The sequence below is a fragment of the Bradyrhizobium sp. CCBAU 051011 genome, from assembly GCF_009930815.1.
In the GTDB taxonomy this organism is placed as follows: domain Bacteria; phylum Pseudomonadota; class Alphaproteobacteria; order Rhizobiales; family Xanthobacteraceae; genus Bradyrhizobium.
Map to the genome: position 1 here is coordinate 5866782 of NZ_CP022222.1, position 56149 is coordinate 5922930.

Consider the following 56149-nt stretch of genomic DNA (forward strand, 5'->3'; position numbering starts at 1 on the left):
CATCGTGTTGATGTTGTCCTTGAGTTCGGCGACTTCGCCGCGGGCATCGACCTGGATCGAGCGGGTGAGGTCGCCCTTGGTCACGGCGGTCGCCACTTCCGCGATCGAGCGCACCTGCGAGGTCAGGTTGGCGGCGAGCAGGTTGACGTTGCCGGTGAGGTCCTTCCAGGTGCCGGCCGCGCCGGGCACGTTGGCCTGGCCGCCGAGGCGCCCCTCGACGCCGACTTCGCGCGCCACGCTGGTCACCTGATCGGCGAAGATCGCCAGCGTCTCGGTCATGTTGTTGATGGTGTCGGCAAGCGCTGCGACTTCGCCCTTCGATTTCACGGTCAGATTCTGCTTCAGATCGCCGTTAGCGACCGCGGTCACGACCTTGACGATGCCGCGCACCTGTTCGGTCAGATTGGCCGCCATGAAGTTGACGGTGTCGGTGAGGTCCTTCCAGGTGCCGGCGACGCCGGGGACCTGCGCCTGACCGCCGAGCTTGCCCTCGGTGCCGACTTCGCGCGCCACGCGCGTCACTTCGCCGGCGAAGGCGTTGAGCTGGTCGACCATCGTGTTGATGGTGTTCTTCAGTTCGAGAATTTCTCCCTTCACGTCCACCGTGATCTTGCGCGACAGGTCGCCGCGCGCCACGGCGGTCGTGACTTCGGCGATGTTGCGGACCTGTGTGGTCAAGTTGGCCGCCAACAGGTTGACGTTGTCGGTGAGGTCCTTCCAGGTGCCGCCGACGCCGGGCACCACGGCCTGGCCGCCGAGCCGTCCCTCGGTGCCGACCTCGCGCGCGACGCGCGTCACTTCGGCGGCGAACGAACGTAGCTGCTCGACCATCGTGTTGAGGGTGTCCTTGAGCAGCAGGATTTCGCCGCGCACGTCGACCGTGATCTTCTTGGACAGGTCGCCGCCGGCGATGGCGGTTGCGACCTCGGCGATGTTGCGGACCTGCGCGGTCAGGTTCGAGGCCATGAAGTTGACGTTGTCGGTGAGGTCCTTCCAGGTGCCGGCAACTTCAGGCACCTGGGCCTGGCCGCCGAGCTTGCCTTCGGTGCCGACCTCGCGGGCCACGCGCGTCACTTCGGAAGCGAAGGCGTTGAGCTGGTCCACCATCGTATTGACGGTGTTCTTCAGCTCGAGAATCTCGCCCTTGACGTCGACGGTGATCTTTTTCGAGAGGTCGCCCTTCGCCACCGCGGTCGTTACTTCGGCGATGTTGCGGACCTGGCCGGTCAGATTGCCGGCCATCGAGTTGACGTTGTCGGTGAGGTCTTTCCAGGTGCCGGCGACGCCGGGCACGTTGGCCTGACCGCCCAATCGACCCTCGGTGCCGACCTCGCGCGCCACGCGCGTCACCTCACCGGCGAAGCGGTTGAGCTGGTCGACCATCGTGTTCAGAGTTTCCTTGAGCTGCAGGATCTCGCCGCGCACGTCGACCGTGATTTTTCGCGAGAGGTCGCCGCCCGCGATCGCGGTCGCCACTTCCGCGATGTTACGGACCTGGGCGGTGAGGTTGCCCGCCATCGAGTTCACCGAGTCCGTCAAGTCCTTCCAGGTGCCGGCGACGCCGGGCACTTCGGCCTGGCCGCCGAGCTTGCCGTCGGTGCCGACCTCGCGCGCGACGCGCGTCACTTCGCCGGCAAAGGCGTTGAGCTGGTCGACCATCGTGTTCAGCGTTTCCTTCAGCTGAAGGATTTCCCCTGATACGTTCACCGTGATCTTCTTCGACAGGTCGCCTTTCGCCACGGCGGTCGCGACTTCCGCGATGTTGCGGACTTGGGCGGTGAGGTTGCCGGCCATCGAATTGACGTTGTCGGTGAGGTCTTTCCAGGTGCCGGCGACGCCGCGCACGTTGGCCTGACCGCCGAGCTTGCCTTCGGTGCCGACTTCGCGAGCGACGCGCGTGACTTCGCCGGCGAAGGCGTTGAGCTGGTCGACCATCGTGTTGATGGTGTCCTTCAGCTCCAGAATTTCGCCGCGCACGTCCACCGTGATCTTCTTCGACAGGTCGCCATTGGCGACCGCGGTCGTCACCTCGGCGATGTTGCGGACCTGCGCCGTCAGGTTGGACGCCATCGAGTTGACGCTCTCGGTGAGATCCTTCCAGGTGCCGGCGACGCCGAGCACGTTGGCCTGGCCGCCGAGCCGTCCCTCGGTGCCGACTTCGCGCGCGACGCGCGTGACCTCGCCGGCGAAAGCATTGAGCTGGTCGACCATCGTGTTCAGCGTTTCCTTCAACTGAAGGATTTCGCCCGACACGTTGACGGTGATCTTCTTGGAGAGGTCGCCGCCGGCAATGGCGGTCGCGACGTCGGCGATGTTGCGGACCTGCGCCGTCAGGTTGGAAGCCATGAAGTTGACGTTGTCGGTGAGGTCCTTCCAGGTGCCGGCAACACCAGGCACCTGGGCCTGACCGCCCAGCTTGCCTTCGGTGCCGACCTCGCGGGCGACGCGGGTCACTTCCGACGCGAACGAGTTGAGCTGGTCGACCATCGTGTTGATGGTGTCCTTCAGCTCCAGGATTTCGCCGCGGACGTCGACCGTGATCTTGCGCGAGAGGTCGCCACGGGCCACCGCGGTGGTGACGTTGGCAATGTTGCGGACCTGGGCGGTGAGGTTGCCGCACATGGCGTTGACGGAGTCGGTCAGATCCTTCCAGGTGCCGGCGACGCCGGGCACGATGGCCTGGCCGCCGAGCTTGCCGTCGGTGCCGACCTCGCGGGCGACGCGGGTCACTTCGGAGGCGAAGGAGCGAAGCTGGTCCACCATCGTGTTGATGGCTTCCTTGAGCTGCAGGATTTCGCCGCGGACGTCGACCGTGATCTTTTTCGACAGGTCGCCATTGGCCACCGCGATGGTGACCTCGGCGATGTTGCGGACCTGGCCGGTGAGGTTGTTGGCCATCGAGTTGACGCTCTCGGTCAGGTCCTTCCAGACGCCGGTCACTTCCGGCACCTGGGCCTGGCCGCCGAGCTTGCCCTCGGTGCCGACTTCGCGCGCCACGCGCGTCACTTCCGAGGTGAATACGCCGAGCTGCTTGATCATCGTGTTGACGATGGTGGCCGACTGCAGGAATTCGCCGCCAAGTGGGCGGCCGTCGACATCGAGCTGCACGGTTTGCAACAGATCGCCTTGGGCCACGGCGGCAACCGCGCGCGTGACTTCGCGGGTCGGCCACAGCAGGTCGTCGATCAGGGTGTTGACGGAGCCTTCCATGTCCGCCCACGAGCCGCTCGCGAGGTCGAACTTGACGCGCTGGCGCGTCTTGCCTTCGCGCCCCACCACCTGGCCGACGCGCTCCAGCTGCTGCGCCATGCGCTGGTTGGCAGCGACGATCTCGTTGAAGGTGTCGGCGATCTTGCCCTCGATCCCGAGGTGGTCGCCGGTCATTCGCACCGAGAAATCGCCAGCGCGCATCGCCTGCAAAGCGTGCAAGAGATCCTGTAGCGGATCGGATGCGCCGTTGGCGGCAGGTGGATTGGATTTGGCGACCCGGCGAGCGGAGGGTGATGCTCCAGGGGAAAGGTCGCTCATGGTGTTTCCTCGGCCAGTTCGCTCGAATCCCATGGCTGAGATGCGATTTCACGGATAGAACCGCTGCCCCATCGGCAGATCAAGTCGGAATAACGGTTAAGGTCGTGAAATCAATGACATGGAACTCAGCCCCATGTTCCCAATGCATCGGGAACCCGATAGTTCCATTGGTCCCGAAATTATTTGGAACCCGAAGCGAAAACGCCTCGGCATGGCCGAGGCGTTGATCTTTTCATCCGATCTCCGAGGGGATCAGGAGCCCTTCGGATTGATCTCGGTGTAGTTGCCCTTTGCGTCCCACTTGTAGACGACGTAGTCGATCACCTTGATGTCGCCCTTGGCGTCGAAGCCCAGCTTGCCGAGCACGGTGTCCCATTCGCCGGCCTTGATGGTCTCCATCACCTTCTTCGGATCGGTGGTCTTCGCCTTCGCCACTGCCTGTGACCAGACCTGCATCGTGGCGTAGGTGTAGAGGGTGTAGCCTTCGGGATCGATATTCTTGGCCTTGAACTTCTCGACGATCGCTTTCGCGGTCGTCTTGTTGCGCGGATCGGGACCGAAGGTGAACAGCGTGCCTTCGGCGGCCGGACCCGTGATCGAGGCGAATTCCTTGTCGTTCAGGGCGTCGCCCGCCATCAACACCGTCTTGAGGCCCTGATCGCGCATCTGGCGCAGGATCAAGCCTGCTTCCTGATGATAGCCGCCGACGAAGACCAGATCGACGTTGTCGCGCTTCAGGCGGGACACGATCGAGTTAAAATCCTTGTCGCCCTTGTTGTAGGATTCGAACATCTTCTCGGTGACGCCGGCCTTGTTGAGCGCTTTCTTGGTTTCGTCGGCGAGGCCTTTGCCGTAGGTGGTCTTGTCGTTGAGGATGGCGACGTTCTTGCCCTTGTAGTTCTTGACGATGTAGTCGGCGGCAACCAGGCCCTGCTGGTCGTCGCGGCCGCAGACGCGCGCCACGTTCCAGAGCTTGCGCTCAGTGAACAGCGGGTTGGTCGAGGCCGGCGTGATCTGCAGAACGTTGCCGTCAGCGTAAGCTTCCGACGCCGGGATCGACGAGGACGAGCAGAAGTGACCGGCAACGAACGGGATCTTGGCGCTGGCAAACTTTTCCGCCACCGAGCGCGCCTGCTTGGGATCGCAGGCATCGTCGCCGACCTGTAGCGCCAGCTTCTTGCCGAGCACGCCGCCGGCGGCGTTGATGTCGGCCACCGCCTGTTCGGCGCCGTTCTTCATCTGCCGACCGAACGCGGATTCGCCGCCCGTCATCGGGCCCGCCACTGCGATGGAGATGTCCTGCGCCAGCGCGGTGGTCGACAGCGCCAATGATGCGCCCAATGCCAGGCCGATGAGTTTCAATGATTTCATGAGGTATCCTCGCGGGTTGCTCGATTTCCGGGATACACCCGGCGGGCCGGGTGCGAAAACCGCGTCCATTGTCGGCTGATTTTACCGCGAAGTCATCGGCAATTTTCGGGCAAACCCGCCGTCCCATCGCAGCATCTTGCCGCATCGGGCGCCAGGGTTGGCGGAACGTTACTCTCGCCGGCCGCCTTCCAGATAGGCGGCGCGGATTTCCGGGCGCTGCAGCAATTCGCTGCCGGTTCCGGAGAGCGTAATCAGGCCGTTGACCATGACATAGCCACGATGGGCCAGTTTCAGCGCGTGGTTGGCGTTCTGTTCGACGATCAGAACGGTCAGGCCGTCCTGCCGGTTCAGGGTCCTTATCGCATCGAAAATCTGCCGCGCGATCAGGGGGGCCAGTCCCAGCGACGGCTCGTCCAGCATCAACAGGCGAGGGCGGCTCATCAGGGCCCGGCCGATCGCCAGCATCTGCTGCTCGCCGCCGGACAAGGTGCCGCCGCGCTGGGTCATGCGTTCCTTGAGCCGCGGGAACAGCGCGAACACGCGCTCCAGGCTGATCGCCCGGTCGGACTCGCTGCTGTCGGTCGCGTCGGCGCCCATCTGCAGGTTTTCCGCCACGCTCATGCGCGGGAAGATGCGCCGGCCCTCCGGGGATTGCGCGATGCGCAGCCGCGCAATGTCATGCGTCGGCACGCCAGTGATGTCCTGGCCGTCGAATTCGATGCGGCCGGAGCGGGCGCGGGGCCGGCCGAAAATCGTCATCATCAGCGTCGACTTGCCGGCGCCGTTGGCGCCGATCAAAGCGACGATTTCGCCGGCATTGATATCGAGATCGACGCCCTTCAGCGCCTCGATCTTGCCGTAGGCCGCGCGCAGCGAGCGGATCGCGAGCAGGGGAGTCGTCATGGCTCGCCCCCTTTGCCGTCGGGCGTGAATGCTTCGATTCTCCCTCCCCCTGAAAGGGAGAGGGTTGGGGTGGGGGTTGTCGCCGCTTGCGCAAGCCTCTCGGTGTGCGCGAGCAGGTCGCTGAGCACGCCCTCAAGATTCAACAGGACATCATTGTTCCAGTAGCGGACGACCGTGACGCCCTTCTCGGCAAGCCAATGCGTTCGGCGATCGTCGGATTCCTTCGTTAGTTCGGCATGCTGTCCGCCGTCCACCTCGACGGCCAGGCGAAGTGGTGCACAATAAAAATCGACTATGAACGGACCGATGGGATGCTGCTTTCTGAAAGAAAGACCGTTGAGCTGAGCGCGGCGCAGCGCACGCCATAACTTAGTTTCGGCGTCGGTCATGTTTGCGCGGAGATTTCGTGCGCGCGCGGTCACAGCTTTCGTGCGGGAAAAGCGTGACCCCCACCCGCCCGCTTCGCGGTCGACCTCCCCCTTGCAGGGGGAGGTGGGTTTATCGCCGGCCGCGCTCACGTGCCGCTCTCCATCACCGCGATCGCTTCCTCCTCGTCGGTGCCGAGATAGGCGGCGATCACCTTGGGATCGTCGCGGATGTGCTTCGGCGTGCCCTCTGCGATCTTGACGCCGTGATCCATCACGACGACGTGGTCGGAGATTTCCATCACCACGCTCATGTCGTGCTCGATCAGGAGGATCGAGGTGCCCTGGTCGGCGCGGATCGAGAGCAGCAGTTCGCTTAAAGCGGCGCTTTCCCGCGCATTCAATCCGGCGGCCGGTTCGTCGAGGCACAGCAGCGCGGGCTCGGTGCACATCGCGCGCGCGATTTCCAGGCGCCGCTGGTCGCCATAGGGCAGGTTGCCGGCGGCATCGTCGGCGCGATCCAGAAGCCCGATGCGGTCAAGCCAGGTCCGCGCCAGGTCGATCGCGGCCTGTTCGGCGTTGCGCCAGGACGGCGCGCCGATCAGGCCGAGAAACGTCAGGCCGGAGGCACGCATCAGTGCATTGTGCTGCGCCACCATCAGGTTCTCCAGCGCCGTCATGCCAGGAAACAGGCGGATGTTCTGGAAGGTGCGCGCGACCCGGGCCAGCTTGGCGATCCGGAAATCGTTCAGCCGTTCGAGCTGTATAGTGCGGCCGTCATCATGGGTGAGGCGAATGGCGCCCGAGGTCGGCTTGTAGAAACCGGTGATGCAGTTGAATACGGTGGTCTTGCCGGCGCCGTTAGGCCCGATCAGCGCGGTGATCTTGCGGCGTTCGGCGTTAAACGTGAGCTCGTTGACGGCGACGATGCCGCCGAAGCGCATCGACAGCCGGTCGACGGACAGGATGTGATCGCCGCTCATCCGTGGCCCTCCTTGACGAGGTCGGACGAGATCGCTTCCTTTCGCGTGAGGAACACGGTCGGCGCGCGATGGCCGATCAGGCCGCGCGGCCGCCAGATCATCAGCAGCACCATCGCCATGCCGAACACCAGCATGCGGTACTGGTCGAGCCCGCGGAACAGCTCGAAGCCGCCGATCATGGCGAGCGCAGCGAGCGCTACGCCGAGCTGCGAGCCCATGCCGCCCAGCACCACGATCGCCAGCACCAGCGCCGATTCATGGAAGGTGAAGGATTCCGGGCTGATGAAGCCCTGCCGTGTCGCGAAGAACGCGCCAGCAAAACCGCCGAACATCGCCCCCGTTGCAAACGCCGTCAGCTTGGTCGTGGTCGTATTGATGCCGAGCGCGCGGCAGGCGACCTCGTCCTCGCGCAGCGCCTCCCAGGCGCGGCCGAGGGGAAGGCGGCGCAGCCGGATCGTGACCCAGTTGGTGAGCAGCGCCAGCGCCAGGATAATGTAAAACAGAAATACGATGCGGTGGGTCGGCGAGAATTCGATGCCGAGCAGGGCCGCAAGCCCGTCGTCAGCAGGCGTGAGCGGGATGCCGAACAGGGTTGGCCTCGGAATGCCGGTGACGCCGTTCGGCCCGCCGGTTACGCTCTGCCAGTTGATCAGGACGAGGCGGATGATCTCGCCGAAGGCCAGCGTGACGATCGCGAGATAGTCGCCGCGCAGCCGCAGCACGGGAAAGCCGAGCAGCACTCCCCAGAACGCGGCGAGAATGCCGGCGAGCGGCAGGCAGATCCAGAACGACAGTCCGAAATTGGTGGCAAGCAGGGCATAGGAATAGGCGCCCACCGCGTAGAACGCGACATAGCCGAGGTCGAGCAGGCCGGCGAGGCCGACGACAACGTTCAGCCCCCATCCAAGCATGACGTAGGTCAGCACAAGGATGGCGAGGTCGAGAATGTAGCGCTCGTTGTAGAACAGCACCGGTACCAGGAAGGTGAACACCAGCAGCACCGGGGCGACCAGGCGTCCGGCAAGCGACAGCGCGCTCCGCACCGGAGCGGGGACCACCCTGATCGTTTCGACCGGCCCCCACCATTGCCGCAGCAGCTCGATGAGGATGCTGCCGCCGAACACGGCCGCCACCATGGCGGCTAGGTCGCCAAAGCGCGTCCAGTAGGTCAGTTGCCCGTCCGGTCCCGCTTCGGTGCGCACGCCGATCATCAGCGAAAACAGCACCAGCGCCACCAGTGCGCTGATCAGCGACTTCTTGAGGATGAAAGCGGCGCCCGGAGCGCGCGAGGTTTGGACGGCGGGGTTTGCGCTCACGCGGCGGCCCGTCAGACTTTTTCGACTTCGGGCCGGCCGAGCAGGCCGGTCGGAAGGAAGATCAGGACCACGATCAGGATCGAGAACGCGGCGACGTCCTTGTATTCGACCGAGAAATAGGCCGACCACAGCGTCTCGATCAGGCCGATCAGGAGCCCGCCGAGCATCGCGCCGGGCAGCGAGCCGATGCCGCCGAGCACAGCCGCGGTGAACGCCTTGATGCCGGCGACGAAGCCCATGAAGAAATCGACCAGGCCGTAATAGAGCAGGTACATCATGCCGGCGACGGCGGCGAGCGCGGCGCCGATCACGAAGGTCATGGAGATGGTGCGGTCGACGTCGACGCCGAGCAGCGAGGCCATGGTCTGGTCCTGCTCGCAGGCGCGCATGTCGCGGCCGAGCCGCGTGCTCGACACCAGCCAGGTGAACAGTGCGAGCAGCACCACGGTGGTGACGACGACGATGATCTGGATGTTGGAAAGCTGCACGACAAAGCCTTCAGCGCCCTCGTGCAGCGTATAGCCGCCGGTGATGATCGGCGGCACCGGTTTGACGCGGGCGCCCTGGGCGACCTGCGAATAATTGGTCAGCACGAATGACATACCGATGGCGGAGAGCATCGGCGCCAGGCGGAACGAGTGCCGCAGCGGCCGGTAGGCGATGCGCTCGACCGTCCAGCCATAGAGCGCGGTGATCGCCATCGACACCAGCAACACGACGAGGAGGATCAGCGGGATGGCGGTGAGGCCGAACGAGACCAGGATCAGGAAGGTGATCAGGGCGATGAAGCCGCCGATCATGAAAATATCGCCATGGGCGAAATTGATCATGCCGACGATGCCGTAGACCATGGTGTAGCCGATGGCGATCAGGCCGTAGATCGAGCCGAGCACGAGGCCGTTGATGAGTTGCTGGGCGAAGTAATCCATGCGCTGCCGTTTTTTGTATGAGGACGCGGCGAGAGCTCCGGCAGCCCATGACGACGCGTCGTGTCGTTTTCTAACAGGTGGGAACCGGCGGCGGCAACAGCGCCGGGTGCGGCTTAATTGGCTTGTACAGAGCTAGTTTTTGCGCAGCGGTTCCCCCGTCACAGTCCGGACACGGCTTTGCCTTCCGATGATCGCAACCGGAACTGCTGTTCCGCAGCAACCAATGCCGCGCCCCTCCGTTGATTCGGGCTACGTCTAAACAACGGAGATCCCTCGATGAACAAGATGAACCAGAACCCGGGTCAGCAGAACCAGAATCCGGGTCAGAAGCCTGGACAGCAGCAGCAGGGTAGCGGTCAGAAGCCGGGCCAGCAGCAGCAGGATCCGGGACGTCAGGGACAGAACCCTGGTCAGGGAAACCCCGGCCAGGACCGCTAGCCGGACTGGTTGGTTAGACTAAAGAAGGTCCCGCCGCGAGGCGGGACTTTTCTTTTATGTGCGCTTCAGCCGTGATCGGGACGCGGGTGCAGGAGGTGACAAGCGGGGTCGGGGCATTAAGGTAAACAAATGGTTTAAATTGCCGCTCGCGATCGATGGGCGTTACGTCGCCCGCTAAACCGGCGCCTTCCACCGGGCCGGCGGAGCAAGCGGGAAGCGACATGGCTGGAAACTGGCGGATCAGCTCATTCAACGGCGTGCTGCTGGCGGCCTATTTCATTCCGGTCTGGACCAGCACGGCCTCCAACATCATGGTTTCGCCGATCCATGGTCTCTACCAGCGGCCGAATATTTCGCTGGCGCTGTTCGTCAGCGATCATCTGCAACTCTCCGGCCTTTCCACTGTCCGCGTCGCCTGGCTGCTGGCGCTGGGGCGCATGACCGTGGTGGCGTTCCTTGCGGCGTTTCTGGTCTTCATCAGCCGCGCGTCGATCCGAAGAAGCGGCGGCTGTGACGAAGCGCTCGGCATTGCGCTCGCGCTCGGCAGCGTGATGAGTTTTGCCGGCGTGGTGATGGCCTCGCAGGTCGGCGAGACCGCGGCGCTGCGGCTGCATGCAGCCGAGCTGATGATGATGCTTGGTACCATTATCGTCATGCTGGTCGAGCGGCCGGCGCAGCCGCAGGCTGAGGCGGCGCCGGGCCAGCTAAGCCTTCAGCAAACCTAGCTCCGCGATGATCGCGCCGGCTTCCTTCACGGCGTGGTTGGCCGCCGGCACGCCGCAATAGATCGCCTGCTGCAGCAATATTTCCTTGATGTCGTCGGGCGTGAAGCCGCCTTCGCTAAGTGCTGCGCGCACATGCAGGCGGAATTCATCCCATTGTCCCAGCGCCACCATGGTGCCGATGACGAGCACCCGGCGGGTGCGGTGGTCGAAATGCGGCCGGGTCCAGATATCGCCCCAGGCATAGCGGGTGATCAGGTCCTGGAAATCGGTATTGAACGCGTTGCGGTTCTTGATCGACTTGTCGACCCACTCGTTGCCGAGCACCTTGCGGCGCTGAGCCATGCCGTCGTCGCGGCGTTGGTTGTCGTCCATTGTACCTCCCAGAGTCGTCATTCCGGGGCGATGCGCAGCATCGAACCCGGAATCTCGAGATTCCGGGTTCGCCTCTTCGAGGCGCCCCGGAATGACGACGATCGTCTACCGTTGCGTCAAAAAACCGATCACTGCATCAGTGAAAGCGTGCGGCTGCTCGACGTTGGAAATATGCGCGGCGTCGAGCAGCGTCATGCTGGCGCCGGGAATCCGGCTGCGCATGAATTCGCCGTCCGCGACGGTCGTCGACATGTCGTGACGGCCGGCGATGATCAGCGTCGGGCTCTTGATCTTGGGCAGCAGCTCGCGCTGGTCGAGCGTCGACAGCGCCTCGCAGCAGGCGATGTAGCCCTCGACCGGCGTCGTCAGCATCATCGCCTTCATGTTGGCCGCGATCTGCGGCTCGCGCTCGCGAAAATCCGCCGTCAGCCAGCCCGCCAGCACGGCATCGGCGACCGCGGCGATGCCGCCTTCCTTCACCGCCTTGATGCGGTCGTTCCAGCGCGTCGGGTCCGGGTAATAGCAGGTGGTGTTGGCCAGGATGATCTTGCCGAACCTGTCAGGCGCGTTGGCCCCCAGCCATTGTCCGACCATGCCGCCCATCGACAGGCCGCACCAATGCGCCTTCGCGATGTTGAGGTCGTCAAGGATCGCCAGCACGTCGCGGCCGAAGCGCTCCAGAGAGTAGGGGCCGGGCGGCACGCTCGACTTGCCATGGCCGCGGCGGTCGTAGCGGATGACGCGGAACACCTGCGTCAGCGCCTTCATCTGTGGCTCCCACATCTGCATGGTCGAGCCCAGCGAATTCGACAGCATCAGCGTCGGTCCGCCGTCGCGGCCTTCGACGGATACGTTGAGCAGGCACCCGTCGGCGTCGATCATCGGCATGGCTTTTTTCCTCGTCATGCGCGGGCTTGACCCGCGCATCCATCCAAGAAGAGTCCATTCAACGAGATGGATTGCCGGGTCAAGCCCGGCAATGACATCTGATTACTTGTGGTCCAGCGAAGCGAGCAGGCGGTCGATCAGCGCCTGCGAGGCGCCCTGATAGGCCATCGGCTCGAACAGATCTGCAATTTTCTCGGCGCCGAGTTGTGCCGTGACTTTCGAGTCGTTCGTCAGCACGTCGCGCAGATGCTTGTTGTCCTTGACCGCCTTCTTGCTCGCGGCTTCGACCAGATGATGCGCGTCGATCTTGCCGATCTTTTCGGCGAGCGCCATCGCCACCGCTTCGGCCATGATCAGCCCGTCGGTCGCGTCGAGATTGGTGCGCATGCGCGCGGCGTCGACTTCCAAACCTTCGGCGATATCGACGACCGCCGCCAGCGCGCCCGAGGTGACCAGCAGCAGGGTCGGCAGCGTCGGCCATTCGGCGTGCCAGGGACCGGCGCTGCGCTCGTGGTCCTGCACCTGCGCGGCAAAAATCGTTGCCGCGAGATTGGGCGCCATGGTCGCCGCGGCAAGCGCGCTGGCCGCCGCCACCGGGTTGCGCTTGTGCGGCATGGTGGAAGAGCCGCCGCGGCCTTCGCCCGACGGTTCGAAGGCTTCGCCGACATCGGTCTGCATCATCAGCGACACGTCGCGCGCGATCTTGCCGCAGGTGCCGGCAAGAATTGCGACTACGCCGGCCGCTTCCGCGATGCGGTCGCGGTGGGTGTGCCAGGGCGCGTCGGGCAAAGGTAGCTTCAGTTCCTCGGCCAATCTTTCCGCAACCGCCAATCCCTTGTCGCCCAGCGCCGCAAGCGTGCCGGCGGCGCCGCCGAATTGCAGCGCCAGCGTCTCGCTGCGCAGACGCTTAAGCCGCAGCTTCGAGCGGTGCAATGCAGCGGCATATTCGGCGAGCTTCAGTCCGAACGGCATCGGCAGCGCATGCTGCAGCCAGGTGCGGGCGACCACGGGCGTGTTGCGGTGCTGACGTGCCAGCTTGGCAAAGCCAGCTATCGCGCGATCGATGTCGGCGAGCAGCGCGTCGATCGCGGCGCGAAGGCTGAGCATGGCGCCGGTATCGATGACGTCCTGGCTGGTCGCGCCCCAATGGACGTACCGCGCGGCGTCGGCATCGGCCTTGGCGACAACAGACGTCAGCGCCTTGACGAGCGGGATGGCGAGATTGCCGGATCTCGTTGCGGCATCAGCCAGCGCGGCAAGGTCGAATGATTCGGTTTTGCACGCATTCGTGATCGCACCTGCCGCACCCGACGGAATCACCCCAAGCGCGGCTTCGGCTCGGGCCAGCGCGGCCTCGAAATCCAGCATATTCTGCAGGCTTGCCACATCGTCGCAGACCGCGCGCATCGCGGCGCTCGACAACATTGGAGCCAGCAGGGGGGAAAGGGACGTACTCATCTCTATGCGACCTAACCATCCCGGCCTGTCAAAGCCAATGCCCTTGTCGCCAAGCACTTGTTGCACGTGCGAAGATGCATCGCTCATCGCCCTTCCTTTTGGCCCGGGCGTGCTTTACTTGGGGGAGAACAGTTGAAGCGATCCAGGAGGCACCCCCATGGCCATGACGATGAACGGCGAAGTCCAGCTTGCAGCGTCGCGCGAGGCCGTGTGGGCCAAGCTGAACGATCCGGAAGTGCTGAAGGCCTGCATTCCCGGCTGCGAGGAGCTGGAAAAGACCGAGGATAACGGCTTCCGCGCCACCGCCAAAATGAAGGTCGGACCGGTCTCCGCCCGCTTCAAGGGCAAGGTCATGCTGAGCGACCTCGATCCGCCCAACGGCTACAAGATCTCGGGCGAAGGCGAGGGCGGCGTCGCCGGCTTCGCCAAGGGCGGCGCTACGGTGGCGCTCACCGAGAAGGATGGCGGCACGCTGTTGAGCTATAATGTCGAGGCGCAGATCGGCGGCAAGCTGGCCCAGCTCGGACAGCGCCTGATCAACGGCGCGGCCAAGAAGCTGGCCGACGAATTCTTCGCGAATTTCGGCAAGGCCGTCCAAGGCTGATTCCGTCGAGGCTGATTCCGTCCGCCCACCCCGGCCGAACAGGCCCGTCAAGTCACTCAGGCCATGTCCCAGGCGAGGGGCTCCCGAGGTTGCTCATTACCGGGATGGCCCATATTATGGGCTTTGGAATGACTATAAATCGCCTGCGTTGCCGGTATATCCGGCGGTGCAGCCCAAGAGAGTGCTGATGGCCAAGATTTCCCTGATCGTGAACGGTAATCCCGTAAACGCCAATGTCGATTCCCGTACCCTGCTGGTCCAGTTTCTGCGGGAAAATCTCCGGCTGACGGGCACCCATGTCGGTTGCGATACCTCGCAGTGCGGCGCCTGCGTCGTCCATCTCGACGGCAAGGCGGTGAAGTCCTGCACCACGCTCGCGGTCATGGCCGATGGCCATGAAGTCCGCACCATCGAGGGCCTGGCCGCCGATGGCGCGCCGCTGCATCCGATGCAGGAAGCCTTCCGCGAACATCACGGCTTGCAGTGCGGCTTCTGCACCCCCGGCATGATCATGACCGCGGTCGATCTGGTCAACCGCAAGGGCCACGATCTGTCGGACCATGTCATCCGCGAGGAGCTCGAAGGTAATCTGTGCCGCTGCACCGGCTATCAGAACATCGTGACTTCGATCGCCGCCGGCGCCAAGGCGATGGCCAAATCCGCTTAATCGATTTTCATCGCGAGTAGCGATCAGGAAGTTCTCATGTACGAATTCAAATATCATCGTCCGGCGACCGTGCGGCAGGCTGCCAATCTCCTGGTGAAGAACGAAGACGCCAAGGTGATCGCCGGCGGCCACACGCTGGTCCCGGTCATGAAGCAGCGGCTCGCCAGCCCGCCGCATCTGGTCGACCTCTCCCACATCGAAGGGCTCGATGCCATCGAGATGAAGGGCCGCTCGCTGGTGATCGGCGCGACGGCGAAGCATGACAGTGTCGCGACCTCGCCAATTGTCGGCGAAGCCATCCCCGCGCTCGCCGAACTCGCCGGCGGAATCGGCGATCCCGCGGTGCGCCACAAGGGCACGATCGGCGGCTCGCTCGCCAACAACGACCCGACCGCGGATTATCCCGCAGCCGTGCTCGCGCTCGGTGCCACCATCGTCACCAACAAGCGCCGCCTCAAGGCGGAAGAGTTCTTCCAGGGCCTGTTCTCGACCGCGCTGGAAAATGACGAGATCATCACCAAGGTGATGTTCCCGCTGCCGAAGAAGGCGGCCTATATCAAATTCCGCAACCAGGCCTCGCGTTATGCGTTGGTCGGCGTGTTCGTCGCCAAGCGTCCGTCGGACGTGCGCGTCGCCGTCACCGGCGCGGGCTCGGACGGCGTGTTCCGCGCTACCGCGTTCGAGGAAGCCTTGAAGAAGCGCTTTTCGCACAAGGTGCTCGACGGCGTTTCGGCTTCGGCCGAGGGGCTGAACAGCGATCTGCACGGCAGCGCCGAATATCGCGCGCACCTGATCGGCGTGCTGACGCGCCGCGCCGTCGAAGCGGCGACGGCGAAGTAAGCTTGCCGATTTCCGGCTTATCAAGATTGGCGATCCCAAGATTGGCTATCCCATGACTGCATCGGCGCTGCCCAAATCCGTCGATGGGATGCTTGAGCTCCTGACCTCGCGCGGCTATCTGGCCGAGCGGTCGCTGGCGACGGTGACTTACCTGTCGCTGCGGATGGGCCGGCCGCTGTTTCTCGAAGGCGAGGCGGGTGTCGGCAAGACCGAGATCGCAAAAGTCCTGTCGGCGGCGCTCGGGCGCAAGCTGATCCGCCTGCAGTGCTACGAAGGCCTCGACGTTGCCTCCGCCGTCTATGAGTGGAGCAGTGCGGCGCAGATGATCGCGATCCGCCTCGCCGAAGCCGCCGGCGATACCGATCGCGAGCAATTGTCGTCGGACATCTTTGCCGAGCGCTTTCTGATCAAGCGCCCGCTGCTGCAGGCGCTGGAGCCGGACGTTGCCGGTGCGCCGGTACTCCTGATCGACGAACTCGACCGCGCCGACGAGGCGTTCGAGGCATACTTGCTGGAAATACTCAGCGACTTCCAGGTCACGATCCCCGAATTCGGCACCATCAGGGCGCCGCAGCCGCCGATCGTCATCATCACCTCGAACCGCACCCGCGAGATCCACGACGCGCTGAAGCGCCGCTGTCTCTATCACTGGGTGGATTACCCCGATGCCGAGCGCGAACTCGCGATCGTCAAGTCGCGCGTGCCGGGCATCTCCGTCAAGCTTTCGCAGCAGGTCGTCAGCTTCGTGCAGGCGCTGCGCGATCAGGATTTCTACAAGTCGCCCGGCGTCGCCGAGACCATCGACTGGGCCACCGCGCTGACCGAACTCGACGCCCGCTCGCTGACGCCGCAACTGGTCGGCGACACGCTGGGCGCGCTGCTGAAATACCAGGACGACATCGCGCGCATGCAGGGCGACACGCTGCAGAAGGTTTTGAAGGAAGCGACGAGCGACTAGGTCGTCGTCATTCCGGGATGGTCCGAAGGACCAGACCCGGAATCTCGAGATTCCGGGTTCGACGCTGACGCGTCGCCCCGGAATGACGGCAGAGGAAACCGGCTCGACCATGAGTAACATCGATCACCTCAATCCCCCGACCGGGCACATGGCCGACAACATCATCGGCTTCGCCCGCGCGCTGCGCGCTGCCGGCATCCCCGTCGGCCCCGGCGCCGTCATCGACGCCCTCAGCGCGCTGCAGGTGATCGAGATCGGCAACCGCGGCGACGTCTACACCACGCTGGAAGCGATCTTCGTCAAGCGCCACGAGCACGCGTTGATCTTTGCGCAGGCCTTCGACCTGTTCTTCCGCGCCGCCGAGGACTGGAAGCACATGCTGGATTCGGTGCCGCTGCCCGACCACGCCAAGAAGAAACCGCCGCCGGCCTCGCGCCGCGTGCAGGAAGCGCTGGCGCAGCCCTCGATGCGCGACGAGACGCACGAGGTCGAGCAGCAGGAGCTGCGGCTGTCGGTCTCCGACAAGGAGATTTTGCAGAAAAAGGACTTTGCGCAGATGAGCGCGGCCGAGATCGCCGAGGTCACCCGCGCCATCGCCAATATGAAGCTGCCGCAGGCGGAGTTGCGCACCCGCCGCTATCAGCCGGACGCCAAGGGCCTGCGCCTCGACATGCGCCGCACCCTGCGCAGTTCCTTGCGCACCGGCGGCGAGATCATCGACATCCGGAAGCTCGGCCGGATCGAGAAGCCGGCGCCGATCGTGGCGCTGCTCGATATCTCCGGTTCGATGAGCGAATATACCCGCCTGTTCCTGCATTTCCTCCACGCCATCACCGACGCTCGCAAGCGCGTCTCCGTGTTCCTGTTCGGGACGCGGCTCACCAATGTGACACGGGCGCTGCGAGCCAAGGATCCCGACGAGGCGCTGGCGAGCTGTTCGTCCTCGGTGGAGGACTGGGCCGGCGGCACCCGCATCGCCACCTCGCTGCATAGCTTCAACAAATTGTGGGGCCGACGCGTGCTCGGTCAGGGCGCCATCGTGCTGCTGATTTCCGACGGGCTGGAGCGGGAGGCGGACGCCAAGCTCGCCTTCGAGATGGACCGGCTGCACCGCTCCTGCCGCCGCCTGATCTGGCTCAATCCGTTGCTGCGCTACAGCGGTTTTGAGGCCAAGGCGCAGGGCATCAAAATGATGTTGCCCCACGTTGACGAATTCCGCCCGGTGCATAACTTGACGTCGATGGAAGGGCTGATCGAGGCGCTTTCGGCGCCACCGCCGCCGCACCACATGAGCCGCATCCGATCGGCGGCCTGAAGGAGGTTCTCCCATGCTCAACCGCGACGAAGACATTCTGCAGGCCGCCGAGAACTGGCAGAAGGCCGGACACGGCGTGGCGCTGGCGACCGTGGTCGAGACCTGGGGCTCGGCCCCGAGGCCGGCCGGATCGAGTCTCGTCATCAACGATGACGGTACGTTTCTGGGCTCGGTCTCCGGCGGCTGCGTCGAGGGCGCCGTGGTCACCGAGGCGCTGGACGTGATCGCCAGCGGCAAGCCCAAGATGCTCGAGTTCGGCGTCGCCGACGAGACCGCCTGGAACGTCGGGCTGTCCTGCGGCGGCACCATCCGCGTCTTCGTCGAGAAAGTCGGTCAGTCGTGAAGCTCGAAACCCTCACTCAGGTCAACGCCGAGCGTGCCGCGCGCCGCCCGGTCATCGTCGTCACCGATGTCGCCAATGGCGATCAGCGGCTGGTGAAAGCCAGGGATATCGCAACCGATCCCTTGAGTTCCGAACTTTCAAAACAGCTCCGCATGGGCAAGAGCGCCATGATCGAGTCCGGCGGCAAGAAACTGTTCCTCAATGTCCACGCGCCGACGGCGCGGCTCGTCATTGTCGGCGCGGTCCATATCAGCCAGGCCCTGGCGCCGCTGGCGCGCTCGCTCGATTACGACGTGACGGTGGTCGATCCGCGCACCGCCTTCGCCAGCCCCGAGCGCTTCCCCGACGTGCCGCTGATCGCCGAATGGCCTGACGTGGCGCTGCCACCGCTCAATGTCGATCACTACACGGCGTTCGTCGCCGTCACGCATGATCCGAAGATCGACGATCCGGCGCTGCTGCACGCGTTCGAGCGCGATTGCTTCTATATCGGCGCGCTCGGCTCGCGAAAGACCCACGCCAAGCGCGCCGAGCGGCTGAAGGCGCAGGGCGCATCCGATGCCGACATCGCGCGGATCCATGCGCCGATCGGGCTTTCGATCGGCGCGGTGTCGCCGTCGGAAATCGCGGTCGCGATCATGGCCGAGATCACCGCCGAGCTACGGCTTCCCAAGGAAACCGCGAAGGTTCAGGCGGCATGAAGTTCGGGCCCGCCAGTCCGGTCGACGCGATTGGCGGCGTCACCGTGCACACGCTGCGGCAGGGCTCGCTGGTGCTCAAGAAGGGCACCACGATTGGCCCCGCCGAAGTCGAGGCGCTCACCAAGGCGGGCGTCAAGGAAATTGTCGTGGTCCGGCTGGAAGAGGGCGACGTCTCCGAGGACGAGGCCGCCGCCAGCATCGCGCAGGCAGTGGCGGGCGAGGGCGTCAATGTCGAGCGCGCCTTCACCGGCCGCGCCAATCTGTTCGCGGCGCAAGCCGGCGTGCTGGTGGTGGACCGATCAGCGGTCGACCGCATCAACGGCGTCGACGAGGCCATCACCTTTGCCACGCTTTCGGCCTTCAAGCCTGTGGTCGAAGGCGAGATGATCGCAACCGTCAAACTCATTCCGTTCGGCGTCGAAGGCAAGCTGCGAGATGCCGCTGTGGCGGTAGCAGGAAAAAACACGCTGCGGATCGCGCCTTACGTCATCAAGCGCGTCGGCGTGGTCTCGACGCTGCTGCCAGGGCTGGCGCCGAAAGTGATCGACAAGACCTTGCGCGTGACGGCCGAGCGACTGGCCCCGGCGGGCGCCAGCATCATCGCCGAACGCCGCGTGCCACATGACGAGGCCGATCTGGCTGCCTCGATCAAGGAATTGCTCGGCCTCGGCGCCGAGCTGGTGATCGTGTTTGGCGCCTCCGCGATCGCCGACCGCCGCGACGTGATCCCGGCCGCGATCACCGAAATCGGTGGTGCGATCGAGCATTTCGGCATGCCGGTCGATCCCGGCAATCTGCTTCTGATCGGCAGCGCCGGTGGCGTGCCGGTATTGGGCGCGCCGGGCTGCGCGCGTTCGCCGGTCGAGAACGGCTTTGACTGGGTGCTGATGCGGCTTCTCGCCGGGCTGAAGGTCACCCGCGCCGAGTTGACCGGCATGGGCGTCGGCGGCCTCTTGATGGAAATCGTCACCCGGCCGCAGCCGCGCGTCGCCGATATCGAGGCCAACCGCAACGTCGTGGCAATCGTGCTCGCCGCCGGCCGCTCGACGCGGATGGGCGGTCCCAACAAGCTCTTGGCCGAAATCGACGGCAAAAAACTGGTGCGGATCGTCGCCGAGCAGGTGCTCGCCTCGAAGGCAACCGAGGTGATCGTCGTCACCGGCCATCAGGCCGAGTTGGTCGAGCAGGCCCTGGCGGGCCTCAATGTAAAGTTCGTCCGCAATCCCGATTTCGCCGGCGGGCTCGCGTCATCCGTCAAGGCCGGCATCGCTGCGGTACCCGAAAACGCCGACGGCGCCATCGTCTGCCTCGGCGACATGCCGCTGATCTCGGCAAAGCTGATCGACCAGTTGATCGAAACCTTCGCGCCGGACCGCGGCCACCTGATCGCCGTCCCCGTCAGCGACGGCCGCCGCGGCAATCCCGTGCTGTGGTCGCGCCGCTTCTTCAAAGAATTGATGACACTCGACGGCGACGTCGGCGCCCGCCACCTGATCGCCAAGCACGCCGAAGCGGTGGCCGAAGTCGCAGTCGACGGCCAGAGCGCATTTCTTGATATCGACACCCCGCAAGCGCTGGAAGCGGCGCGGCGGGGGTAATCCGTAGGGTAGGCAAAGGCGCACTTGCCCCGTGCCCACCATGCATCCGCAAACTCGAAAAGAATGGTGGGCACGCTTCGCTTTGCCCACCCTACAAAACCTCCCATTCACCAAGTGGAAACTTCCCCGCAGCTAGATTCTCCCGTTACCTCGGGGGAGGGGATTTTGATCGTTTCGACCGTCGCGGCACAGCGCCGGGCGCTGTTCGTCGTTGCAATGACGCTGATACTGGCCGTCTCGAGCACCATCACCAAGGCGTGGGCAGCCGGCGCGCTGGCGGTCGGCAAATGCGGCGCCTATGGCCAGGCCTATGACTATCCGGCCGAGGCCGACGCGCGCACCGCGGCGCTGAAACAGTGAAAGGGCAACTGTACCGCCATTGCCATGAAGCGCGCCTGCGCAGCCCTTGCCGTCGACATGACCAATCCCTGCGGCGCCCACGGCTATGCCGTGAAGCCGAAGATTTCAAGCTCGCTCAACGCCGCCACCAGGAAGTGCTACGAATTCGGCGGCAAGGAATGCGTCATCCGCGCCTGGGCCTGCGACGCCAAGGGATAGCAAAGGGCATGCACCCATGTGTGGCCCCGACGATCGAGGTCGCAAACAACCTCGATCGGGAAGCGGGAGGCCGCACCACTGAGCCAATTTCTAAGCTCGACGTCTCGAAAGCCTAGCCCGCCTTTCGCAGCTTCAGGCTCTCGTAGAACGCGGTTTCGAAGTTCATGTAACCGACGAACGAAGCCGGATCGCCGAAGGGCAGAATTTGTGTGGCCCAGAATCCGCCAATGCCATTCGCCCGGTCGATCCAGTAGAAGAGATTGGCAAGACCGGCCCAACCGAGAGCACCGGCTGGGCGTCCGGTAGGCGCCTGTTGGTCGTTGATCATGAATGTCAGCGCCCAGGACTTCGACTGGCCTGGAAAGAATTCCGCGTCATTGGACAGCGAGGGGATGACACCCGGAAGGGCCGTCACCTTCTTGTCGCCCAGGTGGTTCTGCGCCGCCATGCGTACGGTCTCGGGCTTCAGCACGCGGCCATTCTCGCCGGCACCATCGTTAAGCCACATGCGGATGAAGCGCATGTAGTCGCCGACGGTGGCGTAAAGGCCATGGCCGCCCATGTGAACTTCCGGGTTGGCAGGAAGCTCGAAGTCCATTGGCGTGAGCGAGCCATCGGCGCCGCGCGCATGCACCCCGGCCAGCTTGCCGCGCATTGCCTCGGTGAGCTCGAAGGTCGTGTCCTTCATTCCGAGCGGCTCGAATATGCGCGCCTTGAACACGTCGCCGAGCCGCTTTCCGGTGATGGCCTCGACGATTTGGCCGCACCAGTCGATATTGGTTCCGTATTCCCATTTGTCGCCCGGATCGAACAGCAGCGGGGTCATCAGCGACGCCTTGGACGAGGTGATGACGCTGGATTGCCCTTTCTCCTGTGCCAGGCGATTATAGGTTTGGCTGAAGAAGTCGTAACCGAAGCCGGCGGTGTGAACCATCAGCATGCGCGTGGTCACATCGCGCTTCGGGGGGCGTAACCTCGGCTCGCCCTTGGCATCGAAGCCATCGATGACCTGAAGCTTGCCGATGTCGGGCGCGTAGGTCTTGGCAGGCGCATCGAGATCGAGCTCGCCTTGTTCAACGAGCTGCAGGATCGCCGTGCCGGTGATCGCCTTGGTGGTCGAGAAGATGGCGAAAACGCTGTCCGTCGTCATTTCGGCCGCCTGATCGAGACGGCGCTTGCCGGCCGCGCCCTCGTAGATGTTGCGATGACGGTCTGTGACCATCGCGACGACACCGGGGACGCGCGGGTTTGACGCAACGACCCCATCGAGGACGGCGTTGGCCGCCACATTGAAATTAGTGCTCATCGTCTTCCTCCGCTTTTCGAATGAATGCTGTCGATGGATATCGCGCCGCCTGGAGCTCGCGGCCGGTCGCACGCGACCGCGAGCGGTCGCGCGCACCGTCGTCACGACGCCTGGCGGCGCCGCGCTCATTGCATGGTGAAGCCCGGGTAGCCGTTCGCGGCGACCTCGTTACATTTCTGGTGATAGGTACCTACACCGCCGGTGTAGGACAGCACCCGCCGCGGTTTGCCTTCGACGTTCGAGCCGAGATACCAGGAACTGGTCCTCGCAATGAGTGTCGCATTGGCGGTCTCGTCGTGATGCGCTACCCATTGGTCTTCCGCATCCTTTGTCGGCTCGATGACTTTCAGATTCCGGCTGCGCAGGTACTTGATACAGTCGTCGATCCACTCGACCTGCTTCTGCAGGCACGTCGTCATATTGCACAGGGCGGCCGAGGGAGCGAGCGGCACGGCAGTCGTGAACAGATTCGGGTAGCCGTGAATCTGCAGGCCCATGGTGGTGCGGATATCCGCGCTCCATTCGTCTTTCAATGCCCTTCCACCCCGGCCGCGGATGTCGATGCGCGTCAACGCACCTGTTCCGGCGTCGAACCCGGTTGCCAGAATGATGACGTCCAGCTCGTGGACGGTCCCGTCCGCCGTCTGAAGGCCATCAGGGGTCACGCGCTCAATCGGATTGGTCCTGACGCTGACAATCTCGACATTGGGACGATGGAAGGTCTCCAGGAAACTCTGCTCCAGCGGCACGCGATGCGTTCCGAAACCGTAGTCGGACGCGGACGGAATGAGCAGTTCGCACAGCTTCGGATCCTGGAGCCGCGCGCGCATCTTTTCGCGCACGAATTCGGATATCTGCCGGTTGACCTCATCGTCGAAGAACATCTCGCCGAAGGAGGCGAGCCACAGCTTCAGGGAACCATCGTTCCAGCATGCTTCAAGGACCTCGCGGCGACGCTCGGGCGTGAGATCGGCCCAAGCGTGCTCGAAATCATACTCGAAGCCGGTGAATGTACTCGGCAGCTGCTTGGTGAAAAACTGGAATCGTGCCTTGTAGGCATCGACGTCGGCAGCGCTGTATTTGGGATTCTTCATCGGGATGATGTATTGCGGCGTGCGGATGAAGACCTTCAGATGACCCGCGTCGCTGGCGATCGTCTGGATGACCTGGATGCCGGTCGCCCCGTTGCCCACCACGCCAACGCGCTTGCCGGCAAGACTGACGCCCTCCTTGGGCCAGCGCGCCGTATGGAATAGCTGACCCTTGAACGTCTCCTGTCCCGGAAATCTTGACGTCAGGGGGGCCGAGAGCATGCCGCAGCAGGTGATGAGGAATTGGGCGTCGATCGTATCGCCCGCGTTGGTCAAAATCGTCCAACGCTGCGTCGCCTCGTCGAAATGCGCGCGCTCGACGGTGGTATCGAACTGAATGTCCTTGCGAAGATCGAGGCGGTCGGCGACGTAATTCAGCCAACGCTCGATTTCGGGTTGACCGGGGAATTTCTCGCTCCAGCTCCATCCCTTGTAGAGCTCTTCGGAGAAGAGATATTGATAAATATAGGCTTCCGAATCGAAACGCGCGCCTGGGTAGCGATTCCAATACCAGGTGCCGCCAACGCCGGAGGCGGATTCGATTACTCTCACGTTCAATCCCTGCTCGCGCAGACGGTACAATTGATAAAGGCCGGCGACACCGGCTCCGATGACCACCGCATCGAAAGTCGCCGTCTTCTGCTTCCCGTTACCTCCCCGTGACTCTGTGGCTGCTTGGGTCATGCTTCCCTCCATTGGCATTTGTTGCTGAAAGACACGCGATGTCGTTCGCCCGTCGCGAGACGGACGGCGCGTCTAGTTATCGTTCACGGCAGAACTGGCGGCTGGACGCTTCAGGTGCGCGTCTCTTAATTGCCTGCTCTTATCCGTGTTGGACGAGGAAGCTAATGGCCGTCCTGCGTTCGCGGCTTGGATGAATTCCGCATTCCTTTGAACGAAATGGTGGGGGTTGGAACGGCGTCTGCAATGGCCCTTGGCAAATTGCAAAACGGCCGTATGCTCGCCGGCGCCGTCTGGCCAAGGAATAGAGCGGTCAACCGCCCCAAAATTCCAGATGCGGGAGATACGCGATGGGCCGATTGATCACGGTGGAGGAGCTTCCGAAATATGCCGGCGGCGAACTCAAGCTGGACAGCGTGGCGACGGGCATGCCGGAATTTCGCGTGAGGGTGTTCCGCTATGCCCCGTCCGAGATCCTGGTCCCGGGGGCGGAGAATTATCTGATCGTCAATTATCGGGAAGGCGCGACATCCATGAACCGTCGCGTGAGCGGACCATGGAAGCAGGATCACGTCGGCCGCGGCGTGACGACATTGCTGACGCGCGCGGAGCCTTCGAACTGGGTATGGCGACACGATATTGAAGTGTCTCATTTCTATATCTCGCCCGCGCTGATGATGAAGACGGCAAGCGACGCCTTCGACCGTGACGCGGAGCGCGTCGAACTGCATGACCTGGTGCGCGCAGAGGATCCGGTATTGGCCTGGATCAGCGATCAAATGGTTCAGGAGGTGGCCACCGGAGGGCCGGGCGGGCGGCTCTGCTACGATGCGCTGGCGCTTCAGGCCAACGTGCACATCTTGCGAAAATACGCCTCTGTGCAGTTCAAGTTGCCCTGCGCGCAGGGACGTTTCAGGCCAGCCCATGCGCGGCTGATCGAAGACTACATCGAACAAAACATCTTCCGGAACATCACGCTCGAGGAATTGGCTGGCATCTGCAACTGCACGTCGGTTCAGTTCGCGCGCAAATTCCAGGCGCATTACGGAACCCGGCCGCATGCCTATGTCTTGAAACGCAAGGTGGAACGGGCGTGCCAGCATCTGCGTAAAGATCGTCTGCCGCTCAAGGAGATCGCGCTTCTGAGCGGCTTCGCCGATCAGAGCCATCTCAACCGGGTCTTTCGCCGGCACATGAACGTCACTCCGGCCGAGTATCGCCGGCAGCAGTGAATAGCAATAATGATAGAGACTGCCTTCGGTTGGCTCAGAATGCCGGCCGAATGAGAGCTTGAGTCTTTTTGGGGAAGTTCATGCAATTCGACACCAAGATCGCGGTCGTGATCCGGACCGATCTCGAAGTCTGGCAGAAGCTCAACGTCGCTTCGTTCCTCGCCGGCGGCATCGCCGCATCGTTTCCCGACTGTATTGGCGAGCCCTATGGCGACGCATCGGGCACCAAATATCTGTCGCTGATCGGCCAGCCGATCCTGATCTACGGCGCCGACCGCCCGGCACTGTCCCGCGCGCTGGAGCGGGCGCTGGCGCGCAACGTCACGCCCGCGGTCTATACCGAGGACATGTTCAAGACCACGCATGACGCCGCCAACCGCGAGGTGGTCAGCACGGTGATCCGCGCCGAGCTCAACCTGGTCGGGCTCGCGATGCGTGCCGAGCGCAAGGTGATCGACAAGATCGTCGACGGGCTGAAGTTTCACAGCTAGGGCGTAGAGCGATCATTTACAGCGATCGGCAGAGGTCGCTCTGATGCATGGGTTGTTCACGGTTAGAGATGCGAAAGCCTCGTTCTTTGCTGCCGTGCCCGCAGGATACCGAACGGGTCTTCCCGTTGGGCCAGCCTCCGATAGGTGGCCAGATCATCCTCCTGGATTGCCGGTCGCTCGCCACGTCGCCCAACAGAGCCCATGCCTGGTCCCAACGGCAACGAAGTGCCGACACCCGCATAAAGGTATCGATCACCGTAAGCCCGCTTCAACGCTGCAAATGTCGGCTCGCCGGTGCAGTGGCCCGGAGCGATATTCTCTACCTTGAACGTGTCCTTGAGCGCTGCCACGGCTTTGGCAATGGTCTCGTCCGAGGCGACGACGAGGTGGAACCCGCCGGCGATCAAGCGAATTCTGGGATTGATGGTTGTCGCAGCCTCGACGATCTTTTCGATCCCCGGATGCGCACAGCCGACCACGAGCACGACGCCGTCCGCGGTGTTGACGGCCAGCGACAACTCCTTGAGCTCCCTCGTGCCGGGGGCGTCGGACACTAGTGCAATCAACGTAATGCCGGGGGCAATTTCCGTTGTCTTGTCGATCGGCTCGATATTGGCCCGCTGCCAGGCGGTGCCAAATTTCATGACTTCCGGTGGCTTGCCGTCGTAATAGCGCATCTCCTCCGGTAAGGATTCATCCTTCCGGTATGTTCGCTGCGAAGATGTCCTGGTCGTTGCCTGTGTCGAACAGGATTCGTTTGCCCGATATTTCCACCAGTGCGGAGAAGCCCCAATCCTTTTTCATCGCCGCATCGGTGCCGAAAGCGTCGTAGAGGATGGTGATCTTGCCGGTGGGCTCAGCGGCTGCGATGCGCGTGGAAACCATGATGACGACGCCGGCAAGTGCGACCGCAAGAACAAGGGTTGTGCGAAGTTTCATGGAAGCTCCTCCTCTTCGAGAGACCCCCCATTTGCGCTTGCCTGTAGCTGCCTCCCGCGACCTCGCGATTGGGCGCTAGGTCAGCTCGCCGTCGTGCAGATGGCACATGATCTTCTGATCTGCCGTCGGCGGTCCTCAAGGGACTCTTCCAATCAGGCTGTTTTTGCCAACCGATCAGCGCGCTGGAAAACTACGCCTTGGCTTTGCAGGTGTCACTACGAAAGTCGCGATCGGGATGCGCACCGAGCGCAAGGTGATCGACAAGATCGTCGCCGGCCTCAAGTTTCACGGCTAGTACGCCGTGTTCGAGCCGCAACCGCCTGCTCCCGAAACTTACAGTCCGACAAATCCACGGAGTTTTCTGACCGTCTCGGCAGCGTCCCTGGCTTCCTCGGTTGTCAGGACGGTGATCTCGCCATTACGTCTGTGCATGACGCTGTGATGGATAGCCGCGCCTGAGAGACCGTCTACGTCCGACTTCACCGCAATGTCGTCGATTTCGGAGAGCGCAAACTCGACGGGTGTCTTGTTCCACAGCAACATTTTTCGCTGCAGTGTCGCCTTGCCGGAATCCTTGTCGAACGTAAGCGTGGTCGAGCCAGCTTTCAGAACCAGCTTGCTCGGACCTTCTTCGATACTAATCATGGCAGGTCTCCGCTTTTTCTGATACGGCAGGGCAGCTATCGGACGATGCGCCGATAGACGACGCTACCTGTCTCTGCGACCGGTGATGATGATTGCTGCCAGTACATCGCCGGCACTTCGAAGGGACGATTTACGGCCTGCTGTCTGCCTGGCAGACAAAGTCACAACTCCACATTCGAAGTTGCGGGCAATGCAAGTCTGAGGACAAGATGCCTACCGACAAGCATGTCCGCCTTCCCTGGGGGGTGGTCGCATCTTTGAAAATTTTCGCAAGGTTCATATGCGGTGTCGAGGGACAAATTGCCGCCGATGCCGGACCGATCTGGCTGGGGGGTGCGAGGAAGGGGACTTTTTGCCGAGCAAGTCCCGACATTCACCCCCTCACGGGCAACGTAGCGCTTCCACGCACGCGCCGAAGTTCGCTATGGTGAGGAACGAGCGGTCCCGGAAGGCCCTTTGCCCCTGGCAATGGACTGCAATCGAAGGAGTAAGCACATCATGAAACGCCGTACATTCCTCAAAGGCGGCGCCTTGGCCGGCGCGACGACGCTGGTCGCGGCACCCGCGATCGCGCAAGCTGCGCCCGAGATCAAGTGGCGGCTGACGTCGAGCTTTCCGAAGTCGCTCGATACCATCTTCGGCACGGCGCAGACCTTTGCGAAATACGTGGCCGACGCCACCGACAACAAATTCCAGATCCAGACCTTTGCGGCGGGCGAGATCGTGCCCGGCCTGCAGGCGCTGGATGCCGTGAGCACCGCGACCGTCGAGGTCGCGCAGACGCCACTCTATTTCTACATCGGCAAGGAGCCGGCGCTGGCCTACGCCACCGGCGCGCCGTTCGGCATGAACCATCGCCATCAGGGTTCCTGGTGGACGTTCGGCGGTGGCGCCGAGCTCTGCAACGAGGCGCTGAAGCCGTTCAAGGCGCATGCGATCCTGTGCGGCAACTCCGGCACGCAGATGGGCGGCTGGTTCCGCAAGGAGATCAAGACCGTCGACGACCTCAAGGGCCTCAAATTCCGCATCGCCGGCATGGGCGGCCATGTGCTGGCCAAGCTCGGCATCGTGCCGCAGCAGATCGCGGGCGGCGAGGTCTATTCGGCGCTGGAGAAGGGATCGATCGATGCCGCCGAGTTCGTCGGCCCCTATGACGACGAAAAACTCGGCTTCTACAAGGTCGCAAAATACTACTACTTCCCCGGTTGGTGGGAAGGCGGCGCCATGCTGCACATGGTGGTGAACGAGGAGAAGTGGAACGCGCTGCCGAAGCAGTACCAGGCGATCCTCAACCAGGCTGGAGCCGCAGCCGGTGCGTGGATGACCGAGAAATACGACAGCGTCAATCCTGCCGCGCTGAAGCGGCTGGTCGCGGGTGGGGCGGAGCTGCGCGCATTCCCGCAGCCGGTCATGGAAGCCTGCTATCAGGCGACCCAGGACCATCTGAACGAGATCGCCGAGAAGAGCCCGCTGTTCAAGAAGACGAAAGAGAGCCACGACGCCTACATGAAGGAAGTGCTGTTCTACACGCAGATCGCGGAAAACTATTACGACAACTATCTGCTCAGCAAAGCCCGCAAGAGCTGAGTTCTTCCCTTCGATGCGGCGGAGCCCGGCGCGAGCGCCGGGCTCATGGCGATGTCGGCGAATGCCGTTCAGCGGGATCGGCGCGCCGAAATTTTCAGAGCGTGGGCCGGCATGATCAGGAAGGCTGAAGAACAGGATGCCTCCAGTCTGGCTGCGGTGAGCATCGAGGTCTGGTTGAACACGTATCTCCGCAATGGCGTAAGCGCGTTCTTTGCGGACTATGTTCTTGCGGAATTCACGGCGCAAAAATTCCGAAGCGGGATCGGCGATCCCGAGCTGGCGATCTTTGTATCGGAAAACCAGATAGGAATTGACGGCTTCGTGACGGTTTGTTCAACGGCCACGCCGCCGCTGGCCGGCTGCTCGCCGCTGCAGATCAAGACCCTCTATGTTCAACCGCGTCACCAGTCGGGCGGACGCGGCGGCGCGCTGCTGCGCCGCGCTCTGGAGCACTGCCGGAGCCTGGGTGGTGACAGCGTCTGGCTGACGGTCGCCGCCGAGAACCGCCGGGCGATCGGCTTCTATCTTCGGCACGGCTTTCACAAGGTTGGTACTGCGGATTTTGTGATCGCCGATCAGGCCTATGAAACCCACGTCATGAGAATGGAGCTTCGCTAGACGTTGCCCGACATGCGCTGGTGTAGGGCAGGGAGGAGTGCAGAGGCTTCCCGCGCTGGCGCCTCGGCTTCCCTGACGTCTTGCGGCGCGACCGCAAAGCGCAAATACTCTTCCCAGTTGGATTCCCGAAGGGGAGTCCGGCCAAGAAGCCCGGGGAGCGGGCAACAAAGGGAGAGGACGTCATGGCGCGGGAAACCGGAGGCAATGCGGCTGATGGCAGCCATTTCGAAACCAGCCGACGCAGATTTCTGGGCGGTTCAGGCCTGGCGGCACTGGGCGCCGTGATGCCGCTGTCGCGCGACGGCGTCGGCATTCCGCAAGCGCATGCGCAGGCCGGGCCTGCCGCGGCTCCTGCGGCGGCCAAGGGACCGCAGTATCTAAAATATCCCGGCAAGAACGAAGGGCTCGTCGTGCTCGGTGAAAAGCCGCTGGTCGCCGAGACGCCGGAAAGCCTGCTCGACGACGACACCACGCCGATCGAAAAGTTCTACATCCGCAACAACGGGCAGATTCCGGAGGAGGCGAAGGATCCCGACGCCTGGAAGATCATCATCGATGGCGAGGTCAACAACAAGATCGAGATCACGCTCGGCGAACTGAAATCGAAATACAAGGCGGTGACGCGGCGCATGGTGCTGGAATGCGGCGGCAACGGCCGCGGAGCGTTCTCCCCGCCGGCGCGCGGCAACCAGTGGAGCAATGGCGGCGCGGGCTGCGCGGAATGGACCGGCGTGCCGCTCGCCGATCTCCTCAAGAAGGCCGGCCTGAAGCCGAGCGCGAAATATACCGCGCATTATGCCGCCGACCTGCATCTATCGGGCGACGCCAGCAAGCCGACCATCTCGCGCGGGGTGCGCATCGAAAAAGCGATGGACCCGAACACCCTTATCGTGTGGGGCATGAACGGCAAGCCGCTACCGAACATCCATGGCGGGCCGGTGCGGTTGGTCGTGCCAGGCTGGGCGGGCTCGGCGTCGCAGAAATGGCTGACCCGCATCACCATCCGCGACCGCGAGCATGACGGCCCCGGCATGACGGAGTTTTCCTATCGCACCCCGATCAAGCCGATGGTGCCCGGCGACAAGGGCGATCCGGCCAATTTCCGCATTCTGGAATCGATGCCGGTGCGCTCGATCATCACCAATCCCGCGAACGGCGCCAAGTTCGCGGCCGGGACCAAGGAGCTGAAGCTGCGTGGCGCTTCCTGGGCCGGCGATCTCACGGTGAAGCAGGTCGATATCTCGCTCGATTTCGGCTCGAGCTGGCAGCGGGCGACGCTGGAGAAGCCGAAGAATAAGTATGACTGGCAGCGCTGGACCGCGACCGTCAAGCTGCCGACCGACGGCTATTTCGAGATCTGGACGCGCGCCACCGATTCCAGGGGCGCGATGCAGCCGCATCTGGCCGGCTTCTGGAATCCGCAAGGCTATGGCGGCAACGCCATGCACCGCATCGCCGTGCTGGTGGGATGATGCAGCGTCTTGCGTGGTTCGCCGTCGCCGGGGCGCTCTGGATCGCGCCGGCCATGGCGCAAACAACTTTTACGCCGCGCGACGAGAGCCCGGAGGAATTTGCCGCGGGCGCCGGCCGCGACGAGACCTTCTACGCCTGCACCGCCTGCCACGGTTTTCGCCTGGTGGCGCAGCAGGGCATGACGCGGGCGCAGTGGGAGGATTCCATCAACCTGATGATCCGCCGCCACAACATGCCGCCGCTCGACGACAAGGATCGCGACAAGGTGCTGAACTATCTCGAAGCCGCCTATCCGCCCCGCGCGCCGGCGGGGCGGGGAGGCTGGGTGAACCCGTTCGCGAAGTGAGAAGCGCAGGGCTGATCCGCTACGCCGGCTCCAGGCCGAGCGCCTTGGCGCTCTCGATCCAGGTCGGCAATTCGCGCTGATACAGAGCATTGCTTTCCTTGAAGCCGAGCGCGGGATCCAGCACGAAAGTGGAGAGAACCTCCTTCACCTTCGGATCGGCATTGGCCGCCACGAAGAGTTCCGACAGCCGGTCGACGATCGGTTGCGGCGTCGCCTTCGGCACCGCCCAGCCGGTGAAGCCGCTGATCGTGAAGAACTTCGATGTCGCGCCCTGTTCGGGCAGCGTCTTGACGTTGGGGATCGCGTCGACCTTCTTCGAATGCACTGCGAATACGACGCCCTTGTCGCCCTGCAGCACGGACTGCGCGGCGGTGTAGCTGCCCATCGCGACATCGAGCGTGCCGTCCAGCAGTCCCGTCCACATCGGCGCTTCGCCCCGGTAGTGGATCGGTTCGATCTTGAGATCATACTGCTTGTTGAGTTCGTTGATGGTCATGTGCGGCGCCGAGCCCGCGCTATAGGTGCCGAAATTCACCTGGCCCTTCTTGCGCGCGAACGCGACGAAATCGTCCAGCGTCTTGACGCCGGACGCCAGGCTCGCGACCAGCAATAGCCCGGCGCCGGGGATGATGCTGACCAGCGTCAAATCCTTGTCCATGTCGTAGCCGGGGTTTTTGATCATGACCCGGTTCATGACGTAGGTGGTCGAGATCGAGCACAGGATGGTGTGGCCATCTCCTTCCGCGCGCGCGACTTCCGCAGCACCAATCGAGCCGGAGGCGCCCGCCTTGTTTTCGATGACGACGGTCTTGCCCACCTGCCGGGAGATGAAATCGCCGAAGGCGCGCGCCAGCAGGTCGGTCTGCCCGCCCGCCGGATAGCTGACGACCATGCGGATATTCCGCGACGGCCACCCAGCTTGCGCCGATGCGCCGCGCGAGAGCAACGGCATTGCGGCGGCGGCCGTACCGGCAGCGATGAAGTGACGGCGATTGAGTTTCGCGGACATGATTCCTCCCTGTTTTTGGGAAGCGTATCGCATCGCACGGCCACTGCCACGCGCGAAGGCCGGGACACATTGGCGCATCGATGAAATTTTGAGCGCTCTTCAGATGACCTGCGGGCGAGTTAACGCAGAATGCAACCGGATTTTTCCGTGCTGGAGAATATGTGAGCAGCACCGCAGCCCGGATGAGCGCAGCGATATCCGGGACGTGTGTTCCCGCATATCGCATTCGCTCATGCGGGCTACGGTAGTCGCGCTAAGACGACGCGGCGATATACGGAATGCTGCCGACGACGGCGACGAGCTGCACCGCATTGGACAGCATGCCGCCCCAATGCAAGCGCCGCAGCCGGCGCACCGCATCGGCATCGCCGGCGTCCCTGGCGTTGAGCTGGACATCCCACTGCCGCAGAAACCAGCGCCGCGACCAGACCGCGAGCGCCGTGATCAAGCCGATGCCAATGGCGAAACCCGGCCGGCCGGTTGCCGCAAAAACCAGCGTCCCGATCACGCCTGCAATGCTCGTCATCAGGAAATGCGCATTGAACATGCCGCGTAACAATTGGGTGACGGGCGGGATGTCGAGCTTCACCAGCAGAAAGGCGGGCGAGGCCAGAAAGAAATAACCCATCGGAAAAAGCAGGATGACGATGACGGCTAAGGCAACTCCGTCTGACGTCATGCGATCACCCCTTCTTTTTCCCATCAATCGGGCGAGGGCCTTGCGGCGGCAACCTATGATGATACCGCCGACCGGCTTGTACCATTAGGCCTTGGTCGGATACGGCCTCAGCCGCGCTTGCCGCCAAGCGAGACGAAGGCCATCAGGCATGGCTCCGGCAACGGATTGCGCCAGCGATGCCGCGTGCCGTTCTGCACGATGCAATCGCCCTGGCGCAGATGCACCTTCTCGCCATCGTCCAATTCCAGCGTCATCTCGCCGCGAACCACAACGCCATAATCGATGGTGTCGGTGGTGTGCATGCCCGGGGCGCTGCGATCGAAATGGTCGCCCATGCCTGGAAGCTTTTCCGACAATTCTCGCAAACCGCTCTCAAAGGTGACGCCCGGCGGCGGCTTGTAGCCTTCGGGGCGCTTCGGCGGATATGAAATCAGCCGGAATATCGTGCCGCCCGGGCCGGGAAAGCCTTTCGTCCCTGGCAGCATCGGATCCGGCTCCAGGCCGGTGAGGGCAGGCACGCCCTCCGTCCTGTAGAGTTCGTAGAAGGTCAGTCCCGGGTTGGCATCGATCTCCACCATCTTGGACGTGACGTCGAAGGACTTGAACACCGACTTGCCGGCCTCATTGCGGCCCGTCAGCGCCCGCTTCGGCGGCGGCAGTTCGCTCGCATCTTTCGCTTCGGCCGATTGTGACACCGCGGCGAGGGCGCCGCCGCCGACCATCGCGGAGAGTGCCTGCAGCACCTGGCGCCGATCGCCGCCTTTGAATCGTTTAAATGAAAGCTCCGCATCGTCAGCGGATTCGTTCTTGCTCTTGCTCCGTGGCCACCACTGCCAAGAAAACCGCCAAGAGAACCTGCCCATTTGCGTCTCTCCTTGTAGCGTGCAATCAACCTGCCGTTACAATCAAAGAATGAACGGCGAGCCGCGCGCAACTGTAACAAGGATGAAGATATTGGCCAGCCTACTTCCGGATAGGGCGAGGCTGGAAGGCGTGGGCGTGCGCCCTTTATCGCAACGGCGTGTTCAGCCTGTCGCCGATGACCTGGTAGAGGCGTGACGCGATCACCGCAGCGAGTGTCGATGCAACAAGGGCCATTGTGCCGAGCCACAGCAGGCTTGCCACCACTCCGGTCAGGGTCCGCGGGGTCGCCCAAACCCAGGCCTGCAACAAGGAGATTACCGCGAGGCCGAGCAATCCGATTGGGATGAACGGCAGGGATCGTTACTGCAAGGGCAAACCAGATATGATTGCGTGTATCGCGGATCGCATTTTGCCAGCCGGCTCCGGGGGCATCGACGGCCACTGCCGGAAACAGCACGAGGAGCTGCAGGACCATGAGCCAGGCGACGATGCGCGCAGCGGCTACGATCGGCGAATCAAGATCGAGGGGAGGTCGATCGAAGTAATAGACAGGATTCTTCGCCTCCGCGAGCGTACCTAGGGTGGATGGGAAACTCATAAGAACAACAGTCACGGCGAGCCAGCCGAAGAACAATTGAAAACGCGGGCTGGACGGCTTGAAATCATATCGCGTTGCCTCCTCGCCGAGGAGCACAAGCCGGTGGACCGCGAGCAGAAACGGCGTCAGCAGGAAACAAAGTCCGACGAGGATTGCCAGCCGCATAGCTGCCTGGCCGAGCGGATCATAGGTCAGCAGCTTCGGCCCAACCGCCGCCGCAACGCTCCCGACCGAAAGGATCAGATAGGCGAACAGGGCCGGCCGCCAGGCCTTTCGCAGTGCGTGGCACAAATCCCAGTAGGCCCAAAACAGCGCAGTCATAACGGAGGGGCGGGGGCGATCCATGCAACACTCTTGCGACAACGGTCGGCATCATTATTCGGGCGCAACCTTAAGGAGACCCTTTCCCGCATCGTTAACGCACGATGACGCTGTCTATGTCGATTTGCACGATCTCATTGACAGAGCGTAGCCCGCATGAGCAACGCGATATGCGGAGCCTACCGCCCCGCATATCGCTTCGCTCATGCGGGCTTACTTGCTACTTTTACCTCACCGCGATCGGCGAAACCGTGGAGCCCGAGCCGCCCTGAATCTTCAGGGGCTGCATCACAAAGGCGAACTCGCCGACGCCTTTTTGCGCAAGTTCATCGAGCTTGAGATTTTCCAACAGGTGAATGCCGTTCACCACCAGCGCGATCTGGTGCACGGGTAGCGACAATTGCTTGTCGGGGTTGGGCGCGACCTCGACCGGCCAGTTGTCGGCGCCGAGCAGCATCGGGTCCTTCGTGGCGAGCCAGAGCGCGGCCTGCACGCCAATGCCGGGACAGGACTTTACGTAGCGCGGATTGTCCTTGCCGTAGAGCTTGCCCCAGCCGGTGTGGATGATCACGGCGTCGCCGGGTTGCAGTGTCAGGTTCTGCTTTTTCAGCGCGCCTTCGAGATCATCCACGGTGATTTCGTAATTGTCCCCGAGCATCTCGACGCCCTTGAAGGCGGCGACGTCGATCAGGACACCGCGCGTGAACAGCGCGCCGACATTATGGATGCCGAACTTCTTGAAGCCGGTGCGGTCGGCGTTCTCGTCGACCTTCTGGCAATTGTACCAACTGTTGAGATGGGTCTGGTGCGCGAAGCCGTCGAACTGCGTGCCGACCTGTCCGAGCTCGGTGATGATGATCTCTTCGTTCGAGCCGCGCATGTTGGAGAACTGGTTCATGAAGGTGCGCTTGGTGTGCACGTCGAAGCGCCGCGTTCCGAAGAACGCCATGCTGGGACCGAGCACGTGCGCCAGTTCGATCACTTCGCCTGATTTGATCAGCTTGGCGGCGTTCAGCACGGAAGCGGGCTTCTGATGATTGGTCGAACCGCGCTCGTCGGCCGCGCCCCATTTCGACGGACAGCGCTGGCTTTCGGTCGGCACCGTCCAGGTCGGTGCCTGCGCATAGGCGGCGGCGGAAAACGCAAGCGTGATCGCCGCACCCAACGTGAATGCTTTCATTTCAAATCCTCCCAAATGAGGGCGCTCTGGCTCGGCACCCCTGACGCAGATAATGCGGGTGCCATCGCGGCCAATTCAAGTCCGATGACGTGCCGGAGGCGGTGGCCCATCGGAAGTTGCGGCGATGTCGGTGACATGAAGGTGTCAGGAATGGTGTGTGTGCGTCATGCCTGTGGCCTTGGCAGCAAGTTCGGAAGTCGCGTCGTGGCCTCTCGCCGAGCCCCATCCTGGCCGGAGGTCACCCGTTTGCGCCAAAAAACTAATTTGTTGTGCAGATTCAAACTGATTTGGGTCGTCCAGTCGTCGGCGCAAAAATATACTGCTTTCCCTCGCACCCAAATCAGCGGCAATTTCCGCGCGTCTCGTCCCGGCAAGAGGGGCGTATCGCGATCGTCACGAACGCGGGACGAGATGCGATGGACGCGAGGGCGTCGGTGCGCACGGTGATTGCAGGGTGAGTGAACCTCATGAGCGACCAGCGGTGCACAAGATGAACGGCGCTTGCTTCCGCCTTCGCTAACGCTCGTCGGACGGGTACCAAGCCCGGCGAAGCCTCTTGGCGAAGACGGGTTGCGTACGGCAAAACCGTGTGGTCCTGACACCCGTGGCTGGTGCCAAGCTGCCGGTGACTAATCTGATCCAACCGGATCGAGTTGGTCATCAAGCCGGCAGTGACGGAGGCCAGAGGAATTCGGCTCCGGGGAGAACACGGCATAAGCCGTCAAACCATTGCGCAGGGAATGCCGGACTGCTCCGGCTGTACCTGTATGCTCGTGTGCACATTTCTATCCACACATTGCACACGAGACCGCGGGTGCGGCGAGCACCCGGCATTCCCTGCACCCTCTCATTTGGAGGGGAGAGGACGTCAGATGCAAACCTCGGGCGCGGTGCGTCGCGAGATCGCGAAACTATATCCACCGTCATTGCGAGCGCGGCGAAGCAATCCATTGTCAACTCGCATGCGGAAAGATGGATTGCTTCGCGGAGCCTGTCATCGGGCGGCGCTTCGCGCCGACCCGTTGGCTCGCAATGACGGGGGTGGGCCGCAGATCATCGGATACCCCACAAATGCGGCATATGACGCTCCCTCGACGCCCCGCAAAATCCTCTAAACGGCAGCGCGATCGGGGGCACGCCGATTTCGGTCACGCCCATGTGAAAGGCCGCTTGCGGATCCAGATTGACTATGACTGACTAGTCAGTCATATATGGGGCATGACAAATGAAGCCACCAAAACCGCTAGGAAATCACGCCCTAAGCCGGCCAATCGCCGGGCCGAGGCGAGGGCGCCGGCTGCCTCGAAGCCCAAACCCGCTTCCAGGCCCGTCTCGAACCGCGCCGAACGCGCCGCCGAACGGCGCGGCGCCATCATCGAGGCGGCGATGGACGAGTTCATTGCGCGTGGATTTGCGGCAACGCGGCTCGATGACATCGCCAAGCGCGCCGGCGTCGCCAAGGGCACGATCTACCTGCACTTCAAGGACAAGGAATCGATGTTCGAGGAACTGATCCGCACCGCCATCGTTCCGCTGGTTGTCCGCCTCAGTTCGACGCCGCCGCCACCGGGCGCATCGGTTCGCGACATGGTGGAGATGTTCGCGCAAAGTTTCATCAAGGAGGTTGCGAGCACACGGCGCGGCGATCTCGTGCGCCTGATCGTGGCCGAAGGGCCGCGGTTTCCGGCGGTGGCCGACTTCTATTACCGCGAGGTGGTGACGCGCGGTCTCTCCGGCATGCGCGCGCTGATCGAACTCGGCATCAGCAAGGGCGAGATCAAGCAAAAGAACCTGGCGCAATTTCCTCAGATCATGGTGGCGCCCGCGCTGATCGCCGTGATCTGGCAGAGTCTTTTCGGCCGACACGCGCCACTGGATGCGATCGCGATGTTCCGGGTGCATCTCGATCTGATTTTTGGCGAACGGAGAACGGCATGACTTCGTCGCGAACGATAACGATCCTGGCCGCGCTGGCACTGGCCGCCGTTCTCACCGGCTGCAAGGAGCGCAGGGATCCGGGCTTTCAGGGCTGGGTCGAGGCCGACATGATCTTCGTCAGCCCCGACGAAAGCGGCCGCGTCACCAAACTCAACGTGCGGGAGGGGGACGAGGTCAAGCCCGGCGATGCCCTCTATACCGTCGACGACGATTTGCAGCAGGCTGACCTCAATCAGAACAAGGCGACGCTTGCCAATGCACAGCAGACCTATGACCGCGCCGCGTCGCTGAGCAAGACCGGCTCCGGCACGCAGGCGAACCTCGATTCGGCGACCTCGGCGTTGCGCGTCGCGGAAGCCCGCGTCAATACCTCGCAGACCCGGCTTGCGCGGCGCAGCGGCTTTGCACCGGTCGGCGGCACCATCCAGCAGATCTATTTCCGCGAAGGCGAGATGGTGCAGGCGCAGCGGCCGGTGTTGTCGATCATGCCGCCCGGCAACATGAAGGTCCGCTTCTTCGTGCCGGAGACGGAATTGCCAAAACTTTCGATCGGCGACGAGGTGAAGGTGACCTGCGACAATTGCGCGGCCGATCTCACCGCGAAGATCTATTTCATCGCGACGACGGCGGAATATACCCCGCCGGTCATCTACAGCCTCGATGAGCGCAACAAGCTGGTCTACCTGATCCAGGCGCGACCGAGCCGGCCTGATGCCTTGCGTGTCGGCCAGCCGATCAGCGTGTTCCTCAATCCAAGGACGCCGGTGGCGGTCAAGCGATGAATGCAGCGCCCGCATCTGCACCCGACATTGCCATCAATGTCGAAGGTCTTTCAAAATCGTTCGGCGGCCGCGAGGTCGTGCATGATCTCTCGATGCAGGTGAAGCGCGGCTCGATCTACGGCTTCCTTGGGCCCAACGGCTCCGGCAAGACCACGACGATCCGCATGCTGTGCGGGCTGTTGACGCCGGACGCCGGCGAGGGCACCTGCCTCGGCTACGACATCCGCCGCGACGCCGACAAGATCAAGCGCCAGGTCGGCTACATGACGCAGCGCTTCAGCCTGTATCAGGATCTGTCGGTGCGCGAGAACCTCGAATTCGTCGCGCGGCTGTACGGCCTGCGCGACGCGCGCGGCGCCGCTCGCGAAATGATCCAGCGGATCGGCCTGAACGGCCGCGAGGAGCAGCTCGCCGGCGAGCTTTCCGGCGGCTGGAAGCAGCGGCTGGCGCTCGGCGCCTGCACGCTGCCCAATCCGCAATTGCTGCTGCTGGACGAGCCGACCGCCGGCGTCGATCCCAAGGCGCGGCGCGATTTCTGGAACGAGATCCACGCGCTCGCCGCCGAAGGGCTGACGGTGCTGGTCTCCACTCATTACATGGACGAGGCCGAGCGCTGCCACGAGATCGCCTACATCGCCTACGGCCATCTGCTGGCGCATGGCACGGTGGACGAGGTGATCGCGAAGTCGGCGTTGTCGACCTGGACCGTCTCGGGCGACGACCTCAACGGGCTTGCGGCCGAACTCACCGGCAAGCCGGGCATCGACATGGTAGCCCCGTTCGGCACCAGCCTGCACGTTTCGGGGCGTGACAAGTCCGCGCTCGAAGCAACGATTGCTCCTTACCGCGACAGGAGGGGATGGCGCTGGGAGGACTCTGAACCGTCGCTGGAAGACGTGTTCATCGATCTCATGACCCGCTCAAAGGACAATTTCCAATGAGTGTGACCGACGTTGCCGGGCAGAATCGCGACGTGCCGGAGCCGGGCTTCGGCTTCTGGCGCCGCAGCTATGCGATGCTTGTGAAGGAATTCATCCAGCTCCGCCGCGACCGGGTGTCGTTCGCGATGATCGTGATGATCCCGGTGATGCAGCTATTGCTGTTCGGCTATGCCATCAACACCACGCCGCGCCATCTGCCGACGGCGGTGCTGGTACAGGAGGACAGCGATCTGGCGCGCTCGGTGCTGAAGGCGATGGAGAATACCAGCTACTTCCGCTTCACGCGCGAAGTGCACAGCGTCGCCGAATTCGACGATCTCCTGCAGTCCGGCAAGGTGCTGTTCGGGGTCGAGATCCCGCGCGGCTTCGAGCGTGCGGTGCGTCGCGGCGACCGTCCGGCGCTGCTGGTCGCCGCCGACGCGACCGATCCGGTCGCGGCCGGCTCTGCGCTCGGCTCGCTCGGTGCCCTGGTGCAGACCGCGCTGGCGCATGACCTCCACATCGGCGATCCGCCTGAGATGCCGTTCGAGATCAGGGCGCATGCCCGCTACAACCCGGCCGCCGAGTCGCGGCTCAACATCGTGCCCGGCCTGGTCGGCACCATCCTCACCATGACCATGCTGATCTTCACCGCGCTGTCGGTGACGCGCGAGATCGAACGCGGCACCATGGAGAGCCTGCTGTCGATGCCGATCAGGCCGGTGGAGGTGATGTTCGGCAAGATCATCCCTTACGTGATCGTCGGCTTCGTCCAGGCCACGCTGATCGTCAGCATTGGGGTCCTGCTGTTCGGAGTGCCGATCCTCGGCAGCGTGACGCTGCTGGCGGCGCTGACGACACTGTTCATCACCACCAACCTGTCGATCGGCTACACCTTCTCCACCATCGTGCAGAACCAGCTGCAGGCGATGCAGATGTCGATGATGTTCTTCCTGCCCAGCATTCTCCTGTCCGGATTCATGTTTCCGTTCGCGGGCATGCCGGTCTGGGCGCAATATCTTGGCGAGGCGCTGCCGCTGACCCATTACATCCGCATCGTCCGCGCCATCATGCTGAAGGGCGCGGCGCCTTCCAACCTGCAGTACGACACGATTGCACTCATTGCACTGATGCTGGTGGCGATGACGATCGCCGTAACGCGCTTCCGTCGCACACTGGACTGAGAGTATAAATGCTCGCAGCAAGTAGTCGGTGGAGAGTGTGCCGCGTCATTGCGAGGAGCGAAGCGACGAAGCAATCCATCTCACCGCAAGCGGCGGCGTGGATTGCTTCGCTTCGCTCGCAATGACGGCTGAGACGGACGCGGCTTGAGTGCGATAGACGGAAGGCCGGCAACAGGTAAGGCGATGGCAGGGTTCTGGGGCAAGAAGGAAGACGGGAAAGAGCTGGCGGTCTCGCCCGACTTCCAGCGCGCATTGACGCAGGAAGTGATGGCGACCGAGCTGCTCCGGATCAAGGCGCTGATTGCGACGACCGTCCTGCTGTCCGCCATTCTCTGGACCGTCTATTTGTTCGCGCCCGAGAAGGTGAGTCAGGTCTGGCACGGCAATCTCAAGCCGCACTATCTCTATTCGGTGATGGTGCCGTTCATCCTGTTCGAGCTGTGGGTGCATGGGGCGATCACCCGGCATATGCGCGAGGGCCGCGACCTGCCTCTGTTCAGGCGCTATCTCGGCGCGCTGATCGAGACCTCGATGCCGACGGTTGCGCTGGCCCTGCACATTAACAGCATGGGGTCGGTGGCCGCACTCGGTTTCGTGGTCCCAATGACCTATTTCATCTTCATCATCCTCTCCACGCTACGGCTGGATTTCTGGCTTTCAACTTTCACCGGCTTCGTCGCGGCGGCGCAGCTGCTTGCGATGGCGCTGTTCTATCATCCGGACCCCGGCCAGGAGCCAAACGTCTTCTATCATGCTGCGCGTAGCCTGATCCTCCTGATCGGCGGCGTGCTCGCCGGCGCGGTCGGGCATCAGTTGCGGCGGCAATTCGAAAAGAGCATCAGGGCCGCCACAGCACGCGACCGCATCACCAACCTGTTCGGCCAGCACGTCTCGCCGCAGGTGGTGGAACGCCTGATGGCGGAAGGTACGCGAACCGACAGCGACATCCGCCGCGTTGCCGTCATGTTCGTCGATTTTCGCAGCTTCACCGCAGGCGCGCGCACACGCACGCCGCAGGAAGTGGTTGATAGGCTCGACGGCGCGTTCGCGGTGCTGGTGGAGATCCTCGATCGCCACGGCGGCATCGTGAACAAGTTTCTGGGCGACGGATTTCTGGCGCTGTTCGGCGCGCCGCTGGAAGCGCCGGACCCGGCGCACCGGGCGGTCGCCGCGGCGCGCGAGATGCTTGAGGCCAACGAACGCGCCAATGAGGGGGCGTCCTGGCCGCTGCGCATCGGCATTGGCATTCACCTCGGCGAAGTGGTCGCCGGCAATATCGGCTCGCCGCGGCGCAAGGAATACACCGTGATCGGCGACACCGTGAACTTCGCCTCAAGATTGGAGGCGCTCAACAAGGATTTCAATTCGCAATTCTTGATCTCCGAAGCTGTTCGCGACGCGCTCGGCGAAGCCTGCGGCGATGCCATCTCGCTCGGCGAGGTCGAGGTCAGGGGCTATGAGCGGCCGATGGCCGTGTGGCGGTTGGGATAGGGGAGTATCGACATGCAGCGGCGTTACATCACTGTGGACGTTTTCACCGATCGCGCCTTCGGCGGCAATCCGCTCGCCGTGGTGCTCGACGCCGGCGGGCTGTCGACCGAACAGATGCAGGCGGTCGCGACCGAGTTCAACTATTCGGAAACGACCTTCGTGCTGCCGCCGGCCGATCGCGCACACGACGCGCAAGTTCGCATCTTCACCGTGAATCGGGAGATACCGTTCGCCGGTCATCCCAACGTCGGCACCGCCTTCGTGCTGGCGACGCTGGCGGACAAGCCGCCGGCGCGGCTGTTGTTCGAGGAAAAGGCCGGCCTCGTGCCGGTTGAGGTCGTGACCGAACAGGGCAAGGTCGTGAACACCGAATTCACCGCGCCGCAGCCGTTGAAGCGGATGTCGCATGTCAGCGCCGAGCAGGCTGCGGCTCTGCTTACATTGTCGGCGAGCGATGTGAGAACTGACCGGCATCCGCCGCAGGTAATCTCGGTGGGGCTGTCGTTCGTCGCGGTTGAACTCGCCTCGCGCGAGGCGCTGCGACGGGCAAGACCCGATGCGCCGGCGTTCGCCAAGACCTTTCCGTGCGACGGCAGCGATGCGGTCTATCTCTACACCCGCGACGTGCCATCAGGCGAAAAGCCGTGCGACTTGCAGGCGAGGATGTTCCATCCCGGCGCCAGCGGGCTGTCCGAAGATCCGGCAACCGGCGGCGCGACGGCGGCGGCCGCAGCGCTGCTCGCCGATCTCGACGACATGAGGGATGGCGAGCTGAAATTACGGATCGGGCAGGGCGTCGACATGGGCCGGCCGAGCCTCTTGCTCACGCGCGTCCGTAAACAGAGTGGCAAGGTCGCCTCCATTCATGTCGGCGGCAGTAGCGTGAAGATGATGGAAGGAACCTTTCAGCTGGCGGGAGAAGGGTGAGTGAAACTATCGCCGCATCGTCATTGCGAGCGAAGCGAAGCAATCCATCGCGCGGCATATAGAAAGGATGGATTGCTTCGTCGCTTCGCTCCTCGCAATGACGATCAAACCTGCGGCGCGACGAGATTCTCCACCTTCACGCCGTCGCGATCCTCGATGATCTCGGCGATCCATTGCCGGTGACAATGCGTATGATCTCGCTCGTAGCAGAGAATGCAGATCGGACCTGACTTCTTCACCAGCGCCGACAACTCGTCGAGCTCCTCCTTCGCCTGAGCCGTCTTCAGATGCGCCGAATAGATCCTGTGCAAGAGACCGAACTTGCCGCTGCGCGCCGCCTCGCGGCCGGACTTCGGCGTGCCCAGCCCCTTCAGGTGCAGATAGGAAATGCCGCGCTCGTCGAGGCCGGCCGCGAGCTGATTCTTGGAAAAGCCCGGCCGGCGCGACGCCGCCACTGCGCGTACATCGACCAGAAGCTTGACGCCGGCGGCTTCCAGCTCGTCGAGTACCGCCTTCGCCGGCGTCTGCTCATAACCGATGGTGAAGAGGCGCTTGGTCTTGCGGGCCATATCGATCCAGACATTATGTCGCTGGCACAAGGCTACGGTACTGGCCGTTCGATGGCTACATCCGCGTTGCCGACAGGGACGGCATACCACATAGTTGCGGCAAAGAGCCAGTCGCTGGCCGTTGCCACAGGGGGAATGCAATGAACCGAATTTGCTGCTCGTTGACGTGGATGCTCGCATGCCTCGTGTTGGGTATTGCCGCAGCGCACGCACAGGGCGGCTACCCCGATCGTGCGGTGAAGATCATCGTCCCGATCGGTCCCGGCGGCAGCTACGATCTGGTCGGACGGCAGCTGGCGGACGCGCTGTCGAAGCGGATGGGGCAGGCCTTCGTTGTCGAGAACAAGCCGGGCGCCGGCACGGTTGTTGGCACGCAGGCGGCAAGCCAGAGCGAGGCGGATGGCTACACGCTGGTGGTCGGCGGGCTCTCCAACATGGCCTTCAATTCGGCGCTGTATTCCAAGCTCGCCTACGATCCGCGCAAGGATTTCGTGCCGGTCGCGCTGATCTACAAGTTCGGCTACGTCATGGTCGGCCGCAAGGATCTGCCGCATGGCAAGCTGGCTGACATCGTCGCGGCCGCAAAGGCCAACCCGGGCTCGATCTCGGTGGCGACCGCCGGCGTCGGCACCGGCCAGCATCTCGTGGCCGCCGCCTTCATGAAAGCCGCGGGCGTGAAATTTCAGGAAATACCCTACAAGGGGTCGCCGCCGGCCTTCACCGATCTGCTGGCGGGCCGCATCGACCTGTTTTTCGATTCGAACGCTGCCGGGCTCCCTTACGTTCAGTCGGGCCAGGCGAAAGGCATTGCGCTGCTGTCGTCGAAGCGCAGCCCGCTCGCGCCCGATGTGCCGACGATGTCGGAAGCCGGCGTATCCGGCCTCGATGTCGATTCCTGGCTCGGGATCTTCGCGCCCGCCAAGACGCCGCCGGAGGTGATCGCAAAGCTGCGCCGGGAAATCCGCGCCTCGCTGCCCGAACTCAAGGACCGCTTCGAGAAGAGCGGCGGTGAGGTGTGGGATCTGCCGGACGATAAGGTCGACGCCTTCGTCGCCTCCGAATACGAGAGCTGGACCAAGCTGATCCGCGAGGCCGGCATCAAGCTCGATTGACGCCGGATTACTTCACCCGCTCGATCAATTCCATCGCACCCGCCGGCGCGCGCACCTTGCCCTCGTGGATCACATAGGCAAATACGTCGCGCGGCGCCTTCGCAGGCTTGGCGGTCTTGTCGACCCGCGGCAGATCGTCCGGCTCGCCACCGGCGGCCCAGGCCTGGAAGCGCTTGGCCCAGGCGTCGAGCTGCTTCGGCGGGTAACACGTCTTGAGCTCGTCATTGCCCTTCTGCAGCCGCGCATAAACGAAGTCGCTGACCACATCGGCAATCGCGGGATATTTGCCGTGCTCGGCGAACACCACCGGCGTTTCGAACTCGCGCAGCAAGGCAACGAACTCCGGCACGCAGAAACTGTCATGCCGCACCTCGACCACGTGACGGAGCGCGCGGCCGTCGAGCTTACGCGGCAAGAGCTCGAGGAATTTGCCGAAATCGGCGCTATCGAATTTTTTGGTCGGCGCGAACTGCCAGAGCACCGGGCCGAGCCGGTCGCCAAGCTCCATCACACCGGAATCGTAGAAGCGCTTCACGGAATCGCCGGCCTCCGCCAGCACACGGCGGTTGGTCGCGAAGCGCGGTCCCTTCAATGAGAACACGAAACCATCAGGCACTTCACGCGCCCATTTGCGAAAACTCTCCGGCTTCTGCGAGCCGTAATAGGTGCCGTTGATCTCGATCGAGGTCAGTTTCGACGCGGCATAGGACAGCTCCTTCGCCTGCGCGAGTTTCTCGGGATAAAAGACCCCGCGCCACGGCTCAAAGGTCCAGCCGCCGATGCCGATATAGATGCTGCCGCTGTTTTTCGCGGTCGATTTGGAAGCCTTGCTCACGGGAAGACTCTTCGGAAGAGGGGCGGGATGTGGCCGATGTTAGCCACATCGGCTTCCATTGGCCAGTTTCCAAGCGAAATCATACGAAAAAGGCTCCGGAGCCCCGGAGCCTTTTGCATCCCATTTGCCAAGCAGATTCGCCGGATGCCCGTTACGACTTGCCGCGTGTTTCCGGCGCCTTGCCCACCAGGCCCTGAAATGGCTGGAAGGTCTGCTTGGCGAGCTTGCTGTGAAGTTCGCAGATCTTCTGCGACTCGGCCACGGAGTTCTCGTAAGCCCGCTTCACAAATTCGCTTTGAACCGTCATCGCCTTGTCAAGCGAGCGAACGCTGCTGAGCTGTTCGACAAAGGATCCGAATTCCTCGAGCGATTTCCGTGTGTAGTCGCGATAGGCGTTGGCGATGGTCTGCAGGCTCACCGGCGCGGGCTCCGCCGCCGACTCGACCGGTGCGGGCTGAACCGGCGCGGACTCGACTGGTGCAGGCTCGATCGACGCGACCTCGGCCGGCGCGGGCTCGACCGGCGAGGGTGCCGGCTGCAGCTCAGGCGACGCGGCGACGGCTTCGACCGGGGTGTCGACAGCCGGCTGATCCAGCTTCGGGCTCTCCACGTGAGCGGGCTCCGGCTGCAGCTGACGATCCTGATCCGGGCTTTGCAACTCAACCGGCGCCGGACTCACGGTCGGGCTCTCTTGAGGCGCAGCTTTCTTGCCCCGCTCTCCCTTCCGGTTGCGCCGTCCGGATTTCCCGGCCGGTTTGCCCTGATCTGTATTCGACATCTTCTTCCCCTATTCCTGTCAAATCAAAGGTCGAGACTCTGCCATGTTTGCGATCTAATAGCGGTTCTTGCTTGTCAGTTACACGGCACTGGCGTGGTGAGATTTTGAAGGATGGCGCCGACGACCGGTTTAGCTAGCGGCGACGCTGCCGACTATTCCTCAATACGCTTGTTCCGTGATATCTGTTCCCGATTAGCTGAGGGGTAGCTGAGTATGAATTCGCAGTCAGTCGCGGGTCTTTTGGGAGCCATCGTCGCCTCGATCGTGATGGTGGTTGCGGTTGCCTATGGGCCGATCGGCCAGTTCGGAAAGCCCGTCAAGCAGCCGGCCAGTCTCCAGCAACCGGTACCGGTGCAATCGGTTCCTGTGGCGCCAGCCCCGCGCGGGCCGGTGATTCGGGAAGTGCCGAATTAGGTGAGGCGGCATCCCCCTTGCGGAACGCCGCCGGCGTTCCCATATGCCATCCAACGGCGACGTTGACGCTTCAAAGCTCCGGCGCTGGGACGACCATGAATAGTTTGGCTGCGCCGGATGTACGCGCGCCCTCTGTTCGTGGTCGTTGGCATTTTAGGCGCCTTCTTAAGACCGTTTTCCCCTATTGATTAGCTGTTCCGGAACCCACGCCTTGGCATGTCGGGCGGCTGCGGATATACGCTGGCGGCCATGAATCAAGCCATCAAACCGAGCCCCGAAGCCCCGTCGCAGGCCGGTTTGCCTGAGCTTTCGGTCGTTGTTCCGACCTTCAACGAGCGCGACAATGTCACCGTGCTGTACCGGCGGCTGGAAGCCACGCTGGCCGGCATTGCCTGGGAAGTGGTCTTTGTCGACGACAATTCCCCTGATGGGACCTGGGAAGTGGTGCGGGGGCTGGCGCGGAAGGATTCCCGCGTGCGCTGCATCCGCCGGATCGGGCGGCGCGGACTGTCGGGGGCCTGCATCGAGGGTATTTTGGCCTCGAGCGCGCCCTATGCGGCGGTGATCGATGCCGATTTGCAGCACGATGAAACGCAACTGCCGAAGATGGTTGCGCTGCTGCGGAGCGGCGAGGCGGAACTAGTGGTCGGCAGCCGCTATATCGAGGGCGGCAGCGCCGATAGTTTCAACAAGCAGCGGGCAGGGGCCAGCCAGCTTGCGACCGAGGTCGCCAAGCGCACGCTGAAGGTCGAAGTTGCCGATCCCATGAGCGGCTTCTTCATGATCCGCCGCGACCGTTTCGAACAACTGGCGCCGCAGCTCTCGACCCAGGGCTTCAAGATCCTGCTCGACATCATCGCGACCGCGCAAGGCAAGCTGCGCACGATCGAAATTCCCTATACCTTCGGTTCGCGCCAGCACGGCGAGAGCAAGCTCGATTCCATGGTGGCGCTGGACTTTCTCGGTCTGGTGCTGGCGAAGCTGACCCATGACGTGGTGTCGCTGCGCTTCATCCTGTTCGCGATGGTCGGAGGCACTGGCCTTATCGTGCATCTGGCGGCGCTGTTTATCGCGCATGAGATCTTCAGGGAACCGTTTGCGGAGGCGCAGGCCGCCGGCGCGCTGGTCGCCATGACCAGCAATTTCATCCTGAACAACTTCCTCACCTATCGCGACCAGCGGTTGAAGGGATTTGCCATCCTGCGCGGCCTGTTGCTGTTCTATCTGGTTTGCGGCGTCGGACTGCTCGCCAACGTCGGCGTCGCGTTCGCGGTCTTCGACCAGGAACCGATCTGGTGGCTTGCGGGGCTTGCCGGCGCGCTGATGGGCGTGGTCTGGAATTACGCCATGTCCGGACTGTTCGTCTGGCGCAAGCGATGATCGGAAAATGAGTCCCATCGAGGCGCGGGTTGCCCTCAACACGAGTCTGGCGATCCTGGCGCTGGTGGCATTGCGCCTGATCGCGGCGGCGTTCACGCCGATCACCTTCGACGAAGCCTATTACTGGATGTGGTCGAAGCATCTGGCCGGCGGCTACTACGATCATCCGCCGATGGCCGCCGTGGTGATTCGGCTCGGCACCCTGATCGCAGGCGATACCGAGTTCGGCGTGCGGCTGGTCTCGATCCTGCTGGCACTGCCGATGAGCTGGGCGACCTACCACGCCGCCGCGATCCTGTTCGGCAGCCGGCGCGTCGCCGCCTCGTCGGCGATCCTTCTCAACATCACGCTGATGGCCGCGGTCGGCACCATGATCGTCACGCCGGACGCGCCGCTGCTGGTGGCGTCCAGCCTCCTGCTGTTTGCGCTCGCCAAGGTGTTGCAGACCGGCCGTGGCGTGTGGTGGCTGGCGGTCGGCGCCGCCGCCGGTTGTGCGCTGCTGTCGAAATACACCGCGCTGTTCTTCGGACCGGCGATCCTGATCTGGCTGATCGCCGTTCCCAAGCTGCGGCACTGGCTGATCTCGCCTTGGCTTTATCTCGGCGGGCTCGTGGCGCTCCTGCTGTTTGCGCCCGTCATTCTCTGGAACGCCGAGCACCACTGGGTGTCCTTCATCAAGCAGATGGGGCGGGCGAGAATCGAGGATTTCCGCCCGGCCTACATCGCCGAACTGATCCCGACACAAATCGCGTTTGCGACGCCACTGGTGTGGATGCTCGGCGCGATGGGGCTCTACGCGCTTCTCCGCCGTCGGGCCGGCGCGCTGCCGGCGCGTGCGCTGATCAATACGATGTTCTGGATCATCGTTGCCTATTTCGTCTGGCATTCGCTGCATGCGCGCGTCGAGGCCAACTGGTTTGCGCCGGTCTATCCGGCATTTGCCGTCGCCGCGGCGGTCGCGGCGCACCTGGTCGAATGGCAGCCGCGCTGGCAGCGGCTGGTCGATTTCTGCCGGCGCTGGGCGGTGCCGGGCGGCGTCCTGATGTTCGTGCTCTTGGTCGTGCAGGCCGACACCGGCATGCTGTCGGGCTATCGCCGCGATGCCACCGTGCGCAGCGTCGGCATCGGCTGGCGCGAGACGGCCGATGCCATCGAGGCCGTGAGGGCGCGGACGGGGGCGACATGCGTGCTGGCGTCGGATTACGGCACCACCGGCTGGCTCGCCTTCCATCTGCCAAAGGACACTTGCGTCGCGCAGCAGAACCAGCGCATCCGCTGGGTCAACATGCCCGAGCCCGATGCGGCGCAACTCGCCGGTCCGCTGCTCTATGTCCGTGAGATCTGGCCCGGGGATCCTCCGTTAACGGACACGTTCGCCAGCGTCGAGAAGGTCGGCGAGGTCGAGCGCAAGCGGGGTCCGCTTCTGATCGAAACCTATGCGCTGCATCTCCTGCGCGCGCCGAAGCGCGAGGTATTCGACCGCACGCCGCCGCCGGAATTGCAATAGCGGCCCGGCTTACTCTGCGGCGTCGGGATGCGTGCGTTGCTCCAGTGTGAGACGTTCGCTCCGCCACAGCCAGACGGCGAGCGAGCCGGATCTGCCGCGAATCTGCGCCTCGACGGGACCGGCAAGGCTACCTGTCTTCAGCCGCGCGCCGGTGCCTTCGGCCGCGACGCGCAGCGTGTCGCTGAGTGCCAGCCGGACGTCATGGCGGGCCGCCACTTCCATCAGACGGCTCGCCACGTTCACGGTGTCGCCGGTCGCGGTGATGTGCTGATGGTTTCGGCCGCCGAGGCGGGAGGCGACGATCGGGCCGAAATGCGCGCCGAGCTTGAAGCCGATCCGATGCGCGATTGCCGGCGGCAGCGCCTCGATCCAGCGGTCGGTCTTGACGCAGAGCGCGATCGAACATTGCGCCGCGCGCACAGCGTCATCCGGCTTAGCCTCCGGCAGGCCGAACAGGATCATGGCGCCATCGCCGAGGAAGCTCGTGATCATGCCGCCGCAGCGAGTAGCTTCCTTGTCGACCAGCGCATGAAACTCCTTCAGCAATCCCCTCGTCACGTCCGGATCGAGGGTTTCGCTGAGCGAGGTAAATCCCGAGAGATCGACGAACACGACGGCGGCGTCCTGCCTGACCGGCGCCAGCAGGAAGTCGGGATCGCGCCTCAGCCATTGCTGCAGGCCCGGCGTGTGGAATTGTTCGAGGAGTCTGTTTTGCGCGGCGAGGCGCTGGGCGCTGCGCCGGCCCGACCATAGCTGGACGGCGCCGAACAGCATCAGCGGCGGCGCTGCCGCGGCGATGCTCGTCGCTGCGTCGAGCCATATGCCGTGCGCGAAAGCAACCGCGTTGGCTGCCGCCCATGCCAGCACCATCGCGCTGACCGCTACCAGGCCGATTGCGTTTCGTCGCCAGGCCAGGAGACCTATCAGCAGCATCGGCAGCAGCACCGTCGTGACGGCTTCGGCGATGCGAACCGTCCGGTCGCGCACGACGCCGTCTCCTGCGACCAGATGGGTGATCGCAGTGGAAATGATTTCCACGCCCGGCATCAGGGAATCGAACGGCGTCGGAAAGAAGTCGCCGGCACCGGTTGCGGTCGCGCCGATGACGACGATCCGGCCCCGGATGGCTTCCTTGTCGATCTGGCCGTCAATCACATTGGCGGCGCTGACGGTGCGGATGGTGTGGCGCGGACCGTAATAGGAGATCGGCAGCGCATAGCCGGAAGCAGTCGCGATCGGCCGGTCGCCGAATGTGAGGCGGTCGGGCTCGATCGTCAGGTTCTGGCCGATCGCGATGGAGGCGACACGAAGCGGAAACGACAATTCGATCTTGTCGCGCGTCCGGAACAGCATCGGGACCGACAGTGGCGTGCCGGTTTGGCCCGTCGCCACGTTGGCGATGCCGACTTCCGCACGCTCGGCAAATGTCGGGAGCGGCAACAGGAAGCGGTCCGCCATCGGCAGGCTAGCCAGAGGCCCATCGCTCTGCGTTGAGGGCTGAACGATGTTCGAAAATACCGCAGCCGCCGCCAGCACGGTCGGACGCGCCGCGAGCGATTGCGCGAGCGCCGCATCGCCATCGGCGGGACCTTTGTCGAGCAACAGGAGATCGACGGCAATGACCTTCGGCTCCAGCCGCCCGATCGCCTCGACGATCTTGGCCAGCTCCGTGCGGGGCAGGGGATAGGTGCCGCCGAGCTTGACGATGGTGTCGTCGATCGCAACGATCGTGACGAGATCCGGCGGCACCTTTACCCCGCGCAGCAGCGTGCGTACATCGCTCAACGCCGACTCCAGCCGGTCGAGAAACCGCAGATGGCCGCTGGAATGGCCGAGCCAAATCGCGCCTGCCCATAATCCCGTGCAGAGCAACGCAACCAGAATATGAAGACGTCGATGGCTCATCGGCTCGGCTTCTATTGACCCAATCTCGACATCAGTGCCGCGACACGTGCGGGCGCCCAGCGCTTGACGGTCAGTTCGCCCGATGTCTCGACGTCCACGCCCTCACCGGACCCGAGCACAACACTGCCGCGACCGGCGGATCGCGCCACGCTGACGCGGCCGTTGACGACGAACACCGATGTCTTCGCACCTTCGGCGTCCACCGCCCATCTGGTGCCGCGCACCGCGGCAATCGCCTGCGGCGTCACCACGTTGAACCGCGTGCGGCCCGCCTTCTTCGGCACCTCGAGCAGCAGCGCCTTGTTGCTCAGCTCGACGGAATCGACATGGCCGTCGCGGTTGCGATCCCTGAGCTCGAACTTGGCACCGCTCTCGGCCACGATGGTGATTCCAGCCTCGCAACGGAGCGTCTGCGTGCCCTGGGACGTCGGTGCGGACGAGCAACCGGATTGCTGCGCCGGCTGCGCCGCCGCAGGGCCGGCGAACAGCAGGATGCTTGCGGCGATCGATCCGACGCGTGCCAGCATTGTCATGGCAACCTTCCCCTTCGGGGTATTCTTGCGCATATAGCGGGCTGGGTGATACGGTGCCGTATCACCCAGCCCACACGCGAGTGCAAAGCCAATGACCGGCGATAATATGTCTGCGTTCGGCAGCTAAGGTTCGCAGAATAATGCGATCCGAAGAAACATCGCAAAATCGGCTCGAAATCAGCCCGAAACCGGGTGGTTTGGCACCGATTTTTTGCTCGCCGATGTCGGCCCAATGGAAGGCCAGACGTCTTGTAGGCGTTCATTCCAACCCGAGGTGCTGCCATGTCTGGTTCCGCCCTTAAATCTGCCGCCGAACTCGCACGCGGAAATGGCGCGCGCTTTCCCAACGAGAGCACCGAATATCGTCGCGCCCGCGAACAATTGCTGGCGGAGGAGATCGAACTGCGCCGTCACATCGAGCGCGTCGCCGAGATGCGTCGCGCGCTGCCGCCGGGCGGCGCCGTGACGAAGAACTATGCGTTCGAAGGCGAGGGCGGCAAGGCGACCTTGTCCGATCTGTTCGGCAACAAGCAGACGCTCGTGATCTACAGCTACATGTTTGGCCCGCAGCGCGAGCAGCCGTGTCCGATGTGCACCTCCTTCATGAGTACCTGGGAAGCCAAGCTGCCCGATGTCGAGCAGCGCATCTCATTCGTGTTCGTTGCGCGCTCGTCGATCGCGCGATTGATCGAAGCGAAGAGGGCGCGCGGCTGGACGCGACACCGGATCTATTCGGATGCGTCGGGCGATTACACGCGCGATTATGTCAGCGCCGCGGATGCGGATGCACCCGGCTACAACGTGTTCACACGTCGGGACGGCAGCATTCGTCATTTCTGGTCCAGCGAAATGGGACCATCGACCGCTGACCGCGGACAGGACCCGCGCGGCGCGCCTGATATCGATCCGCTGTGGACCATTCTGGACACGACGCCGGAAGGGCGCGGCAAGGACTGGTATCCGCGACTGATCTATTAGCACCCGCGACGCGCGGACGTTGTGAGTGCTATTTACAAACCTGGAAATTGATGTATGTGATCGCGCGCTTCCGCGATCCATGGAAACACGATGCTTCGTATAGACACCAACCCGTCAAATTATGCAGGCCAGCCGGTCGTCCGGCGCGGTCGTGCTTTGGCGTGCGTCCTTGGCGTGTATTCGATTTCTGAGTCGTACACCCAAGCAAGACTAACAGCGTAACGCGGCAGCGGGTCTTCCTCTGCCGTCGAGGCAGGGAATGATCCGCGGTAAGCCATTCGTGGCAAGCTCGAGCTTGTAATTCCTCCCTGCCTGCAAACCCAACTGTCCCATGTCGCGACTGACATGGGACACTCCGGGGTCCGGAACGGACGTCGGCGTAAAGTATTGCAGTGAAGGAGTGTGAGATGCGATCCGATCCCTACCAGGAGCGCGCCCGAGCTCTGGCCGTCGAGGCCGGGCTCGACCCCGATGCCAAGATCGATCGGCCCGGCCAGCGGCCCATGCCGACGTGGTGCCTGTTCCGCGATGCCGCGCGCAAGGAAAAGCTTGCGCGGGATGCGGAGGCCGTTGCTTCCGATATCGCGCTCAGGCCGCAAGCCGCGCAATACCAGAACAGCCCGCTCAAGATCTTCGGCAAGCATGACGATGCCACGATCGCGCAGATGCGCAATTGCATGTCGGTCGGCAACGCGGTCGCCGGCGTGATTTGCGCGGACGGCCATCTCGGTTATGCGCAGCCGGTCGGCGGCGTGATCGCCTATGAGAAGCAGATCAGCATCTCCGGCGTCGGCTTCGACATCGGCTGCGGCAACATGGCCGTGCGCCTCGATACGCCGTTCAGCCAGATCGAGAGCAATGTCGGCACGATCATCAAGGACGTGCACAATGTGATCTCGTTCGGTGTCGGACGCACCAACGACGAGCGCGTCGAGCATGAGCTGTTCGACGACGCCGACGCGTGGCGGGAATCCGACATGGGTGCTTACCGGCAGAAGGCGGTGTCGCAGCTCGGCACCGTCGGATCTGGCAATCACTATGTCGACCTGTTGCGCGACGAGGAGGGCTTTGTCTGGATCGGCGTGCACTTCGGCAGCCGCGGCCTCGGGCACACCAGCGCGACCCGCTACCTCAAGGCCGCGGGTGGCAAGGACGGCATGAACGTGCCGCCCGCCGTGATCGACGAGGACAGCGAGATCGGACGGCGCTACATTGCGGCGATGCAGCTCGCCGGGCGCTACTCCTATGCCGGCCGTGAATGGGTGGTCGAGCGCGTGCGCAGGATCATCGGCGGCGAGGTCACCGACATGGTTCACAACCACCACAACTACGCGTGGCGGGAGAACCATGGCGGCAAGGATCTGTGGGTGGTGCGTAAGGGCGCTACGCCTGCATTTCCCGGCCAGCGTGGCTTCATCGGCGGATCAATGGGGGACGATGCTGTCATCGTCGAGGGCGTCGACAGCGAGGAGGCGAAGGCTTCGCTCTATTCGACGGTGCACGGCGCAGGCCGTCTGTTCGGCCGCAAGGAGGCCAAGCGGCGATTCACGCGCACCGAGATGGACGGCTGGCTGCAATCGCGTGGCGTGACGCTGATCGGCGCGGACCTCGACGAAAGCCCGATGGCCTACCGCCGGCTGCCGGAGGTGATCGCCGAACATTCCGGCTCGGTCAGGGTGCAGCACACGCTGCGTCCGTTCGCCGTGGCGATGGCCGGCGAGAACGAGTTCGACCCGTTCAAGGATTAATGCCTCAACTTGGCCCGATATGGGACATCCGGTGGGCAGAAACGCCGGATGTCCATGATTGTGGCGGAATCCCCGCATCATTCCGGAGGCTATTTCCCCAATAGTTCCATGCATTTGCGGATTGCCTTAGATCTGCCCGGGTTTAATCCGGATTTAACTAAAAGTCGCCTTAATGACGCTCTGTGCCTCTGCGAGATGCTGCCGGGGACCTATCCGGACGCGGCATCAAACGGGGGACTTGGTGGAAGTGTTGTTCTGGGCGTTGTGTGAATGAGTAAGCGTAAGCGTGCGTTCGGTCCTGCGGCCCGTAGCCGCAGGAAATCCTCCCGCAAAGGCATTTCCCAATATTTTCTCGGCGGTGTCGCGGTCGCAGGCCTCGTGCTGGGCTGCGCTTGGACCGTTTACACCAATGTGATCGGCGCCAGCGTCTATCCATCCGTGAACAGCGCCGCCTTCGAGGCGCCCGCCGTCAACAATTCGACCACGATCGCCGCCCGCCCGGTGCAGCCCGCCTTCAACGAAATCTTCGCATCGCTCGAGCAGCGCCCGCTGGTGATGCCTGCGCCGGAGAACGTCGCGTCGTCGCTGATGTTCAGCGAAAGATTCGCGGCCGCGGCGGCGCAGGGCGCGCCTTCGAGAGCTGGCGAGGCCAGGCCCGTCGAAACAACGAAACTGGCGGAGGCTTCGCCGCCGGCTGAATCGCCGAAGGCCGTTGAGACGCCCAAGCGCGCGGAAACGCCGAAGCCAAAGGTTGCGGCCCCGGCGACCCAGCTTGCGCTCAATGTCCCGGCCCCGGCGCCGCAGGAGCCCGCGAAAGCATCCGGCAACTCCATCCGCGACATGGCGCAGCGTGCCAAGGCGGCTGTCATGTCGATCGGCGCGACGGACAGGTCGAACATGGTCGAGAAGCTGTGGGGCAAGCAGCCGTCGAACTCGCTATTGGCCTATGCTTCCGCCGACGCCAACGTCACCGGCAGCATCATCGATACGCGAAGCCAGAATCCGATGCTCGGTGGTTCGCCGCCCTATGATCGTCAGACCGCGGTCTACGATATCGCCGCCAAGACCGTGTATCTGCCCGATGGCACCAGGCTTGAGGCACATTCCGGCCTCGGCTCCAAGATGGACGACGTTCGCTACTCGCATGTGCGCATGCAGGGCGTGACGCCACCGCACATCTACGAACTGAAGCCGCGCGAAGCGCTGTTTCACGGCGTGCCAGCGCTGC

The 56149-nt window shown here is 63.4% G+C and carries 54 protein-coding genes and 1 pseudogene (2 of these 55 only partly in view); 31 read left to right on the forward strand and 24 right to left on the reverse strand.

Features of this window, described 5'->3' with window-relative positions; genetic code table 11:
- The 7 genes from ACH79_RS27405 to ACH79_RS27435 form a co-directional block, all read right to left on the reverse strand.
- On the reverse strand, positions 1 to 3528 hold the 5' portion of the coding sequence (locus ACH79_RS27405; protein ID WP_161853714.1) for a HAMP domain-containing protein. Its footprint begins 2763 nt before the window's first position; the window shows 3528 of its 6291 coding nt (coding positions 1-3528); the start codon lies at positions 3526 to 3528; its stop codon lies beyond the left edge, outside the window.
- A 252-nt stretch (positions 3529 to 3780) separates the two neighbouring features.
- The gene (locus tag ACH79_RS27410; RefSeq protein WP_057837325.1) at positions 3781 to 4899 is read right to left on the reverse strand and encodes a branched-chain amino acid ABC transporter substrate-binding protein; all 1119 of its coding nucleotides are present in this window, start codon (positions 4897 to 4899) and stop codon (positions 3781 to 3783) included.
- 168 nt (positions 4900 to 5067) lie between these two features.
- Positions 5068 to 5802 carry an ABC transporter ATP-binding protein gene (locus ACH79_RS27415; protein ID WP_161853715.1) on the reverse strand — a complete coding sequence of 245 codons (735 nt, stop codon included), beginning with the start codon at positions 5800 to 5802 and terminating at the stop codon, positions 5068 to 5070.
- Positions 5799 to 6320: an endonuclease domain-containing protein gene (locus tag ACH79_RS27420; RefSeq protein WP_246738150.1), complete on the reverse strand. Its 522-nt coding sequence runs from the start codon at positions 6318 to 6320 to the stop codon at positions 5799 to 5801. Before ACH79_RS27420 ends, ACH79_RS27415 begins: the two co-directional genes overlap by 4 nt.
- A complete protein-coding gene (locus ACH79_RS27425) occupies positions 6317 to 7150 on the reverse strand; it encodes an ABC transporter ATP-binding protein (protein ID WP_161853716.1) in 834 nt (277 codons plus the stop codon). The genes ACH79_RS27420 and ACH79_RS27425 overlap by 4 nt, the downstream gene beginning before the upstream one ends.
- Entirely contained in the window at positions 7147 to 8415 is a 1269-nt protein-coding gene (gene livM / locus ACH79_RS27430; protein WP_246738729.1) for a high-affinity branched-chain amino acid ABC transporter permease LivM, read from the reverse strand. The genes ACH79_RS27425 and livM overlap by 4 nt, the downstream gene beginning before the upstream one ends.
- Positions 8416 to 8477: 62 nt before the next feature.
- Entirely contained in the window at positions 8478 to 9395 is a 918-nt protein-coding gene (locus ACH79_RS27435) for a branched-chain amino acid ABC transporter permease LivH (RefSeq protein ID WP_161853718.1), read from the reverse strand.
- Positions 9396 to 9671: 276 nt separating this feature from the next.
- Between ACH79_RS27435 and ACH79_RS43170 the strand changes: the two genes are divergently transcribed.
- Together ACH79_RS43170 and ACH79_RS27440 are read left to right on the forward strand one after the other, a co-directional pair.
- Positions 9672 to 9833: a hypothetical protein gene (locus tag ACH79_RS43170; protein WP_202639049.1), complete on the forward strand. Its 162-nt coding sequence runs from the start codon at positions 9672 to 9674 to the stop codon at positions 9831 to 9833.
- Between the two features lie 221 nt (positions 9834 to 10054).
- Positions 10055 to 10558 carry a hypothetical protein gene (locus ACH79_RS27440; RefSeq protein ID WP_161853719.1) on the forward strand — a complete coding sequence of 168 codons (504 nt, stop codon included), beginning with the start codon at positions 10055 to 10057 and terminating at the stop codon, positions 10556 to 10558.
- On the opposite strand, the gene ACH79_RS27445 is transcribed toward ACH79_RS27440, so the two are convergent.
- The 3 genes from ACH79_RS27445 to ACH79_RS27455 all read right to left on the reverse strand — a co-directional run bounded on the left by ACH79_RS27445 (position 10538) and on the right by ACH79_RS27455 (position 13276).
- A complete protein-coding gene (locus ACH79_RS27445) occupies positions 10538 to 10930 on the reverse strand; it encodes a carboxymuconolactone decarboxylase family protein (RefSeq protein ID WP_161853720.1) in 393 nt (130 codons plus the stop codon). The two genes, ACH79_RS27440 and ACH79_RS27445, sit on opposite strands and share 21 nt — an antisense overlap.
- A 105-nt stretch (positions 10931 to 11035) precedes the next feature.
- Positions 11036 to 11818 carry a 3-oxoadipate enol-lactonase gene (gene pcaD / locus ACH79_RS27450; protein ID WP_161853721.1) on the reverse strand — a complete coding sequence of 261 codons (783 nt, stop codon included), beginning with the start codon at positions 11816 to 11818 and terminating at the stop codon, positions 11036 to 11038.
- A gap of 102 nt (positions 11819 to 11920) precedes the next feature.
- Positions 11921 to 13276 carry a 3-carboxy-cis,cis-muconate cycloisomerase gene (locus tag ACH79_RS27455; RefSeq protein ID WP_161853722.1) on the reverse strand — a complete coding sequence of 452 codons (1356 nt, stop codon included), beginning with the start codon at positions 13274 to 13276 and terminating at the stop codon, positions 11921 to 11923.
- Between the two features lie 157 nt (positions 13277 to 13433).
- Here ACH79_RS27455 and ACH79_RS27460 point away from each other — a divergent pair, with 157 nt between their 5' ends.
- The 9 genes and pseudogenes from ACH79_RS27460 to ACH79_RS27500 all read left to right on the forward strand — a co-directional run bounded on the left by ACH79_RS27460 (position 13434) and on the right by ACH79_RS27500 (position 20860).
- A complete protein-coding gene (locus ACH79_RS27460; protein ID WP_161853723.1) occupies positions 13434 to 13880 on the forward strand; it encodes a carbon monoxide dehydrogenase subunit G in 447 nt (148 codons plus the stop codon).
- Between the two features lie 187 nt (positions 13881 to 14067).
- The gene (locus ACH79_RS27465; protein WP_057858206.1) at positions 14068 to 14547 is read left to right on the forward strand and encodes a (2Fe-2S)-binding protein; all 480 of its coding nucleotides are present in this window, start codon (positions 14068 to 14070) and stop codon (positions 14545 to 14547) included.
- A 36-nt stretch (positions 14548 to 14583) separates the two neighbouring features.
- Entirely contained in the window at positions 14584 to 15387 is an 804-nt protein-coding gene (locus ACH79_RS27470; RefSeq protein WP_161853724.1) for a xanthine dehydrogenase family protein subunit M, read from the forward strand.
- A 52-nt stretch (positions 15388 to 15439) separates the two neighbouring features.
- Positions 15440 to 16345 (forward strand): MoxR family ATPase, encoded by a 906-nt coding sequence (locus tag ACH79_RS27475; protein ID WP_161853725.1) that lies wholly within the window; start codon positions 15440 to 15442, stop codon positions 16343 to 16345.
- 109 nt (positions 16346 to 16454) lie between these two features.
- Positions 16455 to 17660: a VWA domain-containing protein gene (locus ACH79_RS27480; protein WP_161853726.1), complete on the forward strand. Its 1206-nt coding sequence runs from the start codon at positions 16455 to 16457 to the stop codon at positions 17658 to 17660.
- 13 nt (positions 17661 to 17673) lie between these two features.
- Positions 17674 to 18003: an XdhC family protein gene (locus ACH79_RS27485; RefSeq protein WP_025589337.1), complete on the forward strand. Its 330-nt coding sequence runs from the start codon at positions 17674 to 17676 to the stop codon at positions 18001 to 18003.
- Positions 18000 to 18704 carry an XdhC family protein gene (locus ACH79_RS27490; RefSeq protein ID WP_161853727.1) on the forward strand — a complete coding sequence of 235 codons (705 nt, stop codon included), beginning with the start codon at positions 18000 to 18002 and terminating at the stop codon, positions 18702 to 18704. The genes ACH79_RS27485 and ACH79_RS27490 overlap by 4 nt, the downstream gene beginning before the upstream one ends.
- On the forward strand, positions 18701 to 20302 hold the full coding sequence (locus ACH79_RS27495; RefSeq protein WP_161853728.1) for an NTP transferase domain-containing protein: 1602 nt from the start codon (positions 18701 to 18703) through the stop codon (positions 20300 to 20302). The genes ACH79_RS27490 and ACH79_RS27495 overlap by 4 nt, the downstream gene beginning before the upstream one ends.
- Positions 20303 to 20518: 216 nt before the next feature.
- Positions 20519 to 20860, forward strand: a pseudogene (locus ACH79_RS27500) (DUF4189 domain-containing protein).
- Positions 20861 to 20972: 112 nt separating this feature from the next.
- Here the strand turns inward: ACH79_RS27500 and ACH79_RS27505 are convergent.
- Together ACH79_RS27505 and ACH79_RS27510 are read right to left on the reverse strand one after the other, a co-directional pair.
- Positions 20973 to 22166: a serine hydrolase gene (locus tag ACH79_RS27505; protein WP_161853729.1), complete on the reverse strand. Its 1194-nt coding sequence runs from the start codon at positions 22164 to 22166 to the stop codon at positions 20973 to 20975.
- 125 nt (positions 22167 to 22291) lie between these two features.
- Entirely contained in the window at positions 22292 to 23941 is a 1650-nt protein-coding gene (locus ACH79_RS27510; RefSeq protein ID WP_161853730.1) for an NAD(P)/FAD-dependent oxidoreductase, read from the reverse strand.
- Between the two features lie 347 nt (positions 23942 to 24288).
- Between ACH79_RS27510 and ACH79_RS27515 the strand changes: the two genes are divergently transcribed.
- Entirely contained in the window at positions 24289 to 25170 is an 882-nt protein-coding gene (locus ACH79_RS27515) for a helix-turn-helix domain-containing protein (RefSeq protein ID WP_161853731.1), read from the forward strand.
- Positions 25171 to 25250: 80 nt separating this feature from the next.
- Positions 25251 to 25661 carry a DUF2000 family protein gene (locus tag ACH79_RS27520; protein ID WP_161853732.1) on the forward strand — a complete coding sequence of 137 codons (411 nt, stop codon included), beginning with the start codon at positions 25251 to 25253 and terminating at the stop codon, positions 25659 to 25661.
- 62 nt (positions 25662 to 25723) lie between these two features.
- Here the strand turns inward: ACH79_RS27520 and ACH79_RS27525 are convergent, their stop codons facing one another.
- Positions 25724 to 26338 (reverse strand): MBL fold metallo-hydrolase, encoded by a 615-nt coding sequence (locus ACH79_RS27525; RefSeq protein WP_246738151.1) that lies wholly within the window; start codon positions 26336 to 26338, stop codon positions 25724 to 25726.
- Positions 26339 to 26354: 16 nt separating this feature from the next.
- The gene (locus tag ACH79_RS44310) at positions 26355 to 26600 is read right to left on the reverse strand and encodes a hypothetical protein (protein WP_246738152.1); all 246 of its coding nucleotides are present in this window, start codon (positions 26598 to 26600) and stop codon (positions 26355 to 26357) included.
- A 163-nt stretch (positions 26601 to 26763) separates the two neighbouring features.
- Between ACH79_RS44310 and ACH79_RS44855 the strand changes: the two genes are divergently transcribed.
- Positions 26764 to 26895, forward strand: a complete 132-nt coding sequence (locus tag ACH79_RS44855) for a hypothetical protein (RefSeq protein WP_256380279.1) — start codon at positions 26764 to 26766, stop codon at positions 26893 to 26895.
- Positions 26896 to 26933: 38 nt separating this feature from the next.
- On the opposite strand, the gene ACH79_RS27530 is transcribed toward ACH79_RS44855, so the two are convergent.
- The gene (locus tag ACH79_RS27530) at positions 26934 to 27245 is read right to left on the reverse strand and encodes a hypothetical protein (protein WP_161853733.1); all 312 of its coding nucleotides are present in this window, start codon (positions 27243 to 27245) and stop codon (positions 26934 to 26936) included.
- A gap of 498 nt (positions 27246 to 27743) precedes the next feature.
- Here ACH79_RS27530 and ACH79_RS27535 point away from each other — a divergent pair, with 498 nt between their 5' ends.
- From ACH79_RS27535 to ACH79_RS27550, 4 genes are all read left to right on the forward strand, one after another.
- Positions 27744 to 28832 (forward strand): TRAP transporter substrate-binding protein, encoded by a 1089-nt coding sequence (locus ACH79_RS27535; protein ID WP_161853734.1) that lies wholly within the window; start codon positions 27744 to 27746, stop codon positions 28830 to 28832.
- A gap of 45 nt (positions 28833 to 28877) precedes the next feature.
- Entirely contained in the window at positions 28878 to 29450 is a 573-nt protein-coding gene (locus ACH79_RS27540; RefSeq protein WP_246738153.1) for a GNAT family N-acetyltransferase, read from the forward strand.
- Between the two features lie 182 nt (positions 29451 to 29632).
- On the forward strand, positions 29633 to 30922 hold the full coding sequence (locus ACH79_RS27545) for a sulfite oxidase (RefSeq protein WP_161853735.1): 1290 nt from the start codon (positions 29633 to 29635) through the stop codon (positions 30920 to 30922).
- The gene (locus tag ACH79_RS27550) at positions 30922 to 31269 is read left to right on the forward strand and encodes a hypothetical protein (protein ID WP_161853736.1); all 348 of its coding nucleotides are present in this window, start codon (positions 30922 to 30924) and stop codon (positions 31267 to 31269) included. Before ACH79_RS27545 ends, ACH79_RS27550 begins: the two co-directional genes overlap by 1 nt.
- A 19-nt stretch (positions 31270 to 31288) precedes the next feature.
- Here the strand turns inward: ACH79_RS27550 and ACH79_RS27555 are convergent, their stop codons facing one another.
- From ACH79_RS27555 to ACH79_RS27570, 4 genes are all read right to left on the reverse strand, one after another.
- Positions 31289 to 32278, reverse strand: coding sequence for a tripartite tricarboxylate transporter substrate binding protein (locus tag ACH79_RS27555; protein ID WP_161853737.1), 990 nt, complete (start codon positions 32276 to 32278; stop codon positions 31289 to 31291).
- Positions 32279 to 32531: 253 nt separating this feature from the next.
- Positions 32532 to 32957, reverse strand: a complete 426-nt coding sequence (locus tag ACH79_RS27560; protein ID WP_161853738.1) for a hypothetical protein — start codon at positions 32955 to 32957, stop codon at positions 32532 to 32534.
- Positions 32958 to 33064: 107 nt separating this feature from the next.
- Positions 33065 to 33820 (reverse strand): cupin domain-containing protein, encoded by a 756-nt coding sequence (locus ACH79_RS27565; RefSeq protein WP_246738154.1) that lies wholly within the window; start codon positions 33818 to 33820, stop codon positions 33065 to 33067.
- 1146 nt (positions 33821 to 34966) lie between these two features.
- Positions 34967 to 35920: a cyclase family protein gene (locus ACH79_RS27570; RefSeq protein ID WP_161853739.1), complete on the reverse strand. Its 954-nt coding sequence runs from the start codon at positions 35918 to 35920 to the stop codon at positions 34967 to 34969.
- A 1218-nt stretch (positions 35921 to 37138) separates the two neighbouring features.
- On the opposite strand from ACH79_RS27570, the gene ACH79_RS27575 reads away from it, so the two are divergent.
- From ACH79_RS27575 to ACH79_RS27600, 6 genes are all read left to right on the forward strand, one after another.
- Positions 37139 to 37858 (forward strand): TetR/AcrR family transcriptional regulator, encoded by a 720-nt coding sequence (locus ACH79_RS27575; RefSeq protein WP_161853740.1) that lies wholly within the window; start codon positions 37139 to 37141, stop codon positions 37856 to 37858.
- Complete coding sequence (locus ACH79_RS27580) at positions 37855 to 38640, forward strand: HlyD family secretion protein (protein WP_161853741.1); 786 nt, start codon at positions 37855 to 37857, stop codon at positions 38638 to 38640. Before ACH79_RS27575 ends, ACH79_RS27580 begins: the two co-directional genes overlap by 4 nt.
- Positions 38637 to 39581 (forward strand): ABC transporter ATP-binding protein, encoded by a 945-nt coding sequence (locus ACH79_RS27585; RefSeq protein WP_161853742.1) that lies wholly within the window; start codon positions 38637 to 38639, stop codon positions 39579 to 39581. The genes ACH79_RS27580 and ACH79_RS27585 overlap by 4 nt, the downstream gene beginning before the upstream one ends.
- Positions 39578 to 40744 (forward strand): ABC transporter permease, encoded by a 1167-nt coding sequence (locus ACH79_RS27590; RefSeq protein WP_161853743.1) that lies wholly within the window; start codon positions 39578 to 39580, stop codon positions 40742 to 40744. Before ACH79_RS27585 ends, ACH79_RS27590 begins: the two co-directional genes overlap by 4 nt.
- A 183-nt stretch (positions 40745 to 40927) precedes the next feature.
- On the forward strand, positions 40928 to 42235 hold the full coding sequence (locus ACH79_RS27595) for an adenylate/guanylate cyclase domain-containing protein (protein WP_161853744.1): 1308 nt from the start codon (positions 40928 to 40930) through the stop codon (positions 42233 to 42235).
- A gap of 12 nt (positions 42236 to 42247) precedes the next feature.
- Complete coding sequence (locus ACH79_RS27600; RefSeq protein WP_161853745.1) at positions 42248 to 43162, forward strand: PhzF family phenazine biosynthesis protein; 915 nt, start codon at positions 42248 to 42250, stop codon at positions 43160 to 43162.
- Between the two features lie 104 nt (positions 43163 to 43266).
- On the opposite strand, the gene ACH79_RS27605 is transcribed toward ACH79_RS27600, so the two are convergent.
- Positions 43267 to 43731, reverse strand: a complete 465-nt coding sequence (locus ACH79_RS27605) for a DUF488 family protein (protein ID WP_161853746.1) — start codon at positions 43729 to 43731, stop codon at positions 43267 to 43269.
- A 140-nt stretch (positions 43732 to 43871) separates the two neighbouring features.
- On the opposite strand from ACH79_RS27605, the gene ACH79_RS27610 reads away from it, so the two are divergent.
- Positions 43872 to 44843, forward strand: a complete 972-nt coding sequence (locus ACH79_RS27610; RefSeq protein WP_161853747.1) for a tripartite tricarboxylate transporter substrate binding protein — start codon at positions 43872 to 43874, stop codon at positions 44841 to 44843.
- Between the two features lie 7 nt (positions 44844 to 44850).
- On the opposite strand, the gene ACH79_RS27615 is transcribed toward ACH79_RS27610, so the two are convergent.
- Positions 44851 to 45678 (reverse strand): DUF72 domain-containing protein, encoded by an 828-nt coding sequence (locus tag ACH79_RS27615; RefSeq protein ID WP_161853748.1) that lies wholly within the window; start codon positions 45676 to 45678, stop codon positions 44851 to 44853.
- A gap of 151 nt (positions 45679 to 45829) precedes the next feature.
- Positions 45830 to 46456, reverse strand: a complete 627-nt coding sequence (locus tag ACH79_RS27620; protein ID WP_161853749.1) for a phasin family protein — start codon at positions 46454 to 46456, stop codon at positions 45830 to 45832.
- 213 nt (positions 46457 to 46669) lie between these two features.
- Here ACH79_RS27620 and ACH79_RS27625 point away from each other — a divergent pair, with 213 nt between their 5' ends.
- From ACH79_RS27625 to ACH79_RS27635, 3 genes are all read left to right on the forward strand, one after another.
- Complete coding sequence (locus ACH79_RS27625) at positions 46670 to 46870, forward strand: hypothetical protein (RefSeq protein ID WP_161853750.1); 201 nt, start codon at positions 46670 to 46672, stop codon at positions 46868 to 46870.
- Between the two features lie 249 nt (positions 46871 to 47119).
- Positions 47120 to 48250 carry a glycosyltransferase family 2 protein gene (locus tag ACH79_RS27630; protein WP_161853751.1) on the forward strand — a complete coding sequence of 377 codons (1131 nt, stop codon included), beginning with the start codon at positions 47120 to 47122 and terminating at the stop codon, positions 48248 to 48250.
- 7 nt (positions 48251 to 48257) lie between these two features.
- Positions 48258 to 49757, forward strand: a complete 1500-nt coding sequence (locus tag ACH79_RS27635; RefSeq protein ID WP_161853752.1) for a glycosyltransferase family 39 protein — start codon at positions 48258 to 48260, stop codon at positions 49755 to 49757.
- A 9-nt stretch (positions 49758 to 49766) separates the two neighbouring features.
- Here ACH79_RS27635 and ACH79_RS27640 read toward each other — a convergent pair whose 3' ends face one another.
- Positions 49767 to 51662 (reverse strand): CHASE2 domain-containing protein, encoded by a 1896-nt coding sequence (locus ACH79_RS27640; RefSeq protein WP_161853753.1) that lies wholly within the window; start codon positions 51660 to 51662, stop codon positions 49767 to 49769.
- 11 nt (positions 51663 to 51673) lie between these two features.
- Complete coding sequence (locus ACH79_RS27645; protein ID WP_161853754.1) at positions 51674 to 52195, reverse strand: FecR domain-containing protein; 522 nt, start codon at positions 52193 to 52195, stop codon at positions 51674 to 51676.
- 282 nt (positions 52196 to 52477) lie between these two features.
- Between ACH79_RS27645 and ACH79_RS27650 the strand changes: the two genes are divergently transcribed.
- The 3 genes from ACH79_RS27650 to ACH79_RS27660 all read left to right on the forward strand — a co-directional run.
- A complete protein-coding gene (locus tag ACH79_RS27650; protein ID WP_161853755.1) occupies positions 52478 to 53173 on the forward strand; it encodes a DUF899 family protein in 696 nt (231 codons plus the stop codon).
- Between the two features lie 407 nt (positions 53174 to 53580).
- Positions 53581 to 54921 carry an RtcB family protein gene (locus ACH79_RS27655; RefSeq protein WP_161853756.1) on the forward strand — a complete coding sequence of 447 codons (1341 nt, stop codon included), beginning with the start codon at positions 53581 to 53583 and terminating at the stop codon, positions 54919 to 54921.
- 270 nt (positions 54922 to 55191) lie between these two features.
- Positions 55192 to 56149, forward strand: the 5' portion of a protein-coding gene (locus tag ACH79_RS27660) for a DUF2778 domain-containing protein (RefSeq protein WP_202639050.1). It continues 185 nt past the right edge of the window; the window shows 958 of its 1143 coding nt (coding positions 1-958); the start codon lies at positions 55192 to 55194; its stop codon lies beyond the right edge, outside the window.

Excerpts from the sequence above, each read along its gene's own strand:
- ACH79_RS27555 (WP_161853737.1), bottom strand. The coding sequence starts at position 32,278 with ATGTCCGCGAAACTCAATCGCCGTCACTTCATCGCTGCCGGTACGGCC.
- ACH79_RS27635 (WP_161853752.1), top strand. The coding sequence starts at position 48,258 with ATGAGTCCCATCGAGGCGCGGGTTGCCCTCAACACGAGTCTGGCGATC.
- ACH79_RS27515 (WP_161853731.1), top strand. The coding sequence starts at position 24,289 with ATGGGCCGATTGATCACGGTGGAGGAGCTTCCGAAATATGCCGGCGGC.
- ACH79_RS27625 (WP_161853750.1), top strand. The coding sequence starts at position 46,670 with ATGAATTCGCAGTCAGTCGCGGGTCTTTTGGGAGCCATCGTCGCCTCG.
- ACH79_RS27465 (WP_057858206.1), top strand. The coding sequence starts at position 14,068 with ATGGCCAAGATTTCCCTGATCGTGAACGGTAATCCCGTAAACGCCAAT.
- ACH79_RS27565 (WP_246738154.1), bottom strand. The coding sequence starts at position 33,820 with ATGGGCAGGTTCTCTTGGCGGTTTTCTTGGCAGTGGTGGCCACGGAGC.
- ACH79_RS27475 (WP_161853725.1), top strand. The coding sequence starts at position 15,440 with ATGACTGCATCGGCGCTGCCCAAATCCGTCGATGGGATGCTTGAGCTC.
- ACH79_RS27600 (WP_161853745.1), top strand. The coding sequence starts at position 42,248 with ATGCAGCGGCGTTACATCACTGTGGACGTTTTCACCGATCGCGCCTTC.
- ACH79_RS27580 (WP_161853741.1), top strand. The coding sequence starts at position 37,855 with ATGACTTCGTCGCGAACGATAACGATCCTGGCCGCGCTGGCACTGGCC.
- ACH79_RS27570 (WP_161853739.1), bottom strand. The coding sequence starts at position 35,920 with ATGAAAGCATTCACGTTGGGTGCGGCGATCACGCTTGCGTTTTCCGCC.
- ACH79_RS27470 (WP_161853724.1), top strand. The coding sequence starts at position 14,584 with ATGTACGAATTCAAATATCATCGTCCGGCGACCGTGCGGCAGGCTGCC.
- ACH79_RS27530 (WP_161853733.1), bottom strand. The coding sequence starts at position 27,245 with ATGATTAGTATCGAAGAAGGTCCGAGCAAGCTGGTTCTGAAAGCTGGC.
- ACH79_RS27415 (WP_161853715.1), bottom strand. The coding sequence starts at position 5,802 with ATGACGACTCCCCTGCTCGCGATCCGCTCGCTGCGCGCGGCCTACGGC.
- ACH79_RS27440 (WP_161853719.1), top strand. The coding sequence starts at position 10,055 with ATGGCTGGAAACTGGCGGATCAGCTCATTCAACGGCGTGCTGCTGGCG.
- ACH79_RS44310 (WP_246738152.1), bottom strand. The coding sequence starts at position 26,600 with ATGAAACTTCGCACAACCCTTGTTCTTGCGGTCGCACTTGCCGGCGTC.
- pcaD (WP_161853721.1), bottom strand. The coding sequence starts at position 11,818 with ATGCCGATGATCGACGCCGACGGGTGCCTGCTCAACGTATCCGTCGAA.
- ACH79_RS27525 (WP_246738151.1), bottom strand. The coding sequence starts at position 26,338 with ATGCGCTATTACGACGGCAAGCCACCGGAAGTCATGAAATTTGGCACC.
- ACH79_RS27545 (WP_161853735.1), top strand. The coding sequence starts at position 29,633 with ATGGCGCGGGAAACCGGAGGCAATGCGGCTGATGGCAGCCATTTCGAA.
- ACH79_RS27630 (WP_161853751.1), top strand. The coding sequence starts at position 47,120 with ATGAATCAAGCCATCAAACCGAGCCCCGAAGCCCCGTCGCAGGCCGGT.
- ACH79_RS27520 (WP_161853732.1), top strand. The coding sequence starts at position 25,251 with ATGCAATTCGACACCAAGATCGCGGTCGTGATCCGGACCGATCTCGAA.
- ACH79_RS27610 (WP_161853747.1), top strand. The coding sequence starts at position 43,872 with ATGAACCGAATTTGCTGCTCGTTGACGTGGATGCTCGCATGCCTCGTG.
- ACH79_RS27410 (WP_057837325.1), bottom strand. The coding sequence starts at position 4,899 with ATGAAATCATTGAAACTCATCGGCCTGGCATTGGGCGCATCATTGGCG.
- ACH79_RS27495 (WP_161853728.1), top strand. The coding sequence starts at position 18,701 with ATGAAGTTCGGGCCCGCCAGTCCGGTCGACGCGATTGGCGGCGTCACC.
- ACH79_RS27650 (WP_161853755.1), top strand. The coding sequence starts at position 52,478 with ATGTCTGGTTCCGCCCTTAAATCTGCCGCCGAACTCGCACGCGGAAAT.
- ACH79_RS27445 (WP_161853720.1), bottom strand. The coding sequence starts at position 10,930 with ATGGACGACAACCAACGCCGCGACGACGGCATGGCTCAGCGCCGCAAG.
- ACH79_RS27455 (WP_161853722.1), bottom strand. The coding sequence starts at position 13,276 with ATGAGTACGTCCCTTTCCCCCCTGCTGGCTCCAATGTTGTCGAGCGCC.
- ACH79_RS43170 (WP_202639049.1), top strand. The coding sequence starts at position 9,672 with ATGAACAAGATGAACCAGAACCCGGGTCAGCAGAACCAGAATCCGGGT.
- ACH79_RS27645 (WP_161853754.1), bottom strand. The coding sequence starts at position 52,195 with ATGACAATGCTGGCACGCGTCGGATCGATCGCCGCAAGCATCCTGCTG.
- ACH79_RS27505 (WP_161853729.1), bottom strand. The coding sequence starts at position 22,166 with ATGAGCACTAATTTCAATGTGGCGGCCAACGCCGTCCTCGATGGGGTC.
- ACH79_RS27575 (WP_161853740.1), top strand. The coding sequence starts at position 37,139 with ATGACAAATGAAGCCACCAAAACCGCTAGGAAATCACGCCCTAAGCCG.
- ACH79_RS27480 (WP_161853726.1), top strand. The coding sequence starts at position 16,455 with ATGAGTAACATCGATCACCTCAATCCCCCGACCGGGCACATGGCCGAC.
- ACH79_RS27535 (WP_161853734.1), top strand. The coding sequence starts at position 27,744 with ATGAAACGCCGTACATTCCTCAAAGGCGGCGCCTTGGCCGGCGCGACG.
- ACH79_RS27620 (WP_161853749.1), bottom strand. The coding sequence starts at position 46,456 with ATGTCGAATACAGATCAGGGCAAACCGGCCGGGAAATCCGGACGGCGC.
- ACH79_RS27540 (WP_246738153.1), top strand. The coding sequence starts at position 28,878 with ATGGCGATGTCGGCGAATGCCGTTCAGCGGGATCGGCGCGCCGAAATT.
- ACH79_RS27595 (WP_161853744.1), top strand. The coding sequence starts at position 40,928 with ATGGCAGGGTTCTGGGGCAAGAAGGAAGACGGGAAAGAGCTGGCGGTC.
- ACH79_RS27460 (WP_161853723.1), top strand. The coding sequence starts at position 13,434 with ATGGCCATGACGATGAACGGCGAAGTCCAGCTTGCAGCGTCGCGCGAG.
- ACH79_RS27655 (WP_161853756.1), top strand. The coding sequence starts at position 53,581 with ATGCGATCCGATCCCTACCAGGAGCGCGCCCGAGCTCTGGCCGTCGAG.
- ACH79_RS27605 (WP_161853746.1), bottom strand. The coding sequence starts at position 43,731 with ATGGCCCGCAAGACCAAGCGCCTCTTCACCATCGGTTATGAGCAGACG.
- ACH79_RS27435 (WP_161853718.1), bottom strand. The coding sequence starts at position 9,395 with ATGGATTACTTCGCCCAGCAACTCATCAACGGCCTCGTGCTCGGCTCG.
- ACH79_RS27590 (WP_161853743.1), top strand. The coding sequence starts at position 39,578 with ATGAGTGTGACCGACGTTGCCGGGCAGAATCGCGACGTGCCGGAGCCG.
- ACH79_RS27640 (WP_161853753.1), bottom strand. The coding sequence starts at position 51,662 with ATGAGCCATCGACGTCTTCATATTCTGGTTGCGTTGCTCTGCACGGGA.
- ACH79_RS27510 (WP_161853730.1), bottom strand. The coding sequence starts at position 23,941 with ATGACCCAAGCAGCCACAGAGTCACGGGGAGGTAACGGGAAGCAGAAG.
- ACH79_RS27560 (WP_161853738.1), bottom strand. The coding sequence starts at position 32,957 with ATGACGTCAGACGGAGTTGCCTTAGCCGTCATCGTCATCCTGCTTTTT.
- ACH79_RS27585 (WP_161853742.1), top strand. The coding sequence starts at position 38,637 with ATGAATGCAGCGCCCGCATCTGCACCCGACATTGCCATCAATGTCGAA.
- ACH79_RS27485 (WP_025589337.1), top strand. The coding sequence starts at position 17,674 with ATGCTCAACCGCGACGAAGACATTCTGCAGGCCGCCGAGAACTGGCAG.
- ACH79_RS27425 (WP_161853716.1), bottom strand. The coding sequence starts at position 7,150 with ATGAGCGGCGATCACATCCTGTCCGTCGACCGGCTGTCGATGCGCTTC.
- ACH79_RS27550 (WP_161853736.1), top strand. The coding sequence starts at position 30,922 with ATGCAGCGTCTTGCGTGGTTCGCCGTCGCCGGGGCGCTCTGGATCGCG.